Annotated in this window: 55 protein-coding genes (1 of these 55 cut by a window edge); 36 read left to right on the top strand and 19 right to left on the bottom strand. The window is 64.0% G+C overall.

What is annotated here, in order from left to right:
* From ccoP to holA, 6 genes are all read left to right on the top strand, one after another.
* On the top strand, nt 1–211 hold the 3' portion of the coding sequence (gene ccoP / locus ABSY17_RS24025; RefSeq protein ID WP_378946451.1) for a cytochrome-c oxidase, cbb3-type subunit III. Its footprint begins 656 nt before the window's first position; the window shows 211 of its 867 coding nt (coding positions 657–867); the start codon falls outside the window, past its left edge; its stop codon occupies nt 209–211.
* Between the two features lie 180 nt (nt 212–391).
* Nucleotides 392–1,948: a cytochrome c oxidase accessory protein CcoG gene (gene ccoG, locus ABSY17_RS24020; RefSeq protein ID WP_378946448.1), complete on the top strand. Its 1,557-nt coding sequence runs from the start codon at nt 392–394 to the stop codon at nt 1,946–1,948.
* Entirely contained in the window at nt 1,945–2,442 is a 498-nt protein-coding gene (locus tag ABSY17_RS24015) for a FixH family protein (RefSeq protein WP_378946446.1), read from the top strand. Before ccoG ends, ABSY17_RS24015 begins: the two co-directional genes overlap by 4 nt.
* On the top strand, nt 2,439–4,712 hold the full coding sequence (locus tag ABSY17_RS24010; protein WP_378946443.1) for a cation-translocating P-type ATPase: 2,274 nt from the start codon (nt 2,439–2,441) through the stop codon (nt 4,710–4,712). Before ABSY17_RS24015 ends, ABSY17_RS24010 begins: the two co-directional genes overlap by 4 nt.
* Nucleotides 4,709–4,849 (top strand): cbb3-type cytochrome oxidase assembly protein CcoS, encoded by a 141-nt coding sequence (gene ccoS / locus ABSY17_RS24005; protein ID WP_378946441.1) that lies wholly within the window; start codon nt 4,709–4,711, stop codon nt 4,847–4,849. The genes ABSY17_RS24010 and ccoS overlap by 4 nt, the downstream gene beginning before the upstream one ends.
* A 52-nt stretch (nt 4,850–4,901) precedes the next feature.
* A complete protein-coding gene (gene holA / locus ABSY17_RS24000) occupies nt 4,902–5,951 on the top strand; it encodes a DNA polymerase III subunit delta (protein WP_378946438.1) in 1,050 nt (349 codons plus the stop codon).
* A gap of 52 nt (nt 5,952–6,003) precedes the next feature.
* Here holA and ABSY17_RS23995 read toward each other — a convergent pair whose 3' ends face one another.
* From ABSY17_RS23995 to mnmE, 5 genes are all read right to left on the bottom strand, one after another.
* The gene (locus ABSY17_RS23995) at nt 6,004–6,882 is read right to left on the bottom strand and encodes a ParB/RepB/Spo0J family partition protein (RefSeq protein WP_378946436.1); all 879 of its coding nucleotides are present in this window, start codon (nt 6,880–6,882) and stop codon (nt 6,004–6,006) included.
* Between the two features lie 33 nt (nt 6,883–6,915).
* Nucleotides 6,916–7,713, bottom strand: coding sequence for a ParA family protein (locus ABSY17_RS23990; RefSeq protein ID WP_378946433.1), 798 nt, complete (start codon nt 7,711–7,713; stop codon nt 6,916–6,918).
* Between the two features lie 39 nt (nt 7,714–7,752).
* On the bottom strand, nt 7,753–8,385 hold the full coding sequence (gene rsmG / locus ABSY17_RS23985; RefSeq protein ID WP_378946430.1) for a 16S rRNA (guanine(527)-N(7))-methyltransferase RsmG: 633 nt from the start codon (nt 8,383–8,385) through the stop codon (nt 7,753–7,755).
* On the bottom strand, nt 8,382–10,256 hold the full coding sequence (gene mnmG / locus ABSY17_RS23980) for a tRNA uridine-5-carboxymethylaminomethyl(34) synthesis enzyme MnmG (RefSeq protein ID WP_378946427.1): 1,875 nt from the start codon (nt 10,254–10,256) through the stop codon (nt 8,382–8,384). The genes rsmG and mnmG overlap by 4 nt, the downstream gene beginning before the upstream one ends.
* Before the next feature lie 170 nt (nt 10,257–10,426).
* Nucleotides 10,427–11,755: a tRNA uridine-5-carboxymethylaminomethyl(34) synthesis GTPase MnmE gene (gene mnmE / locus ABSY17_RS23975; RefSeq protein WP_378946424.1), complete on the bottom strand. Its 1,329-nt coding sequence runs from the start codon at nt 11,753–11,755 to the stop codon at nt 10,427–10,429.
* A 65-nt stretch (nt 11,756–11,820) separates the two neighbouring features.
* On the opposite strand from mnmE, the gene ABSY17_RS23970 reads away from it, so the two are divergent.
* Complete coding sequence (locus ABSY17_RS23970) at nt 11,821–13,839, top strand: thioredoxin domain-containing protein (protein WP_378946422.1); 2,019 nt, start codon at nt 11,821–11,823, stop codon at nt 13,837–13,839.
* Nucleotides 13,840–13,846: 7 nt separating this feature from the next.
* On the opposite strand, the gene rho is transcribed toward ABSY17_RS23970, so the two are convergent.
* The 3 genes from rho to hemE form a co-directional block, all read right to left on the bottom strand.
* Nucleotides 13,847–15,112, bottom strand: a complete 1,266-nt coding sequence (rho, locus tag ABSY17_RS23965) for a transcription termination factor Rho (RefSeq protein ID WP_115730026.1) — start codon at nt 15,110–15,112, stop codon at nt 13,847–13,849.
* A gap of 165 nt (nt 15,113–15,277) precedes the next feature.
* On the bottom strand, nt 15,278–15,817 hold the full coding sequence (gene hemJ, locus ABSY17_RS23960; RefSeq protein WP_378946420.1) for a protoporphyrinogen oxidase HemJ: 540 nt from the start codon (nt 15,815–15,817) through the stop codon (nt 15,278–15,280).
* Nucleotides 15,814–16,848: a uroporphyrinogen decarboxylase gene (hemE, locus tag ABSY17_RS23955; protein WP_378946418.1), complete on the bottom strand. Its 1,035-nt coding sequence runs from the start codon at nt 16,846–16,848 to the stop codon at nt 15,814–15,816. Before hemE ends, hemJ begins: the two co-directional genes overlap by 4 nt.
* A 400-nt stretch (nt 16,849–17,248) precedes the next feature.
* Between hemE and ABSY17_RS23950 the strand changes: the two genes are divergently transcribed.
* From ABSY17_RS23950 to dnaQ, 5 genes are all read left to right on the top strand, one after another.
* Nucleotides 17,249–18,070 carry a pyruvate, water dikinase regulatory protein gene (locus tag ABSY17_RS23950; protein ID WP_378946416.1) on the top strand — a complete coding sequence of 274 codons (822 nt, stop codon included), beginning with the start codon at nt 17,249–17,251 and terminating at the stop codon, nt 18,068–18,070.
* A 155-nt stretch (nt 18,071–18,225) separates the two neighbouring features.
* A complete protein-coding gene (locus ABSY17_RS23945; protein WP_378946414.1) occupies nt 18,226–18,825 on the top strand; it encodes a Maf-like protein in 600 nt (199 codons plus the stop codon).
* Entirely contained in the window at nt 18,818–19,660 is an 843-nt protein-coding gene (locus tag ABSY17_RS23940) for a shikimate dehydrogenase (protein ID WP_378946412.1), read from the top strand. Before ABSY17_RS23945 ends, ABSY17_RS23940 begins: the two co-directional genes overlap by 8 nt.
* A complete protein-coding gene (coaE, locus tag ABSY17_RS23935; protein WP_378946410.1) occupies nt 19,657–20,253 on the top strand; it encodes a dephospho-CoA kinase in 597 nt (198 codons plus the stop codon). Before ABSY17_RS23940 ends, coaE begins: the two co-directional genes overlap by 4 nt.
* 58 nt (nt 20,254–20,311) lie before the next feature.
* The gene (gene dnaQ, locus ABSY17_RS23930) at nt 20,312–21,028 is read left to right on the top strand and encodes a DNA polymerase III subunit epsilon (RefSeq protein ID WP_378946408.1); all 717 of its coding nucleotides are present in this window, start codon (nt 20,312–20,314) and stop codon (nt 21,026–21,028) included.
* A 58-nt stretch (nt 21,029–21,086) separates the two neighbouring features.
* On the opposite strand, the gene secB is transcribed toward dnaQ, so the two are convergent.
* Both secB and ABSY17_RS23920 read right to left on the bottom strand, forming a co-directional pair.
* The gene (secB, locus tag ABSY17_RS23925; RefSeq protein WP_378946406.1) at nt 21,087–21,587 is read right to left on the bottom strand and encodes a protein-export chaperone SecB; all 501 of its coding nucleotides are present in this window, start codon (nt 21,585–21,587) and stop codon (nt 21,087–21,089) included.
* A gap of 111 nt (nt 21,588–21,698) precedes the next feature.
* Complete coding sequence (locus ABSY17_RS23920) at nt 21,699–22,172, bottom strand: FxsA family protein (protein WP_378946404.1); 474 nt, start codon at nt 22,170–22,172, stop codon at nt 21,699–21,701.
* Nucleotides 22,173–22,388: 216 nt separating this feature from the next.
* Between ABSY17_RS23920 and ABSY17_RS23915 the strand changes: the two genes are divergently transcribed.
* The 4 genes from ABSY17_RS23915 to ABSY17_RS23900 are packed head-to-tail and all read left to right on the top strand — an operon-like array spanning nt 22,389 to nt 25,138.
* On the top strand, nt 22,389–23,096 hold the full coding sequence (locus ABSY17_RS23915; protein ID WP_378946402.1) for a Tim44/TimA family putative adaptor protein: 708 nt from the start codon (nt 22,389–22,391) through the stop codon (nt 23,094–23,096).
* A 22-nt stretch (nt 23,097–23,118) separates the two neighbouring features.
* Nucleotides 23,119–24,222, top strand: coding sequence for a murein transglycosylase A (locus ABSY17_RS23910; RefSeq protein ID WP_378946400.1), 1,104 nt, complete (start codon nt 23,119–23,121; stop codon nt 24,220–24,222).
* Nucleotides 24,219–24,767, top strand: a complete 549-nt coding sequence (locus ABSY17_RS23905) for a Smr/MutS family protein (RefSeq protein ID WP_378946398.1) — start codon at nt 24,219–24,221, stop codon at nt 24,765–24,767. Before ABSY17_RS23910 ends, ABSY17_RS23905 begins: the two co-directional genes overlap by 4 nt.
* Nucleotides 24,764–25,138 carry a helix-turn-helix domain-containing protein gene (locus ABSY17_RS23900; RefSeq protein ID WP_378946396.1) on the top strand — a complete coding sequence of 125 codons (375 nt, stop codon included), beginning with the start codon at nt 24,764–24,766 and terminating at the stop codon, nt 25,136–25,138. The genes ABSY17_RS23905 and ABSY17_RS23900 overlap by 4 nt, the downstream gene beginning before the upstream one ends.
* On the opposite strand, the gene ABSY17_RS23895 is transcribed toward ABSY17_RS23900, so the two are convergent.
* From ABSY17_RS23895 to hslV, 5 genes are all read right to left on the bottom strand, one after another.
* Nucleotides 25,135–26,094: a DUF1402 family protein gene (locus ABSY17_RS23895; RefSeq protein ID WP_378946394.1), complete on the bottom strand. Its 960-nt coding sequence runs from the start codon at nt 26,092–26,094 to the stop codon at nt 25,135–25,137. The genes ABSY17_RS23900 and ABSY17_RS23895 overlap by 4 nt on opposite strands.
* Before the next feature lie 172 nt (nt 26,095–26,266).
* Nucleotides 26,267–27,574: an ATP-dependent protease ATPase subunit HslU gene (hslU, locus tag ABSY17_RS23890; RefSeq protein WP_378946392.1), complete on the bottom strand. Its 1,308-nt coding sequence runs from the start codon at nt 27,572–27,574 to the stop codon at nt 26,267–26,269.
* A gap of 3 nt (nt 27,575–27,577) precedes the next feature.
* A complete protein-coding gene (locus tag ABSY17_RS23885) occupies nt 27,578–28,180 on the bottom strand; it encodes a DUF2585 domain-containing protein (RefSeq protein WP_378946390.1) in 603 nt (200 codons plus the stop codon).
* Nucleotides 28,177–28,698, bottom strand: coding sequence for a GNAT family N-acetyltransferase (locus ABSY17_RS23880; RefSeq protein ID WP_378946388.1), 522 nt, complete (start codon nt 28,696–28,698; stop codon nt 28,177–28,179). Before ABSY17_RS23880 ends, ABSY17_RS23885 begins: the two co-directional genes overlap by 4 nt.
* Nucleotides 28,688–29,236, bottom strand: coding sequence for an ATP-dependent protease subunit HslV (gene hslV / locus ABSY17_RS23875; protein WP_378946386.1), 549 nt, complete (start codon nt 29,234–29,236; stop codon nt 28,688–28,690). Before hslV ends, ABSY17_RS23880 begins: the two co-directional genes overlap by 11 nt.
* 188 nt (nt 29,237–29,424) lie before the next feature.
* Between hslV and hisB the strand changes: the two genes are divergently transcribed.
* Genes hisB through coaA form a run of 8 tightly spaced genes read left to right on the top strand, consistent with a single transcriptional unit; the run spans nt 29,425 to nt 34,333 of the window.
* On the top strand, nt 29,425–30,024 hold the full coding sequence (gene hisB, locus ABSY17_RS23870; RefSeq protein ID WP_378946384.1) for an imidazoleglycerol-phosphate dehydratase HisB: 600 nt from the start codon (nt 29,425–29,427) through the stop codon (nt 30,022–30,024).
* 2 nt (nt 30,025–30,026) lie between these two features.
* Nucleotides 30,027–30,506 (top strand): DUF2628 domain-containing protein, encoded by a 480-nt coding sequence (locus ABSY17_RS23865; RefSeq protein ID WP_378946382.1) that lies wholly within the window; start codon nt 30,027–30,029, stop codon nt 30,504–30,506.
* Between the two features lies 1 nt (nt 30,507).
* A complete protein-coding gene (gene hisH, locus ABSY17_RS23860; RefSeq protein WP_378946380.1) occupies nt 30,508–31,158 on the top strand; it encodes an imidazole glycerol phosphate synthase subunit HisH in 651 nt (216 codons plus the stop codon).
* A complete protein-coding gene (locus ABSY17_RS23855) occupies nt 31,155–31,448 on the top strand; it encodes a DUF1330 domain-containing protein (protein ID WP_378946378.1) in 294 nt (97 codons plus the stop codon). Before hisH ends, ABSY17_RS23855 begins: the two co-directional genes overlap by 4 nt.
* Before the next feature lie 2 nt (nt 31,449–31,450).
* On the top strand, nt 31,451–32,215 hold the full coding sequence (hisA, locus tag ABSY17_RS23850; RefSeq protein ID WP_378946376.1) for a 1-(5-phosphoribosyl)-5-[(5-phosphoribosylamino)methylideneamino]imidazole-4-carboxamide isomerase: 765 nt from the start codon (nt 31,451–31,453) through the stop codon (nt 32,213–32,215).
* Nucleotides 32,212–32,997, top strand: coding sequence for an imidazole glycerol phosphate synthase subunit HisF (gene hisF / locus ABSY17_RS23845; RefSeq protein ID WP_378946375.1), 786 nt, complete (start codon nt 32,212–32,214; stop codon nt 32,995–32,997). The genes hisA and hisF overlap by 4 nt, the downstream gene beginning before the upstream one ends.
* A gap of 19 nt (nt 32,998–33,016) precedes the next feature.
* Nucleotides 33,017–33,343, top strand: a complete 327-nt coding sequence (locus tag ABSY17_RS23840; RefSeq protein ID WP_378946373.1) for a phosphoribosyl-ATP diphosphatase — start codon at nt 33,017–33,019, stop codon at nt 33,341–33,343.
* A 30-nt stretch (nt 33,344–33,373) separates the two neighbouring features.
* Entirely contained in the window at nt 33,374–34,333 is a 960-nt protein-coding gene (gene coaA, locus ABSY17_RS23835; protein WP_378946371.1) for a type I pantothenate kinase, read from the top strand.
* Here the strand turns inward: coaA and ABSY17_RS23830 are convergent.
* From ABSY17_RS23830 to ABSY17_RS23815, 4 genes are all read right to left on the bottom strand, one after another.
* The gene (locus ABSY17_RS23830) at nt 34,330–34,947 is read right to left on the bottom strand and encodes an alpha-ketoglutarate-dependent dioxygenase AlkB family protein (protein ID WP_378946369.1); all 618 of its coding nucleotides are present in this window, start codon (nt 34,945–34,947) and stop codon (nt 34,330–34,332) included. The genes coaA and ABSY17_RS23830 overlap by 4 nt on opposite strands.
* A 98-nt stretch (nt 34,948–35,045) precedes the next feature.
* Nucleotides 35,046–35,564, bottom strand: coding sequence for a peptidoglycan-binding protein LysM (gene lysM / locus ABSY17_RS23825; protein ID WP_378946367.1), 519 nt, complete (start codon nt 35,562–35,564; stop codon nt 35,046–35,048).
* Between the two features lie 82 nt (nt 35,565–35,646).
* Nucleotides 35,647–36,084: an alternative ribosome rescue aminoacyl-tRNA hydrolase ArfB gene (gene arfB, locus ABSY17_RS23820; protein WP_378946365.1), complete on the bottom strand. Its 438-nt coding sequence runs from the start codon at nt 36,082–36,084 to the stop codon at nt 35,647–35,649.
* A gap of 85 nt (nt 36,085–36,169) precedes the next feature.
* Entirely contained in the window at nt 36,170–37,780 is a 1,611-nt protein-coding gene (locus ABSY17_RS23815; RefSeq protein WP_378946363.1) for a phosphoenolpyruvate carboxykinase, read from the bottom strand.
* Nucleotides 37,781–38,139: 359 nt separating this feature from the next.
* Here ABSY17_RS23815 and ABSY17_RS23810 point away from each other — a divergent pair, with 359 nt between their 5' ends.
* The 12 genes from ABSY17_RS23810 to trxA all read left to right on the top strand — a co-directional run bounded on the left by ABSY17_RS23810 (nt 38,140) and on the right by trxA (nt 55,568).
* Nucleotides 38,140–38,841 (top strand): response regulator transcription factor, encoded by a 702-nt coding sequence (locus tag ABSY17_RS23810; protein ID WP_378946361.1) that lies wholly within the window; start codon nt 38,140–38,142, stop codon nt 38,839–38,841.
* 21 nt (nt 38,842–38,862) lie between these two features.
* Complete coding sequence (locus ABSY17_RS23805; protein ID WP_378946359.1) at nt 38,863–40,644, top strand: stimulus-sensing domain-containing protein; 1,782 nt, start codon at nt 38,863–38,865, stop codon at nt 40,642–40,644.
* Between the two features lie 3 nt (nt 40,645–40,647).
* Complete coding sequence (locus ABSY17_RS23800) at nt 40,648–41,094, top strand: HPr kinase/phosphorylase (RefSeq protein ID WP_378946357.1); 447 nt, start codon at nt 40,648–40,650, stop codon at nt 41,092–41,094.
* A 163-nt stretch (nt 41,095–41,257) separates the two neighbouring features.
* Nucleotides 41,258–41,659, top strand: coding sequence for a PTS sugar transporter subunit IIA (locus ABSY17_RS23795; protein ID WP_378946355.1), 402 nt, complete (start codon nt 41,258–41,260; stop codon nt 41,657–41,659).
* A 5-nt stretch (nt 41,660–41,664) separates the two neighbouring features.
* Complete coding sequence (locus ABSY17_RS23790) at nt 41,665–41,958, top strand: HPr family phosphocarrier protein (RefSeq protein WP_378952990.1); 294 nt, start codon at nt 41,665–41,667, stop codon at nt 41,956–41,958.
* Nucleotides 41,959–42,112: 154 nt separating this feature from the next.
* Nucleotides 42,113–43,513 carry an adenosylhomocysteinase gene (gene ahcY, locus ABSY17_RS23785; RefSeq protein WP_378946353.1) on the top strand — a complete coding sequence of 467 codons (1,401 nt, stop codon included), beginning with the start codon at nt 42,113–42,115 and terminating at the stop codon, nt 43,511–43,513.
* A gap of 196 nt (nt 43,514–43,709) precedes the next feature.
* Nucleotides 43,710–46,259, top strand: coding sequence for an ATP-binding protein (locus tag ABSY17_RS23780; RefSeq protein ID WP_378946351.1), 2,550 nt, complete (start codon nt 43,710–43,712; stop codon nt 46,257–46,259).
* Nucleotides 46,260–46,266: 7 nt separating this feature from the next.
* Nucleotides 46,267–47,778, top strand: coding sequence for a tRNA (adenosine(37)-N6)-threonylcarbamoyltransferase complex ATPase subunit type 1 TsaE (gene tsaE / locus ABSY17_RS23775; protein WP_378946349.1), 1,512 nt, complete (start codon nt 46,267–46,269; stop codon nt 47,776–47,778).
* Nucleotides 47,775–48,512, top strand: coding sequence for a nucleotidyltransferase family protein (locus tag ABSY17_RS23770; protein WP_378946347.1), 738 nt, complete (start codon nt 47,775–47,777; stop codon nt 48,510–48,512). Before tsaE ends, ABSY17_RS23770 begins: the two co-directional genes overlap by 4 nt.
* Nucleotides 48,509–51,634, top strand: coding sequence for a double-strand break repair protein AddB (gene addB / locus ABSY17_RS23765; RefSeq protein ID WP_378946345.1), 3,126 nt, complete (start codon nt 48,509–48,511; stop codon nt 51,632–51,634). The genes ABSY17_RS23770 and addB overlap by 4 nt, the downstream gene beginning before the upstream one ends.
* Entirely contained in the window at nt 51,631–55,170 is a 3,540-nt protein-coding gene (addA, locus tag ABSY17_RS23760) for a double-strand break repair helicase AddA (RefSeq protein WP_378946344.1), read from the top strand. The genes addB and addA overlap by 4 nt, the downstream gene beginning before the upstream one ends.
* Before the next feature lie 74 nt (nt 55,171–55,244).
* The gene (trxA, locus tag ABSY17_RS23755) at nt 55,245–55,568 is read left to right on the top strand and encodes a thioredoxin (protein ID WP_378946342.1); all 324 of its coding nucleotides are present in this window, start codon (nt 55,245–55,247) and stop codon (nt 55,566–55,568) included.
* The last annotated feature ends 105 nt before the right edge of the window (nt 55,569–55,673 follow it).

Raw genomic sequence — 55,673 nt, 5'->3', positions numbered from 1 at the left:
CTGCCATGGCGAAAATGCCAAGGGCAACAAGGACTTGGGGGCACCTGACCTGACGGACGCGATCACGCTTTATGGCGAGGGACAAGCCGCGATTGCCCGGCAGATACGGCATCCCAAGCATGGCGTGATGCCGGCCTGGGGTACACGGCTGGGTGACGTCAACGTCAAGGAGCTCGCCGTCTTCGTCCATTCGCTCGGCGGCGGCCAATAGTCTTTCATCGCCGCAAGGCGATGGGTGAAGGGCTGGGGGGATGGGAGGCTCGGCAGCGATGTCGGGCCTCTTTTGTGCAATAATGGGCTTGACCTGCATCAAGGTCGAGCGGGAGGCTTTGAGGCAATCAACGGCGGATGCTGCCGCTCCTTCGCGGACCGCATCCATCAGGAGACGAGAATGCTTGACGACAAGGAAGTGGAACGGCTCGAAGTCGAGGCGGTCAATTCGGCCAAGACGCGACAGCCGCTCTACAGTGCGCGCAAGAAGGTTTTCCCCAAGCGCGCCTCCGGTCGATTCCGCCAGTTCAAATGGCTGATCATGCTGGTTACGCTTGGGATCTACTATCTGACGCCATGGATCAGATGGGACCGCGGCCCCTACGCACCCGACCAGGCGGTGCTGCTCGACATCGCCAACCGGCGCTTCTACTTCTTCTTCATCGAGATCTGGCCGCAGGAATTCTTCTACGTCGCCGGCCTGTTGGTCATGGCCGGCATCGGCCTGTTCCTCATTACCTCGACCGTCGGCCGGGCATGGTGCGGATACACCTGCCCGCAGACCGTCTGGGTCGACCTGTTCCTGGTCGTTGAACGTGGCATCGAAGGCGACCGCAACGCCCGCATCAAGCTCGACAGCGCACCATGGTCGTTCGACAAGCTGTCGAAGCGCGTCGCCAAGCATCTGGTCTGGCTCGTCATTGCGGTTGCCACCGGCGGCGCCTGGATCTTCTATTTCGCCGATGCACCCACCTTGCTCGGCCAATTGGTCACCGGCCAGGCGGCAGCCGTCGCCTACATCACCGTCGCCGTGCTGACCGCCACTACCTATGTGTTCGGCGGGCTGATGCGCGAGCAAGTCTGCACCTACATGTGCCCGTGGCCGCGCATCCAGGCGGCGATGCTCGACGAGAACTCGCTGACCGTCACCTACAACGACTGGCGCGGCGAACCACGCTCGCGCCACGCCAAGAAGGCGGCCGCCGAAGGCCTTTCCGTCGGCGACTGCGTCGATTGCAACGCCTGCGTGGCGGTCTGCCCGATGGGCATCGACATCCGCGACGGCCAGCAGCTCGAATGCATCACCTGCGCGCTGTGCATCGATGCCTGCGACAGCGTCATGGACAAGATCGGCAAGGAACGCGGCCTGATCTCCTATGCGACGCTTGCCGACTACCAGTCGAACATGGCGATCGCCACCGATCCAGCCACCGGCAAGATCGAACCGAAGCGAGTGCACGACCAGAACGGCAAGCTCAGTGACAAGATCGCCCATTTCCGGCTCGGCCGCATCTTCCGGGCGCGGACCTTCGTCTATGCCGGCGCCTGGAGCCTTGTCGGCGTGGCGCTGCTGGTGGCCCTGCTGAGCCGCGACCGCCTCGAGATCAATGTCCTGCACGACCGCAACCCGCAATTCGTGCGCCTGGCCGACGGCTCGATCCGCAACGGCTACACCGTCAAGCTGCTCAACATGATCCCCGAGCCGCGCACGGTGACGCTCAGCCTCGACGGCCTGCCGGAAGCGGTGATGTCGGTGGTCGGCGTCGACCAGCCGGAAAGCCGCTCTGTGACGGTCGAGGCCGAGCCCGACAAGCTCAAGACCATCAGGGTCTATGTCCGCCAGCCGCAGGCGAACCTGGCCGAAGGCCAGAGCTTCAAGTTCATCGTCGAGGACAAGGGGAGTTCTGAAAAGGACGCCTATGTGGCAAAGTTCAACGTGCCGGAGGCAGCAAAATGAATTCCCGGGGCATCCAGACCAAGCAGTTTACCGGCTGGCACATGCTGGCGATCATGGTCGCGTTCTTCGGGACGATCATCACCGTCAATCTCGTCATGGCGACTTTTGCCAATACGAGCTGGACCGGGCTGGTGGTGCAGAACTCCTATGTCGCCTCCCAGCAGTTCAACGAAAAGGTCGCCGAATCCCGCGCCCAGGCAGCACTCGGCTGGCACGACACGCTGACGGTCGCCAACGGCGAAATCCGCTATGACCTGTCGGACGCCTCCGGTTCGCCCATCACAGCCGAAGGCGTGACGGTTCAGTTCCGCCGCCCGGCCTATGAAGCGGAGGACTGGCAGACGACGCTAGCTCGCGAGGCGGACGGCGTATTCTCGGCCAAGGCCGACGTGCGCGACGGCATCTGGATCGTCAATACCGAAGCCAAGCTCGCGAACGGCCAGGTCTACCAACAGGCGAGGCGCATCGTGGTGTCAGGCGGGGTCGTGAAATGAGCTGCTGTGGTCCCGATATCGACGTCGCCTCCAGCCTGCCGGCAAGCATAGCCAAGGGGCCGTCGCGCGAGGAACTGACGCTGGCGAGCCGTACCCTGCCCGGCGGCCTCCGTCAGGCCGACCTTTCGGTGCCCGGCGTCCATTGTGGCGCCTGCATCACCAACATCGAGCAGACACTGGGCAAGCTCGACGGTGTCGAGTACGCGCGCGTCAACCTCTCGACCAAGCGCGTTTCGGTACGCTGGCGCGAGCAGGCTGGCGCTCCCGACATATCCGAAGCGCTCGGCAAACTGGGCTACGAGAGCCATCTCTTCGACCAGGGTGCCGACGAGAAGGACGAGACGCTGGCCGAGCTGATCCGCGGCCTCGGCATCGCCGGCTTCGCCGCCGGCAACATCATGCTGTTGTCGGTGTCAGTATGGTCGGGCGCTACCGACGCCACGCGCGACCTGTTCCACTGGATCTCGGCGCTGATTGCCCTGCCCGCGCTCGCCTATTCCGGCCGCATCTTCTTTCGCTCCGCATGGGGCGCGCTGCGCAACGGCCGCACCAACATGGACGTGCCGATCTCCATCGGCATCCTGCTGGCCTATGGCCTCAGCCTGTACGATACGGCCAACAGCGGTCCGCACGCCTATTTCGACGCTTCCGCTTCGCTGCTGTTCTTCCTGCTGATCGGCCGCACGCTCGACCACGTCATGCGCGAACGCGCCCGCGTCGCCGTCAAGGGCCTGGCACAGCTTGCCGCCCGCGGCGCCACCATATTGCAGCCTGACGGCACCAGCGCCTATTTGCCGGTTGCCGAGATCAAGCCCGGCATGAACATCCTGCTTTCGGCCGGCGAACGCGTGCCGATCGATGCCAGGGTGCTGAAGGGCCGCTCCGAGCTCGACTGCGCCATTGTATCAGGTGAAAGCGATCCGGTTACCGTCGAGTCAGGTGCCGAACTGCGCGCCGGAACGCTGAATCTCACCGGCCCGCTGACCATCGAGGCGACCGCCGCGGCACAGGATTCCTTCCTTGCCGAGATGATGCGCCTGATGGAGGCCGCAGAGAGCGGACGCGGCGGCTATCGCCGCATCGCAGACCGGGCGGCAGCACTTTACGCACCTGTCCTGCACTTGACCGCCTTCCTGACATTCATCGGCTGGATGATCGCCGATGGCAATTGGCATCAGGCCATTACCATCGCCATTGCCGTGCTGATCATCACCTGCCCCTGCGCGCTGGGCCTCGCCGTGCCCATCGTCCAGGTCGCCGCCGCCCGGCGCCTGTTCGAAAACGGCATCATGGTCAAGGACGGCTCGGCGATGGAGCGGCTTGCCGAGATCGACACGGTCGTATTCGACAAGACCGGCACGCTGACGCTCGGCATGCCGCGGCTGGTCAATGCCAATGAGATGTCGGCGGACACGCTTTCGCTGGGCGCTGCGATCGCCTTGCACTCGCGCCATCCGATCTCGCGGGCTCTGGCCGAAACACAGGCCGGCAAACCGGCGAAGGACTGGGATTTCGACAGCGTCGAGGAGATCCCCGGCTTCGGCCTGGAGGCAAAGATCGGCGCTGACAGCTACCGCCTGGGACGCGCCGACTGGGCCCTCGGCCATGACGACGCGGCGTCCGGCACGGTGCTTTCCCTGAACGGCCAGCTGATCGCGGAATTCGCCTTCGAGGACCGGCTGCGCGCCGGTGCTGCCAGCACCATAGCCGAGTTGCACCGCAAGGGCCTTTCGGTCGAGATCGTCTCCGGCGACAGGGCTGAGGCCGTGGCGAGCGTTGCCGCAGCACTCGGCATCTCCCAAACGTCGGCGGCCGTGCTGCCGCGCGGCAAGGTCGAGCGGCTCGAACAGCTCAAGGCACAAGGCCGCAAGGTCCTGATGGTCGGCGACGGGCTCAACGATGCGCCCGCACTTGCTGCCGCGTACGTCTCGGTCGCCCCGGCGAGTGCCGCCGACATCGGCCGCAGTGCCGCCGACTTCGTGTTCCTGCGCGAAAGCCTTGCCGCCATCCCGCTGGCGCTCGAGACATCGCGAACGGCCAGCCGGCTGATCCGGCAGAACCTGATATTTGCGGTCATCTACAACATGTTCGCCATACCGATCGCCCTGCTCGGTTTCGTGACGCCCCTCGTCGCCGCACTGGCCATGTCCGGCTCGTCGGTCATCGTGATCGGCAACGGATTACGGCTTGGCGGCGGCAAGGTAGAACCGGAAAAGGCACCGGCCAGAGCTGCGCCGGCATTTCCAGCCAAGGAGGCAATGGCGTCATGAGCGGTCTGCTGGTTCTCCTTCCCATTGCCCTGTTTCTCGGCGGTCTTGGCCTCGCCGCCTTTCTCTGGTCGCTGCACAGCGGCCAGTACGAGGACATGGACGGTGCTGCCGAGCGCATCCTGATGGATGACGACTGACCCGGCCAAAAAACACCTGCGGCGGCCCGCGCCTCTATGCTAACAGGAGGGCATGGCGCAGAAGAAAGCACATGAAGTCGAATCCTGGCTGGCCCGCCCCGCTGCCGAAGCGGTGATCGTGCTGCTTTATGGTCCCGACCGGGGCCTCGTTTCGGAGCGTGCGACAGCTTTTGCGGCCAAGACCGGCCTGACGCTCGACGATCCCTTCTCGGTGGTGAAGATCGACGCGGCCGATGTCGAACGTGACAGCGGACGCCTGATCGACGAGGCGCGGACCGTGCCGATGTTTGCGCCACGCCGCCTGATCTGGGTGCGCAATGCCGGCGCCCAGAAGAGCCTGGCCGAGGACGTCAAGGCGCTGGCCGCCGACCCGCCCCGCGATGCCATCATCCTCATCGAAGCGCAGGACCTCAAGAAGGGTGCTGTCTTGCGCAGCGTGGTCGAGGGCGCCTTCAGCGGCATGGCCCTGCCCTGCTATGGCGACGAAGCGCGAGACATCGAGACACTCATCGACGACGAATTGCGGGCTGCAGGGCTGACCATGGCTATCGACGCGCGCAATGCCCTGCGCCGCAGCCTCGGCGGCGACCGCCTGGCGACGCGCGGAGAGGTCCAGAAACTAACCCTTTATGCCATGGGGCGCGGCGAAATCAGCCTCGACGACGTCAAGGCGATGACCGGCGACGTATCGGCGCTGTCGCTCGACGATGCCATCGACGCCGCCCTCGCCGGCAATATTGCCGAGTTCGACGCCGCATTCACCAAACAGTGCCAGAACGGCAGCCAGGCCGCGCAATTGCTGGCCGCAGCCACGCGCCATCTGCACGGCCTGCACCTGATGCGCGGCGAACTGGAGAGCGGCGGCCGCAACGCCCAGGCCATCATCGCCACCGCCCGCCCGCCGGTGTTCTTTGCCCGTAAGCGCGCGGTCGAACGCGCACTGACGAGCTGGAATCTCGCGGCGCTGACCCGCGCCTTGCTTCGCCTGCAGTCGACGACCCTACAGACGCGCCGCAGGGCGGAACTTGCCGTCCCGCTGGCCAGGCAGGCCATGCTAGGCATTGCGGTGGAAGGCGCCCGCCTGAGCGCCGGCCGCAGATAGCAAAACGCCGGCTCGAAGCCGGCGTTTGCATCTAAAGATTCAAGAGAATCAATCAAGCATTTTCGCTCTTGAGGCGGCGGCAAATGTCGTCGAGCTGTTCAAGCGAGCGGTAGGCGATCTTGAGTTCGCCGCCCTTCTCCTTGTGGGCGATCGAGATCTTCATGCCGACCACATCCGTCAGCAGCTTTTCCAGCGCCATCGTATCCGGATCCTTTTCCGGTCGCGCCGACTTCTGCTCAGGCGCGGCGGAAGCCGGCAGCTGAGCCAGCGCTTCGGCCTGGCGCACCGACAAGCCATCCTCGATGATGCGCTTGGCGAGCCCCACCGGATCGGCCGCGGTGATCAGCGCGCGCGCATGGCCGGCCGAAAGTTCGCCATTGATCAGCATGTCGCGGACGACATCGGGCAATTTCAGCAGTCGCAGCGTGTTGGCGACGTGGCTACGGCTCTTGCCGATCACCTGACCGAGATCGGCCTGGGTATAGTTGTGCTCGTCGATCAGTTGCTGATAGCCCAGCGCCTCCTCGATGGCGTTGAGATCGGTACGCTGGACGTTTTCGATGATCGCCAGTTCGAGCGCCGTGCGGTCGTTGACATCGCGTACGATGACGGGGATTTCGTTCATCCCGGCGCGCTGCGCGGCACGCCAGCGACGCTCGCCGGCGATGATCTCGTAGCGCCCGGACTGCGCCGCGGGTCTGACCACCACCGGCTGGACCAGCCCGTGCTCGCGGATGGACTGCGCCAGGTCGGCAAGATCCGCCTCGGCGAAATGCCGGCGCGGGTTGCGCGGGTTGGGGCTGACGAATTCGATCGGCACCTTACCGTCGGCCAAAGCAGCCGGCTTTTCAGGTGCAGCAGGCTTGTCCATTTCGCCGATGAGGGCGGCGAGGCCGCGGCCGAGCCGCTTTCTGGAAAGGTCTTCGCTCATGTCTCTTCCGGATTGTTTCGATACCGAATCGGTTTACGCCGCACGCAATTTACGTTCACGCCTGATCACTTCCGAAGCCAGCTGCAGATAGGCCTGGCTGCCGGAGCATTTGAGATCGTAGAGGATCGCCGGCTTGCCATATGACGGCGCCTCGGAGATGCGCACGTTCCTCGGGATCACGGTTTCGTAGACCTTTTCGCCCATATGGGCGCGCACGTCTTCGACGACCTGGTTGGCGAGATTGTTTCGGCCGTCGAACATCGTCAGCACGATGCCCTGGATGGTCAGGTCGGGATTGATCGTCTGCCGCACCTGATCGACCGTCTCCAGCAGCTGGCTCAGGCCTTCGAGCGCAAAGAACTCGCACTGCAACGGCACCAGAACGGAATCGGCCGCCGCCATGGAATTCAGCGTCAAAAGGTTGAGCGACGGCGGGCAATCAATCAGCACATAGCTGTAGCCGGCGGCGCGATTGGAGGCCGCGCGCAAGGCATTGCGCAGCTTGAGCACGCGATCCGGCGCCGAGGCAATCTCCATTTCGATGCCGAGCAGATCAAGCGTGGAGGGAACGAGGGACAGGCCGGGAACCGCGGTTTCCATCGCCGCCTGCTCGATTTCGAGCTCGCCAGTCAGCACGTCATAGGACGACGCGGAGCGGTCGCGACGGTCGATGCCCAGCCCGGTACTGGCATTGCCCTGCGGATCGAGGTCGATGATGAGGACACGTTCGCCAATGGCGGCAAGCGCTGTCGCCAGATTGATGGTCGTCGTCGTCTTGCCGACGCCGCCCTTCTGGTTTGCAACTGTGATGATTCTTGGTGTGATGTTCATGGCTCGACTGCTGTTTTCCGTCTCGTCACCGTGCCGCGATCAAATGCGGCGCAAGTTACGAATCTCGAGGATGACACCCTGCGCGTCGGTCAGGCTCGGATGTTCTACCAGATCGAATCGCCACTGATGAGTGCTATCTTGGATTTCCTGGCGGTAGTCCCGCCCTTTGTGGAAAAGCGCGACAGTAGATTGCTCCAGCCACGGCGCGGACAACTCCAGAAGCAGTGGCAAAGGCGCGAGCGCCCGGGCGCTGAGGACTTCAGGCGCACGAATTATTCCATGCACATCCTTGATGCGCTTCGAATGCACCTTGGCCGGCAGGCCGAGTTCGCCGACCACCGCCTGCAGGAAGGCGCACTTCTTGCGATTGCTCTCGACCAGATCGATCGACGCACCGGGCCGTTCGGCGATCATCGAGGCGATGATGAGGCCCGGAAAGCCGCCGCCCGAGCCGATATCGAGCCACTTCTTCGCGTCGCCGCCGAGCCTGACGACCTGGGCGCTGTCGAGAATATGGCGCTCCCAAACGTCGTCCAGCGTCGAAGGTGCGACGAGATTGATGCGCTGCGCCCACTTCTTGAACACACGTTCAAAGCTCAGCAGGCGATCAAATGTTTCACGTGAAACGGGTCCGGCGACTTCCTGCAACCGCGCATAGGCATCCTGAATCACGCGGCACCCCGACGGGCAGAAGCTTCGGCATTGCGGACATGGGAAAGGATGATTGCCAGGGCCGCTGGCGTCATGCCGTCGATACGCTGCGCCTCGGCCAACGAGCGCGGCCGGCGCGTTCTAATCTTCTGGCGCAGTTCGTTGGACAAACCGGGGACAGATTCGAAATCAAGTGCTTCCGGAATGGTCCTCTCCTCTTCCTTCAAGATCAATGCGGCATCGGCCTTTTGACGATCCAAGTAAACGGCGTACTTGGCTTCCGTTTCGAGCGCTTCGGCAGTCTTGCCGTCGAGCTGTGCCAGTTCCGGCACGATGCGGGCCAACTGCGCCAGGTCGACGTTGGGATAAGCCAAAAGGTCGTAGAGCGACCGCTTGACGCCGTCGAGATTGACCTCGATGCCATAACGCCGCGCCTCGTTGGGCGACAACGTATGCGACTTGGTCAGCTCCCTTGCCCTCTCGATGCGAGCCGTCACATCATGGAAACGCTCTTCCCGCGCGTGCGACGCGAATCCCAGTTCGATGGCTAGTGGCGTCAGACGTTCATCGGCATTGTCGGCACGCAGAGACAGCCGGAATTCCGCACGCGATGTGAACATCCGGTAGGGCTCACTGATGCCGCGGCTGGTCAGATCGTCAACCATCACACCGATATAGGCCTGCGTCCGGCTGAGTATGAGCTGCTCGCTGTTGCCGGCGAAACGTGCCGCATTGATGCCGGCAAGCAGCCCCTGGGCGCCGGCCTCTTCATATCCGGTGGTCCCGTTGATCTGCCCGGCGAGGAACAGGCCCCTCACCCGCTTGGTTTCGAGCGTCGGCTCGAGTTCGCGCGGATCGATATGGTCATATTCGATCGCGTAACCCGGCTGCAGCATCACTGCCTTCTCGAGACCGGGGATCGACTTCAAAATGTCGAGCTGAACGTCCTCGGGAAGAGAGGTCGAAATACCGTTCGGGTAAACAGTGTCGTCATCGAGGCCCTCCGGCTCGAGGAAGATCTGGTGTCCCTCACGGTCGCCAAACTTGACGATCTTGTCTTCGATCGATGGGCAATAGCGTGGACCGATGCCTTCGATCGAGCCGGAATACATCGCCGAGCGGCCGAGATTGTCGCGGATGATGCGATGCGTCGCTTCGGTGGTGCGCGTGATGCCGCATTCGATCTGAGGATTGGTGATCTTGTCGGTCAGCAACGAGAATGGCACCGGAACTTCGTCCGCCGCCTGCTTGTCGAGCCCGGCCCAGTCGATGGTCCGGCCATCCAGGCGCGCCGGGGTGCCTGTCTTGAGGCGGCCCAACTGGAAGCCGGCACGCTTCAGCGTCTCGGAAAGCCCCATCGAAGCCGCTTCGTTCATCCGGCCAGCCGGAAATTTGCGTTCGCCGATGTGGATCAGGCCGCGCAGGAAGGTCCCGGTCGTGAGGACGACCGCACCGCAAGACAGCCGACGGCCGTCAGCAAGGACAACGGCGCCAATGCGTTCATTCTCGATAATAAAGTCTGATACTTCGCCTTCGACGACGTCCAGCATGGGCTGCTGCGCGATGGCCTCCTGCATGGCCAGGCGATAGAGCTTTCGGTCGGCTTGCGTGCGCGGTCCGCGCACGGCCGGACCCTTGCGCCGGTTGAGCAGGCGAAACTGGATGCCGCCGGCATCGGCTATCCGCCCCATGAGCCCATCCATGGCGTCGATCTCGCGAACGAGGTGGCCCTTGCCCAGCCCCCCTATCGCCGGATTGCACGACATGGTGCCGATGGTGTCGCGACGAAGGGTCACCAGCGCCGTCCTGGCCCCGGCGCGTGCCGATGCGGATGCGGCTTCGCAGCCGGCATGACCTCCACCCACCACGACGACGTCGTAGTTCTCGCTCATCGGACTCTCCAGGATATGTATGGCCCGACAGATGTCCCCATTGTCGCCCCATGTCAAGGGAATCGCTGAAGTGGTGGTTTCACGTGAAACAACCTGGCCGCGCGTCAACCTGCCAAAAGTGATGTTTCACGTGAATCACTCCCAGTTTGGTGTGATTTGTTTCACGTGAATCATTTTCCGATGCAGAATTGCGAGAAAATGACATCCAGAAGATCCTCGACATCCACGGCCCCAGAGAGCCTGCCGATTCGATCACTTGCCAATCTGAGGTCTTCGGCCCTTAGCTCAAGTGCTTCGTGATGGGCTTCAAGCGCATCGTTAAGATGTTGCAGTGCTGCATTAAGAAGTTCGACATGCCGTAGCCGCGACGGCAGCACTTCGCCGCGTTGTCCGGCAGCGGCCCGCGCGCGACTTCCGATCAGCTCGAGCAGGGTGTCGACATTCTCGCCGGTGGCTTTGGAAATCTGGAGGGTATAGCGCTCGCGCTCCTGGCCCGTGATAGCGGCGCGCCGATCCAATTTGGTGCCAACCAACAGAGCCGTCAGATCACCGGGCAGGCTGATTTCATCGCGTGGTCCAGTCATGTCCTCGAGGTAAAGCACCAGGTCGGCGCTGGATGCGCGTTCGCGCGCCCGCGCAATGCCGATTGCTTCGACCTTGCCACCCGGTTCGCGCAGGCCCGCCGTGTCGGTGATCCGGACCTTGAGTCCATCGAGATCAAGCACTGCTTCGACCAGATCGCGGGTCGTCCCGGGCTCGTCGGTGACAATCGCCGCTTCGCGCCGGATCAGGGTGTTGAGCAGGCTCGATTTGCCGGCGTTCGGTGCGCCGAGAATGACCACGTCGAACCCGTCGCGGATCATTTCGGCCTTGTCGTAGCCCTTGATGTGCTGCTGCACTTCCGAAATCAGCGCCGCGACATCCTGCCAGACAACAGTCGAGACCGAGCCGGGTACGTCCGCTTCATCGGCAAAATCCATCTCGGCTTCGATCATCGCCCGGGAGTGGATCAGGCGCTGGCGCCAAGCTTTATAGAGTTCGCTCTGCGCGCCGCTGGAGTTCAGCACCGCGAATTGCCGCTGGGCCTCTGTCTCGGCATTGATCAGATCGGCGAGCGCCTCAGCTTCGAGCAGGTCCATTTTGCCATTTACAAAGGCCCTTTTGGTGAATTCACCCGGTTCCGCCTGCCGGAAGCCGGATATTTGACCGATCTCGGCCAGCAAGGCGGTCACGACCGCGCGACCGCCATGAACCTGGAATTCGCCGCAATCCTCGCCGGTAAAACTGTTTGGTCCCGGAAAGAACAGGGTAAGCCCATGATCCAGCAATTCGCCGTTGCGCCCAAGCAGAGGCCCATAATGCGCCCGGCGCGGAGCCGGCAGTTTGCCTGCGATCATTTCGATGGCGAATCGAACTTGCGGACCGGAAATCCGGATGATGGCTACGCCGGAAGGCAAATGCCCGCTCGACAGCGCGGCTATGGAATCGGTGAATAGCATTTGCCGGTCTCCTGGAAGCGTCATAGTTTGGTAGGCCGATGATCATCGTTTTGGGGCGATCAAGCATGCTTCCGCAAGATAATCTACTGCGCGACGAAGGCAGCCCTTACCTACGCCAGCACGGCGACAACCCGGTACACTGGCGGCCATGGTCGCCGGCAGCCCTTGCCGAAGCGGTTCGGCTGGACCGTCCCATCCTGCTTTCCGTCGGCTATGCCGCCTGCCATTGGTGCCATGTGATGGCCCATGAGAGCTTCGAAAGCGACGAAGTCGCCGCGGTGATGAACCGGCTCTTCGTCAATATCAAGGTCGATCGAGAGGAGCGACCGGACATCGACCAGATCTATATGGCGGCCTTGGCCAGCATGGGCGAGCAAGGTGGCTGGCCGCTGACGATGTTCCTGACCCCCGACGCCAAGCCGTTCTGGGGCGGCACTTATTTTCCGCGCTTCCCGCGCTACGGTCGGCCGGGCTTCATCCAGGTCCTCAACGCTGTCGACGCCGCCTGGCGCGGCAAGCGGGCCAGCATTCTGCAAAGCGCCGGCGAGTTGGCCCAGCATGTCGGCGCCCGGCTTGGAGGAAGCAGTCCAGCCGGCGCGATCTCGCCAGAGATTCTGGAATCCCTCGCGTCGGGCATCAACGGCATGATCGACCACGACCTGGGCGGCCTGCGCGGCGCCCCGAAGTTCCCAAATGCGCCCTTCATGCAGACGCTGTGGTTGTCATGGCTACGCACGGGGAACACGAACTATCGGGACTCGGTAAGCAACAGCCTTGTACATATGCTGGCCGGCGGCATCTACGATCATGTCGGTGGCGGACTGGCGCGCTATTCAACCGACGCCGAATGGCTGGTCCCGCATTTCGAAAAGATGCTCTACGACAATGCCCAGCTGATCCGCCTGCTCAACTGGGCTTATGCGGCGACCGCAAACGAACTGTATCGGATACGAATCGAAAGTACGGTGGCCTGGTTGCTTCGCGAAATGCGCCTACCCGACGGCACCTTTGCATCCAGTCTGGATGCCGATAGCGAGGGCGAAGAAGGGCTGTTCTATACCTGGGACAAGGACCAGATCGAGGCCGTGCTTGGCGAGGATTCGCCCGGGTTTTTCAAATACTTCACACTTGCGAAGCCGGACGCCTGGGAAGGTAATCCCATCGTCCACCAGACCGCGACACAAGCCTCAAATTCTATCCAGGACCGCTCAAGCGTCACTGTTCTGCTGTCGCGTCTGCTCGCAGCGCGTGAAAAGCGGATAAGGCCGGGCCGCGACAACAAGGCGCTCACGGATTGGAACGGCTTTGTGATCGCAGCGCTTGCGGAAGCCGGAAGAAGCCTTGGCCGCAAGGATTGGGTCAAAGCCTCGGCAACTGCGTTCGACACCATAGTCGCGACGACCACGCCCGAGGGCCGCCTGCCCCACTCCGCTTTGGGTGAGAAGCGATTGTTTCCGGCGCTATCCAGCGACTATGCCGCGATGACCAACGCCTCCGTGTCGCTGTTCGAGGCGACGAGAGAAGGCCGATATCTCGATCACGCCCGCGATTTCCTAGGTCAACTCGACCGCTGGCATGCCGATGCTGCCAACACCGGCCACTATCTGACAGCATCGGACGGTGCGGATGTGCCGCTTCGAATACGCGGTGACGTCGACGAAGCGATTCCATCGGCCACCAGCCAGATCATCGAGGCGTTCGTGCGCCTGGCCAATGTCACCGGCGATCTCGAGCTGCAGCAACGAGCCTGGACCCTCGCCGAACATGCCGCCGGGCGCGTCAAGACCCAGCAGTTCGGCCAGGCCGGCATCGTCAATGCCTGCGCGCTGGCGCTTCAACCGTCGAAGCTGATCATCGTCAAAGATCCAGAAAAACCAGAGCTCGTTACGGTAGCGAATCGGAATCCAGATCCGCGCCGGGTCGATATCTTCCTGGAACTTGGCGAAGAAAGTGCGCAGGCCAGGCTGCCCGGCGACGAACTGCCTGACACGAAAAAGGCCGGCGCATATCTGTGCACCGGCCTCGTCTGTCTGCCCGTGATCACCGACGCAGCCAAGCTGGAAGAAGCCCTGCGCCGTCGGTGACAAAAGATCAGGTGTTCATCGAATCGAAGAAATCGGCGTTGGTCTTGGTCTGCTTGAGCTTATCGATGAGGAACTCGATCGCATCGGTGGTGCCCATCGGCGCGAGGATGCGGCGCAGCACGAAGATCTTCTGCAGATCCTGGCGCGCCACCAGCAGGTCTTCCTTGCGCGTGCCGGACTTGAGGATGTCCATCGCCGGATAGATGCGCTTGTCGGCGACCTTGCGGTCGAGCACGATTTCCGAGTTGCCGGTGCCCTTGAACTCTTCGAAGATGACTTCGTCCATGCGGCTGCCGGTGTCGATCAGCGCCGTGGCGATGATGGTGAGCGAACCGCCCTCTTCGATGTTGCGCGCGGCACCGAAGAAGCGCTTCGGCCGCTGCAGCGCGTTGGCGTCGACACCGCCGGTCAGCACCTTGCCGGATGACGGCACGACGGTGTTGTAGGCGCGGCCGAGGCGGGTGATCGAATCGAGCAGAATGACCACGTCGCGGCCATGCTCGACCAGGCGCTTGGCCTTTTCGATGACCATTTCGGCAACCTGGACGTGACGAACCGCCGGCTCGTCGAAGGTCGAGGAGACGACCTCGCCCTTCACCGAACGCTGCATGTCGGTCACTTCTTCCGGACGCTCGTCGATCAGAAGCACGATCAGGTAGCATTCGGGATGGTTGGTGGTGATCGAGTGCGCGATGTTCTGCAACAGCACGGTCTTACCGGTACGCGGCTGCGCCACGATCAGCGCGCGCTGGCCCTTGCCGAGCGGCGCCACCAGGTCGATGACGCGGGGCGAGATGTCCTTGGTGGTCGGGTTCTCGACCTCCATCTTCAGCCGCGAGGTCGGATAGAGCGGCGTCAGGTTGTCGAAGTGGATCTTGTGACGGATCTTTTCGGGATCGTCGAAATTGATCGTGTTGACCTTCAGCAGCGCGAAATAGCGCTCGCCTTCCTTGGGACTGCGGATCGGTCCTTCGACCGTGTCGCCAGTCTTCAGCGAAAAGCGCCTGATCTGCGAAGGCGAGATGTAGATGTCGTCAGGACCCGGCAGATAGTTGGCGTTGGCCGAGCGCAGGAAGCCGAAACCGTCCTGCAGCACTTCGACCACGCCGTCGCCGATGATCTCGATATCCTGACCTGCCAGCTTCTTGAGGATCGCAAACATCAATTCCTGCTTGCGCATGACGCTGGCGTTTTCGACCTCGAGCGATTCGGCGTAAGCGATCAGCTCCGGCGGCTTCTTGTTCTTGAATTCGGCGAGTTTGGTTTCCTGCATGGACGGACTCTGGGTGAGCGTGGGGAAAATCTATCGGCTAATCGCGATAAACACCGAGCGCGGCCAGACAATGAAATGGGGCGGCGCGTGGCTGGAAGGAAGAATTGCGTTTTAGCCCCCCGAAAACGAAAGAGCAAGGCGCATTTCAACAAATTTAAATCGCATTCAAAACGGTTTCACGACCACCAGGATGACGATTGCGATCATCAGCACGGTCGGGATTTCGTTGACGATGCGCCAATGCCTGGCCAGTTTCGCGTTGCGATCCTCGGCAAAGCGCCGCACCGATGCCGACAGATAGCCATGCACGCCCGACAGCAGCAGCACGCAGGCGATCTTGGCGTGCAGCCAGCCGCCGGCGAAGCCAAAGCCCTTCCAGGCCAGCCACAGGCCGAACACCCAGGTGACGGTCATTGCCGGGTTGATGATGGCGCGCAAAAGTCGCCGCTCCATGACCTTGAAGGTCTCCGACTGCACCGATCCCTTTTCCGCATCGGCGTGATAGACGAACAGGCGCGGCAAATAGAGCATGCCCGCCATCCACGAGATCACAGCAATGACGTGGATCGCCTTGGCCCAGAGATAGAAGCCGTCGGGTGCGGCCAGGAAAAGCAGCGCCGTCAGCGCAATGAGAACGACGATGGCGACCACGGCACGTTTTGCCGCCGACGCGCCGTTGGACGATTGGGTGCCTGCAGCACTCATTGCCTGGCCCCCTTGCGCACCCGGCTCACCATCGCCTCGACATGAGCGATCGGCGTCTCAGGCGTGATGCCGTGGCCGAGGTTGAAGATCAAAGGACCCGTGCCCAGCGCCTCCAGGATGGAGTCGACCCCCTCGTCCAGCGCCCTGCCGCCGGCAACCAGCCTGAGCGGATCGAGATTGCCCTGCACGGCCCCTCCCGCCTGCAGGCTCCTGGCCTGCGACATCGGAACGGTCCAGTCGAGGCCGAGCCCGGTCACGCCCGTGCGCTGGCGGTAGGTGTCGAGCTGCGCCCCTGCTCCCTTTGGGAAACCGATGATCGGCACATTTGGATAGACAGCACGCACCTTGCGCACGATCTCAGCCACCGGCTTGACGCAGCAGGCCTCGAACGTCGCGTCATCCAGTACGCCGGACCAGGAATCGAAGATCTGCACCACGTCGGCGCCCGCTTCGATCTGGCGGATGAGATAGGCGGCCGAATGGTCGGCGAGGATCGACAGCAGCTTCGCCATCGCCTGCGGTTCACGATAGGCAAACAGCCGCGCCGGCGCCTGGTCCGGCGTGCCGTGGCCGGCGATCATATAGGTGGCAACCGTCCAGGGCGCGCCGCAGAAGCCGATCAACGTCGTCTTCTCAGGCAATTCGCGGCGCAGTCGGCGCACCGTCTCGTAGACCGGTTCGAGATTCACGTGAAACTTTTCGCCGTCGAGCGCTGAAATCTCATCTGCCCGGATCGGCGTCATCAACGGCCCGCGACCTTCCTCGAAGCGCAGGTCGCGCCCGAGCGCGTGAGGCACGACGAGGATGTCGGAGAACAGGATCGAGGCGTCGAAATCGAAGCGCCGGATCGGCTGCAGCGTCACCTCGACAGCGAAATCGGGATTGTAGCAGAGGTCGAGGAAGCTGCCGGCCTTCTTCCTGGCCTCGCGATACTCCGGGAGATAGCGGCCTGCCTGCCGCATCATCCAGAGCGGCGGAACTTCGAGGCTCTCGCCTTTCAGGACTTGGAGAAGGGCGCGTTTGACCGCCATCGGATCTGCCTTTCCTAGACCCTTCTATAAACAAAAATTTTTATCGAAGGATTCTTCTAATTCTTAGAGTCTGTTGGAATCGAGAATTACGAACTGTCCATAGGCAGCTCGAGATATCCACTTGTCATAGTGACGCGCAACGGTTTTGGCCACCGGGGAAAACTTCGGGCGCGACCTAGATTCAGCGATCTGAATCAATGTGCTAGCAAAGCGATCTGAACTTGCTGATTCTGTGGATGACGGGGGACGAGAAAACAATCCCCACAATTCTCCCCGTCGCGGAGTCGAAACAGACAGCAGGGCGAATTGTGGACAAGTCGGCATTTGATACAGTCGCTCCGACCGCTTCGGGCCAAACGGGCCCTTTATCCACATTTGACCACAGACCAGGGCGCCCGCTGTGAACAAACCCCAAAGCTTCTTCCATCTGCACCTGATTTCGGACGCCACCGGCGAAACACTTCTGGCGGCGGGGCGCGCGGCGTCGGCGCAGTACAAGGACGCGCGCGCCATCGAGCACATCTATCCGCTGGTCCGGACCGAGAAGCAGCTGATGAAGGTGTTCGACGACATCGACGAAGAACCTGGCATCGTACTCTATACGGTCGTCGACCATCATCTTGCCGCCATCATCGACAGCCGTTGCGCCGAAATGGGCCTGCCCTGCGTTTCCGTGCTCGAGCCGGTACTGACCGTGTTCCAGTCCTATCTCGGCGCACCGGCCGGCCGCCGCGTCGGCGCCCAGCATGTGCTCGACGCCCAGTATTTCCGACGCATCGACGCGCTCAACTTCACCATGGAGCATGACGACGGCCAACTGCCGTCCGACATGGAACAGGCCGATGTCGTGCTGATCGGCATTTCCAGGACATCGAAGACGCCGACCAGCATCTATCTCGCCAATCGCGGCATCAAGACCGCCAACATTCCGATCGTGCTTGGAGTTCCGGTGCCGGAGAGCCTGGTCCAGGCCGAGAAACCTCTGGTCGTCGGGCTGATCGCCACCGCCGAGCGGATCTCCCAGGTTCGGCAGAACCGCATTTTAGGCACGACCATGGCATTCGAAGCTCAGGACTATGTCGATCGCGCCGCCATTGCCGAGGAACTTGCCTATGCGCGCCAGATCTGCACGCGCCACAACTGGCCGATGATCGATGTCAGCCGCCGTTCGATCGAGGAAACCGCGGCCGCCATCGTTGCCCTGCGCAACAAGAGCCGCTAAGCGCTGCCCGCTGTCGGAAGTGCCGGGGACGCGCTAACATCTCCTCGTTGGGCTTGCCGAAAAGCGATTCCGCTTTGCGGATCGATGCGCTAGGACCAATCCCGTTCCGGTGCAGACGACAAGCTTCCCTGCAACCACTCTTCGGGAGAAAAGCCGTGACCGAAAAATTGATTCTGGCGTCCGGAAGCCCGTTCCGGAAGAAGATGCTGGAAAATGCCGGTGTCGATGTCGAAGCCATTCCCGCCGAACTCGACGAACGTGCCGTGGAAGCTCCGCTCACCGACAGTGGCACCTCACCCCAGGACGTGGCGCTCGTGCTTGCCGAGGCAAAGGCTGTTGCCGTGAGCGAAGCGCATCCGGGACGACTGGTGCTCGGCTGCGACCAGACGCTTTCGTTCGATGGCGTGGTGCTGCACAAGCCGGCCGACATGGAAGCCGCACGTCGCCGCCTGCTCAAGCTCTCCGGCAAGACGCACCAGCTCAACAGTGCAGTGGTGCTTGTCCGCGACGGCGAAACGCTCTGGCGGGATGTGGAAGTCGCCTCCCTGACCATGCGCCATCTGTCACCCGCCTTCATTGGCCACCATCTCGCCCGCGTCGGCGACAAGGCCTTGTCGAGCGTCGGCGCCTACCAGATCGAGGGCGAAGGCATCCAGCTGTTCGAAAAGATCGACGGCGACTATTTCACCATCGTCGGGCTGCCGCTTCTGCCGGTGCTGGCGGAACTGAGGGAGCTTGGCGCTATAGATGGCTGAAGCAGCATTGAAAGCATTCGTCTGCGGGCATCCGATCGGCCATTCCCGTTCGCCCATGATCCACGGCTACTGGTTGGAGCAGTATGGCATCGACGGCAGTTATACTGCCATCGACGTTGCGCCAGCCGACTTCCCGGCTTTCCTGAAGGGCCTTGCCGCGGCGGGATTTCGCGGCGGCAATGTCACCATCCCGCACAAGGAAGCGGCCTTTGCCGGGGTCCAGCGCCGCGACGAGGCCGCTGAGCAGATCGGCGCGGTGAATACGCTGTGGTTCGAGGACGGTGTTCTCTGTGGCGGCAATACCGATGCCTATGGCTTTGCCGCCAATCTCGACCATCTTGCCCCCGGCTGGGCCAGGGGCGACATCGCCGTCGTCCTTGGCGCCGGTGGGGCGTCGCGTGCGACCATCCATGCGCTCAAGCAGCGCGGCTTCAACGACATCCGCATCGTCAACCGCACGGTTTCACGCGCGCAAGAACTTGCCGACCAGTTCGGGAAAGGCGTCAGCGCCCATCCGCAGGCGGCGACGGGCGAACTGCTCGGCGACGCCGCGCTGCTGGTCAACACCACCGCACTCGGCATGCACGGCAATGAGGGGCTGCCGGCCGATCCGGCGGCCCTGCCCGACCATGCCATCGTCACCGATATCGTCTATGTCCCGCTCGAAACCCCGCTTCTGGCCGCGGCCCGGGCGCGCGGGCTCAAGACCGTCGATGGTCTCGGCATGTTGTTGCATCAGGCGGTTCCGGGCTTCGAACGCTGGTTTGGCCGTCGGCCCGAGGTCACGGCTGGCTTGCGCAACCTTGTTGTCGCCGACCTGGATGCCAAGAAATGATCATTGTTGGACTGACCGGTTCGATCGGCATGGGCAAGTCGACCACGGCGCAGATGTTCGTCGAGGCCGGCGTGCCGGTTCACGATGCCGACGAGGCCGTGCATCGGCTCTATGCCGGAGCGGCGGCACCGTTGATCGAGGCGGCCTTTCCCGGAACTGTCAGGGACGGCGTCGTCGACCGCAACGAACTTGCCCGCCGCGTGCTGGGCGATTCAGCTGCCCTCAAGCAGCTGGAACAGATCATCCACCCGCTGGTGCGCGACGATGCGGCCGAATTCCTCGAGCGCAACCGCGCCGCCGGCACGCCGATCGTCGTGCTCGACATTCCGCTGCTGTTTGAAAGCGGCGGCCGGGTGCGCGTCGACAAGGTGGTCGTCGTCACCGCGCCGGCCGACATGCAGCGCGAACGCGTGCTGGCGCGGCCGGGCATGAGCGAGGAGAAATTCGAGGCGATCCTCGCCAAGCAGGTTCCTGACGCCGAAAAGCGTGAGCTCGCCGACTATGTGGTCGATACCGGCCAAGGGCTGGAGGCGGCGCGTGCTGCCGTGCTTGCGATCATCGACGATTTGACGGTGGGCAAGCTAACCTCATAGGCAATTGCCGCTTGTCTGGAGGCTGTGCCGCAAACATGCTCGCGGCAAGGAGATTTTGATGCGCGAGATCATATTCGACACCGAAACGACCGGACTCGACAATCGTGAGGACCGCGTCATCGAAATCGGTGCCATCGAACTGGACAACCGCTTTCCAACCGGCCGCACCTTCCACAAATACATCAATCCGCAAGGCCGCCAGGTTCATCCCGACGCCCAGGCGGTTCACGGCATCTCCAACGCCGACCTTGAGGGCAAGCCGACTTTTCCCGAGATCGTGCAGGAATTCGTCGATTTCATCGAGGGCGCCAAGCTTGTCGCGCACAACGGCAATTTCGACCTGGGCTTCATCAATGCCGAGTTCGCGCGGATCGACCAGCCTGCCATCGACCCGGGCCAGCTGATCGACACGCTGGCGCTCGCCCGCCGCAAGCATCCGATGGGCCCCAATTCGCTCGATGCTTTGTGCCGGCGCTACGGCATCGACAACAGCCGCCGCACCAAGCACGGCGCCCTGCTCGACTCCGAACTTCTGGCCGAGGTCTATATCGAGCTGATCGGCGGCAAGCAGGCAGCACTTGTCCTGGACAGCATCTCGTCGCAGTCGGGCGATACGCGCAGCGACGTCGTCGTCACCATCGCTGCCCGGCCCGAACCCCTCCCCTCGCGCCTGACCGAAGCCGAACTAGCCGCCCATGAAAAGCTGGTGGCCAGCCTCGGCGAAAAGGCGATCTGGGCGAGGCTGTCGCAGCCCGAAACCAACGAAGTCCAGTAACGCAAAAAGCCCGGCGCTTGGCCGGGCTTTTCGATGATCTGTGTCCTGCAGAAAGGTCTTAGCTGACGCGGACCTTCGAAGCGGCCTGTTCTTCGGCGATCTTCTGCTGGAACATCTGCGCGAAGTCGATCGGATCGAGCATCAGCGGCGGGAAGCCGCCGTTGCGGGTTGCCTCGGCGATGATCTGGCGGGCGAACGGGAACAGCAGGCGCGGGCACTCGATGAAGAGCAGCGGCAGCATGTGCTCCTGCGGGAAGCCGTCGATGCGGAAGACGCCGCCATAGACCAGCTCGACGTTGAACAGCACTTCCTTGTCGAAGGCAGCCTTGGCGTTCAGCGTCAGGTTGACGTCGAACTGCTTGTCCGTCATCGGATTTGCGTTGACGTTGACATTGATGTTGATGCCAGGAGCCTTGTCGCGGCCGCGCAGCGAGTTCGGCGCGCCGGGGCTCTCGAAGGACAGGTCCTTCACATACTGGGCCAGCACGTTGAGCGTGGGCTGCTGTGCGTTGCCGTTACCGTTGGTTGCAGCGCCTTCGGGTGCTTCGTTGTTGGCCATAAGCCCGTGTCCTCTTGGCTTGGCCGCCACGCGGCCCATATTGAGATCGCGCGTTGGCTACCACGCTCGGCCTGCCAAGACAAGGTTTTGCCGTTGTCCCAGACGTTTGGCCTATTCGTCGCGAATGGAGCGCCAAGGCGAATTCGGGTCAGGCTGACGCGTGAAGTCGGTCTCGTCGAGATCGATGGTCTTGCCGCCAGCCGGGCTGCCGCGACGTGAAAACCCGCTCGAATAGCTGGCGACATGCACACGTTTGCTGAGAAAGCGCCAGGCAAGCTCGCGGACCGGTGGCAAGAACAGCAGGATGCCGAAGATGTCGGTGATAAAGCCGGGGATCACCAGCAGGATGCCGGCCAGCACGACCATCGCGCCATGGGCGAGCTCCTTGGAGGGGTCGCGCCCGGCGTCCATTTCGGTGCGGACGCGGCTCATGACGCCGAAACCTTGCACGCGCAGCAGCATCGAGCCGACCACGGCGCTCAAAAGCACCAGGCCGATCGTCGGCAGCACGCCGATTTCGCTGCCCACCACCACGAAACCGGCGATCTCGAGCAGCGGCAGGGCAAGAAGCAGGAGAGGCAGCATGAGAATTGTCGATCCGGTCCCGGTTTGTGTTGACGCGCCAACCATATGCCGTCACAGGCAGGGCGCATACATCTTTAGATAGGAACTGCGCCTTTGATTTGAATGATCGGCGCATGCGTTCTATATGCAGTAGCTAACACGGCGCACAGAAATGCGTTGGCCAAGCGCAGATAGGCTGGCTTCGGCTGCGAACAAGGGACGGATCGGCGGGAAGACATGCAATTCTTCGATTTCGGCACGATTTTCTTTCTGATCGCAGCGGTGGTGATCTTCTTCCAGTTGCGCAACGTGCTCGGACGCCGCACCGGCAACGAACGTCCACCTTTCGACCCCTATACCGCGGCCCGCACCAAAGCCCAGGACGCCAACGGCAAGTCCGACAATGTGGTCTCGTTGCCGCGCAAGAAGGCCTCCGGCGAGACCGCCGAGGAGGCCTATGCGGCGATCGACGCCTTCGCCAAGTCCGGCACCGACCTCAACAAGGGTCTGCGCGCGATCAGGGACGCGGACGCGTCCTTCGAGCCGAAGGGTTTCGTCGACGGGGCCAAGATGGCCTATGAGATGATCGTCATGGCCTATGCCGACGGCGACCGCAAGACGCTGAAAAACCTGCTTTCGCGCGAGGTTTTCGACGGTTTCGTGGCTGCGATCAACGATCGCGAGGGCCGTTCGGAGAAGATCCAGTCCTCCTTCGTCGGCATCAACAAGGCCGACATCGTCTCGGCCGAGATGAAGGGCAGCGAGGCGCATGTGACGCTGCGCATCGTCAGCGAGCTGATCTCCGCGACACGCGACAAGGCCGGCGACGTCATCGACGGCGATCCGGAGACCGTGGCCGAGGTCAAGGATGTCTGGACCTTTGCCCGCGACACCCGCTCGCGCGACCCGAACTGGAAGCTCGTCGCGACCGAGGAAGAAGACTGATCGCGCGTGGCGGGCGAAGCCGGTGCCACTCTCTCCAGCATTCCGGCAGACAACTTTTGCCGACCTGCCCGGCTGGGCTGAAGACGACCAGTCGGCCGCCTTTGACGCCTTCCGGCGCTCGGCTTTCCATGTCCTGACCAAGCCTTACCGAACAGGCGCCCTGGGCGTTGCCTTCGAGGCTTTTTCCGAGGCTTATGCCAAGGCGCGCGCCTGCCCTGAGATATCAGGGGCCGAGGCCCGCGCCTTCTTCGAGCGCCATTTCGTTCCGGTTTTCGTCATGCCGGAGGGCCGGCCCGCCGGGTTGGTGACGGGCTTCTATGAACCCGAGGTCGAGGCCTCGCCGGTAAGGACGGATTTCTTCCGCGTGCCGCTTCTGTCGCGCCCGGCCGATCTCGTTGACGTCGATGACCAAAACCGGCCGGCCGGTCTGGATCCCTATCTCGCATTTGCCCGGCAGACGCCCGCCGGCCTGGTCGAATATCTCGACCGTCCTGCAATCGAGCGGGGAGCGCTTGCGGGTCAAGGGCTCGAAATCGCCTGGCTTGCCGATCCGGTCGACGCGTTCTTCGTCCATGTCCAGGGCGCCGCACGGCTGCAGATGACCGACGGCTCGTTGCGGCGTGTCACTTATGCGGCGAAATCGGGCCAGCGCTTCACCGGTCCCGGCGGCATCCTGGCCGAAATCGGCGAGATCCCGCTCGAAAAAGTGACGATGCAGTCGATCAGGGCCTGGTTCAGGGCCAACCCCGAGCGCATCGACGAGATCCTCTGGCGCAACCGCTCCTACATCTTCTTCCGCGAGGCTGAGGTCGACGATCCCACGCTCGGGCCCATCGCCGCGGCCAAGGTGCCGCTGACGCCGGGCCGGTCGGTGGCGGTGGACCGCCTGCTGCACACCTTCGGCACGCCGTTCTTCATCGCAGCCCCCAGCCTGACCGCCTTTGGCGGACAACCTTTCGCGCGGCTGATGATCGCCCAGGATACCGGCTCGGCCATCACCGGTCCGGCGCGCGGCGACCTCTTTGCCGGGTCCGGCTTCGAGGCGGGCGAAATCGCCGGGGTCGTCCGCAACGATGCCGATTTCTTTGCACTCGTGCCGAAGCAGCTTGTCGGGGACGCGTCATGAGCGCGCGCCGCGAACGCAAGCTGAGCGACGACGAACGCGTTCTCTGGAACGTCATTGCCCGCACGACCTCGCCTCTCAAAGGGCGCCGGGCGGTCGAAATACCGGAACCGCCCGCGCCAGAAGCTGCTGCCAAGCCGGAGGTTTCGACGCCGAAGGCCGTGCTGGCGCCTGCGCAGGCACCCGCCGCCCCGCCAAAACGCCAGTATGTCGCGCATTCGCTCGACGAGCCGACGCGCGACAAGCTGTCGAAGGGTAGGCTGCCGATCGAAGGCAGGGTCGACCTGCACGGCATGACCCAGGACGAGGCCTATTCGCTGCTCCTGAGTTTCCTGTCGCGCGCCCATGCCGGCGGCGTTCGCTATGTGCTTGTCATCACCGGCAAGGGCATGTCCAAGGGCGGCGACGGCGTGCTGAAGCGAATGGTGCCGGCCTGGCTGAGCACGGCGCCGTTCCGCATGCTGGTTTCCAGCCACGACCATGCCGCCCGCCATCATGGCGGCTCGGGTGCGATCTATATCCGGTTGCGGCGGAGGACGGGCGCATGACCCCGCTCGGCGAGCGCATCCGTGAGCTCCGGCGCGAACGCGGCGTCAGCCAGAAGGACATGGCAGCCAGCATCGGCGTCAGCGCAGCTTATCTGTCGGCACTGGAGCACGGCCATCGCGGCGTGCCGAGCTGGCCGATGATCCAGAAGATCATCGGCTATTTCAACGTCATCTGGGACGATGCAGACGAGTTGCAGAAGCTCGCCGAAGGCTCGCACCCGCGCGTGGTGGTCGACACGTCAGGCCTGTCGCCGGCGGCGACCGAACTCGCAAATCTCTTGTCGCGGGCTATTGGCGAGCTGGACGAAGCCGAGCTCGTTGCTCTGAATGCCCGACTGTGCGAGGCGCTGGCGCGGAAGAAGGGTGCTTAAAAAAGCGCCTTCAGCTCGCCCAGCCTGTCGTTGACCAGCCAGCCGTAATAGTTCTCCTCCGGGGCCTTGTCGGGCTCGCCGGCAGCGCGGCGGCGCTCGTTTTCGGACTTCAGCGCATGGGCGCGCGCTTCTGGATTGCCGATATTGTAGAGCGTGGCAGTCAGTCCCGGATTTGCCGAGATGTCGAATCCGGCGATGTCCCTGTAGGCGTCGATCGACGTCTTCAGCGCTGCCGCGACGTAAGGAAGCGTCAGGTCGGGATCCATGATGGTCTTGTAGACGCCATTGGGATCGCCCGCGTCGAGTTTCGGCAGGCCGGAGACCTTGTGGACGAGATCACTCATCTGCAGCGCCGTCAGCGGGTTGAGCTGGCCGATGCCGAACGTCTGCCCGGCATAGAAGGGCTGGAAGAAGGTGGCGCTGAAACGGTCGTCGGGGAAGCTCTTGCCGCCGACGACCTTGCCGCGGAAGGACTGGTTCCACACCGCCTCGCGGCATGACCAGAGGTCGTAGCTGTCCGACATAGCGTCACAATTCGCGAACTCGGGCCGCTGGATGAATTCTGTGACCTTCTCGCCGTCGTAGCTGAAGTTGAACTGGCTGGTCAGATACGACACCGCCTTGACGTAGTAGGTCTGCAAGCGGTCGTAGGCATCGACATTGTAGGTGTGCTCGCCGACGATGGCACCGACGATGTGGATCGGGTCGATGCCGTAGGTGTGGGCCACCGACTTGATCTTGCCGAGCAGAGCGGGATCGTTCTGCAGCAGCGCATAGACCTTGCGGTACTTGGCGTCGAACGTCGTCTTGCCGGCCTGGGTGCGCTTGGAGGAGGCGCCGGGCACCGGCGGTTGCTCGGCATGGACGTTGCCAGCGGCGACCATGGTCGCCGCCGAAGCCAGCGGCATGGCGAATGCACTCGTCAGAAAAAATGCCGTGAGAAATGTACTTTTCATGCGCTGCTGTTTGCCCAAGCCTGTTCCGGGCAAACTAGGAAAAGCCCTCTGCTTAGTCGAGAGCGTTATCGACCGGTCCGAGCGAAAGGTGGCCGAATGGTTCCATTCGGCCACATGTCGATTACAGCCAGTCTTCTAGCAGCCAGCGCCGGAAGCTGTCCGGCCAAGCCGATTAAAGGATGAAACGCGACAAATCTGTGTTCCGCGACAGATCGCCAACATGTTTTTCGACATAGGCGGCGTCGATCGTCACGCTGGTGCCGTTGCGGTCCGGCGCATCGTAGGAAATCTCGTCGAGCACGCGTTCCATCACCGTCTGCAGGCGCCGGGCGCCGATGTTCTCGACGCTGGCGTTGAGGTCGACGGCAATGCCGGCGAGCGCATCGATGGCGTCATCGGTGAATTCGAGCGTCACCCCCTCCGTCGCCATCAGCGCGATATACTGCTTGATCAGGCTGGCTTCCGTTTCCGTCAGGATGCGGCGGAAGTCGTCCTTTTCCAGCGCGCGAAGCTCGACGCGGATCGGCAGGCGGCCTTGCAATTCGGGCAGGAGATCCGATGGCTTTGAGACGTGGAACGCACCCGAGGCGATGAACAGGATGTGGTCGGTCTTGATCGGCCCGTATTTGGTCGCCACCGTCGTGCCTTCGACCAGCGGCAGCAGGTCGCGCTGCACGCCTTCGCGCGAAGGCCCACCGGCAACGTCGCCACGGGCGATCTTGTCGATCTCGTCGAGGAAGACGATGCCGTCGTTCTCGGTCGCTTCCAGAGCCCTGCGCACGACCTCTTCCTGATCGAGCAGCTTGTCGGATTCGTCCGAGATCAGCAGGTTGTAGGATTCCTTGACGGTGGTCTTGCGCGTCTTGGTGCGCTGGCCGCCCATCGCCTTCTGCAGCATGTCGTTGATATTGAGCACGCCGATATTGCCACCGGGCATGCCGGGGATGTCGAAGCTCGGCATGCCACCGGTGCCGGTGTCGGCCACCTCGATCTCGATTTCCTTGTCGTCGAGTTCGCCCTCGCGCAGCTTCTTGCGGAACGAGTCGCGGGTCGCCGGGCTCGCCGTCTTGCCGACGAGTGCTTCGAGCACGCGCTCCTCGGCGTTGAGGTGGGCACGCGCCTTGACGTCTTCGCGCATTTTTTCGCGCACCAGCCCGATGGCGATTTCGACGAGGTCGCGGACGATCTGCTCGACGTCGCGGCCGACATAGCCGACCTCGGTGAACTTGGTCGCCTCGACCTTGACGAAGGGCGCGCCCGCCAGCCTGGCGAGGCGGCGCGAGATCTCGGTCTTGCCGACACCCGTCGGCCCGATCATCAGGATGTTCTTGGGCATCACCTCTTCGCGCATCTGGCCGTCCAGCTGCTGCCGGCGCCAGCGGTTGCGCAGCGCGATCGCCACGGCGCGCTTGGCGTCTTTCTGGCCGATGATGAAGCGGTCGAGTTCGGAAACGATCTCACGGGGAGAGAAAGTACTCATGAGTCACACAATTCCTGCTTGCCACTGCTTTATGGATTCGAAGGGATGCAGCAGCATGATGACGTTGAGCGTCAGATTATCTCGGATGACGTAACCGACGCCGATTTCGAAGATGATGGCCAGGGTCACGACGCTCCATATAGGAAGCCGTGCCGCCATCATAAAGCCCAGCATCATGGCCAGCGTGTCGGCCACCGAATTGAGGACGCTGTCGCCGTAATAGTCGAGGGAAATGGTCGCCTCGCGGTAGCGGTTGATGATGAACTCGCTGTTCTCCACCAGTTCCCACGCCACCTCGATGCCGACCGCCAGCGCCAGCCTGAGGCCAAGCGGGCTGTTCGGAATCAGCCATTTCAGCAGCGCATAGAACAGGAAACCGTGGATGATGTGGGAGAAGGTGTACCAGTCGGAGATGTGCTGTGAGTTCTCCGAGCTCATCACTACCCCGTGCCACAGCTTGACATAGCCGCTTTTGCTGATCGCCGGATGACCCATCCAGTAGAGTGCGACCGCTTGCCCCGCGATCAGCAGGGCCGCGACCAGCAGCCACCAGCCCAGTTTTTCACGCTCAGCTTCCGCGGCCTTGATGTCCTCGATAGCGCTCATGCCTCAAACTCCCCCTCTTCTGCATCGACCGCCATCAGCAGCGCCGGCCCATATTCGGAATGTCTTTCACCGATGGGCCTGAATCCGGCCTTTTCATAGGCGCGGATGGCCCTTTTGTTGCGCGGGTCCGGGTCGATTATGACGCGCAGCGCACCCTCCTCGAACAGCTCCTCCACGAACTGCCTGAGGATATCAGGGCCATGGCCGATGCCGACCAGTTCGGGCACCCCGATCGAAAGGTCGACGCCGAGCGTGCCGAAAGGCTGATCCTGAGAGGGATGGTCGTCCTCCATGTGCGGATCATAGCTCTGGAGGTAGCCAATCGGCTTGCCATCGAGTTCGACGATCAGCGGCTCGACCGAGATGCTGTCGATATGTTCCTTGATCTCGGCTAGCTCCTTGTCGGCATCGCCCCACCATTCGGCGACATGCGGCTGGGCCAGCCATGCCTTGATCGTCGGCAGGTCGGCCCTTGTCACCGGTCGGAAGTAGTAGTGTGCCGGCGCCTTATTCGGCATCGAGCGTTTCGACGACGAAGCTGTGGTTGGTGTAGACGCAGATGTCGGCGGCGATCTGCATCGCCTTGCGGGCGATCTCCTCGGCGTCCTTGTCGGTGTCCATGAGCGCGCGGGCGGCCGCCAGCGCATAGTTGCCGCCCGAGCCGATGGCCATGACGCCGAATTCCGGTTCCAGCACGTCGCCGGTGCCGGTCAGCGCCAGCGACACGTTCCTGTCGGCCACCAGCATCATCGCCTCGAGGCGGCGCAGGTAGCGGTCGGTGCGCCAGTCCTTGGCGAGTTCGACGCAGGCGCGCGTCAACTGGTCGGGATATTGTTCGAGCTTGGCCTCGAGCCTTTCGAGCAGGGTGAAGGCGTCGGCGGTGGCGCCGGCGAACCCGGCGATGACGTTGCCCTTGCCGAGGCGGCGGACCTTGCGGGCGTTGCCCTTCATGATGGTTTGGCCGAGGCTGACCTGGCCGTCACCGGCGATGACCACCTTATTGCCCTTGCGCACGGTCACGATCGTGGTGGCGTGCATACTCTGTTCGTTCGACATATGCTGCTCCGATGGCGCGCGGCCCCTGCGAGGCGGCATGCGCGTTACGAGTGAAAGTTCGTCTTATGTATGCCGCCGCGCAAGGAATGCAAATCGGCCGAAGCGACGACGAAATGCCCTTTCGCGCAATTGGCAATCGGCAGCTCATGCTGTTATTAGGCTGACGTTTTTCAGGACAAGGATCCGCCATGGCCCCCCGCTCCGCCGAAGTCAGCCGCAAGACCAAGGAAACCGAAATTTCGGTCTCGGTCCATGTCGACGGCGCCGGCCGTTCGGAGATGGCCACCGGCGTCGGCTTCTTCGACCACATGCTCGACCAGCTGTCGCGGCATTCGCTGATCGACATGAAGGTGTCCGCCAAGGGCGACCTGCACATCGATGACCATCACACGGTGGAGGATTGCGGCATCGCGCTCGGCCAGGCGCTGTCCAAGGCGCTCGGCGACCGCCGCGGCATCATGCGCTATGCCTCGATCGACCTCGCCATGGACGAGACCTTGACGCGCGCCGCCATCGACGTCTCGGGCCGGCCTTTCCTGGTCTGGAACGTCGCGTTTTCGGCGCCCAAGATCGGCACCTTCGACACCGAGCTGGTGCGCGAGTTCTTCCAGGCTTTGGCCCAGAACGCCGGCATCACCCTGCATGTCACCAACCATTACGGCGCCAACAATCATCATATCGCCGAAACCTGCTTCAAGGCGGTCGCGCGCGCGCTGCGCATGGCCCTTGAAAGCGATCCGCGCCAGCCAGACGCCGTACCCTCGACCAAGGGCAGCCTGAAGGGATAGCCATGGCCATCCATGTCGTCATGGAGCCGCCCGTCAAGGCGGGACAGAACGCCTCGGAAAATGCCGTCTTCGTTCGCGACGGCTTCTATTTCTTCGGCTTCATCGCGCCGATCCTGTGGCTGCTGTGGCACCGGCTCTGGCTCGCGGCCATCGTCACCCTGGCGGCGACGCTGGCGCTGGCCGCGGTGATCGAAGCTGCGGGCCTCGCTTCCTTGCCCGCGACCCTGCTGCCTCTGCTGATCTCGCTCTATGTCGGGCTCGAAGGCGGGGCATTGCGTCTCGCCAAGCTTCGCCGCGCCGGTTGGCGCCAGTGGGGCGTGATCGAGGCGGACTCGACCGCTGACGCCGAAACGCGCTACCTCTTCGCCGACGGCCAAGTCGAAGACCGGCCTGTCTCCGCCGTTGCCGTTTCGTCGGCCGCACCGCGCCGAGAGCCCTCGGGCGCGGCGCTCGGCCTCCTGCAATATCCCGGAAGAAACTGACATGCGTGTCGCCATCATCGACTATGGTTCGGGCAATCTGCGCTCGGCGACCAAGGCCTTCGAACGCGCCGCCCGCGAGGCCGGCATTTCGGCCGAAATCGACCTGACGGCGGACGCGAACCGCGTGCGTTCCGCCGATCGCATCGTGCTGCCGGGCGTCGGCGCCTATGCCGACTGTGCCCGCGGCCTGCGTGCGGTGGAAGGCATGTGGGAGGCGGTCGAGGAAGTTGCTATCCGCAAAGCGCATCCCTTCCTCGGCATCTGCGTCGGCATGCAGCTGATGTCCGAGCGAGGGCTGGAAAAGACCATCACCCAAGGGTTCGGCTGGATCGCGGGCGACGTCAAGGAGATCACGCCGTCTGATCCGTCGCTCAAGATTCCGCAGATCGGCTGGAACACGATTCACGTGAAACACCCTCACCCGATCTTCGACGGCATCGCGACCGGACCCCAGGGGCTGCACGCCTATTTCGTGCATTCCTACCATCTCGATGCCAGCCACGACAAAGAAGTGCTGGCAACCACCGACTATGGCGGGCCGGTCACCGCCGCAGTGTCGCGCGACAACCTTGTCGGCACCCAGTTTCATCCCGAGAAGAGCCAGGCCCTTGGTCTGGCCCTCATTGCCAATTTCCTGAGGTGGAAGCCATGACGACGAAAAAGGGCTACTGGATGGCGATGGTCGAGATCACCGACCCCGAGGCCTATCCGGCCTATATCGCGGCCAACCTTGCGGCGATTGCCCCTTATGGCGCCAAGCTTCTGGTGCGCGGCGGCCAGTATGACCAGCCGGAAGGCCCGACCGGCAACCGCCATGTCCTGGTCGAATTCGAGTCCTACGAGCAGGCGATCGCCTGCTACCACTCACCCGCATACCAGGAAGTCGTGAAGCTCAGGCACGCGGCCTCTATCGGCAAGTTTGTCATCGTCGAAGGCGTTTGAGCATGATCCTTTTCCCCGCCATCGACCTCAAGGATGGCCAGTGCGTGCGCCTCAAGCTCGGCGACATGGACCAGGCGACGGTCTACAACAACGACCCAGCAGCCCAGGCAAAAGCCTTCGAGGACCAGGGTTTCGAGTGGCTGCACGTGGTCGATCTCAACGGCGCCTTCGCTGGCGAGAGCGTCAACGGTTCGGCCGTCGAGGCGATCCTCAAGGCGACCAAAAACCCGGTCCAGCTCGGCGGCGGCATCCGCACGCTCGACCACATCGAGAGCTGGCTATCGAAGGGCCTCGCCCGCGTCATCTTGGGCACTGTCGCTGTGCGCGACCCCGAACTCGTCAAGGAAGCCTGCAGAAAATTCCCCGGTAAGGTCGCCGTCGGCATCGACGCCAAGGGCGGCAAGGTGGCGGTCGAGGGCTGGGCGGAAGCCTCGAGCCTCGGCGTCGTCGAACTGGCGAAGAAATTCGAGGGTGCCGGTGTCGCTGCCATCATCTACACCGACATCGACCGCGACGGCGTGCTCGCCGGCATCAACTGGGAGTCGACCATCGGCCTCGCCGATGCAGTCTCGATCCCGGTCATTGCCTCGGGCGGCCTCGCCTCGCTTGCCGATATCGTGCGCATGACCATGCCGGATGCGAAGAAGCTGGAAGGTGCGATCTCCGGGCGCGCGCTCTATGACGGCCGCATCGATCCGGCCGAGGCGCTGGCGATCCTGCGCGGCGAACTCAAGCCGGAAGCCGGATTGTTCGAGGAACGGCCATGACCCTCAAAGCCCGTGTCATCCCCTGCCTGGACGTCAAGGACGGCCGCGTCGTCAAGGGCGTGCAGTTCGTCGATCTGATCGACGCCGGCGATCCGGTCGAGGCGGCCAAGGCCTATGATGCGGCTGGTGCCGACGAACTCTGCTTCCTCGACATCACCGCCTCCTCCGACAACCGCGAGACCATCTTCGACGTCATCGCCCGTACCGCCGAGCAGTGCTTCATGCCGCTGACGGTCGGCGGTGGCGTGCGCCAGGTCACTGATATCCGCAAGCTGCTTCTGGCCGGCGCCGACAAGGTGTCGATCAACACGGCTGCGGTGAAGAACCCGTCCTTCGTCGCCGAGGCCGCCGACAAGTTCGGCAACCAGTGCATCGTCGTCGCCATCGACGCCAAGAAGGTGTCGGCGCCGGGTGAAGCCGACCGTTGGGAGATCTTCACCCATGGCGGCCGCGAGCGCACCGGCATCGATGCCGTCGAGTTCGCGATCAAGGTCGTCGACCTCGGCGCCGGCGAGATCCTGCTGACCTCGATGGATCGTGACGGCACCAAGATCGGCTATGACATCGAGCTCACCCGTGCTGTCGCGGACGCGGTGCGCGCGCCGGTCATCGCCTCGGGCGGCGTCGGCAATCTCGACCACATGGTATCAGGCATCCGCGAGGGCCATGCCACGGCGGTTCTCGCCGCCTCGATCTTCCATTTCGGCACCTACACCATTGCCGAGGCCAAGGCCTACATGGCAAAAGCGGGTCTGCCGATGCGGCTCGATCCCATTGGCTGACCTGACTGCCGAGGCCGAAATGAGCGAATTCTCCCTTTCCGATCTCGAAAAGATCGTTGCCGAGCGCGCCCGTTCGGGCGATGCCAATTCCTGGACCGCCAAGCTCTATCAGAGCGGCATGGAACGGGCGGCCAAGAAGCTCGGCGAAGAAGCGGTCGAAACCGTCATCGCCGCAGTCAAGGGTGATGATGGCGCCCTCGTTTCGGAAAGTGCGGATCTCCTTTATCATTGGCTCGTCGTGCTGGCTGTTGCCGGCATTCCGATGGCGGACGTGATGACTGAGCTCGAGCGTCGCACGTCGCAGTCCGGGATTGCCGAGAAGGCCTCGCGCAAGAACGAGGGCTGACCGCTGGTCAGGTCCCGCAGGGGAGGTTCGATGGATCAATTCGCGCCGTCGGAGAAGTATTCTCCATACTGGTTCTTCAAGGCCGAGCACTGGGCGGGGTTCGGCGCCGACATGTCGATGACGCTGACCCAGGATGAGGTCGCGCGGCTGAGCTCGATGTATGAGCCGATCGACCTCGAGGAAGTGAGGCGCATCTATCTGTCGCTGTCGCGGCTTTTGTCGGCCCATGTCGAAACCAGCCAGCAGCTTTTTCGCCAGCGCCAGCGCTTCTTCAATTCCGACAAGGGCACCAAGACGCCGTTCATCATCGGCATGGCCGGCTCGGTGGCGGTCGGCAAGTCGACCACGGCGCGTATCCTCAAGGAACTGCTGACCCGCTGGCCGTCGAGCCCGAAGGTCGATCTGGTCACCACCGACGGCTTCCTCTACCCGAACGATGTGCTGCGCCGCGACAACCTCATGGAGCGCAAGGGCTTTCCCGACAGCTATGATGTCGGCGCGCTGCTGCGTTTCCTGTCGGGCATCAAGTCGGGCCAGCCTAATGTGCGCGCGCCCGTCTATTCACACCTGACCTATGACGTGATGCCCGGCGAGTTCGTCACCGTCGACCGGCCCGACATCCTGATCTTCGAGGGCATCAACGTCTTGCAGCCGCGCGAGCTGCCCAAGGACGGCAAGTTCGTGCCCTTTGTGTCGGATTTCTTCGATTTCTCGATCTATATCGACGCCGAGGAACAGCTGATCCACGAGTGGTATATCGAGCGCTTCATGCGGCTGCGCGAGACCGCGTTCCGCAACCCCGCCTCGTTCTTCCACCGCTATTCGCAGCTCTCCGAAGATGCAGCGCGGGCCATCGCCGAGGGGCTGTGGGCCAACATCAACCTGAAGAACCTGCGCGAGAACATTCTTCCCACCCGCCCGCGTGCCGACCTCATCCTCAAGAAGGGCGCCGGCCATCTCGTCGAGGAAGTGGCGATCAGGAAGCTCTAGTCCGGCTTCGTCACCCGTCGCAGCGTCAGGTTGATGCGGCCGCCGTTCTTGAGCAGCGCCGAGGTCGAGGGATAGATGCGGTCGACGCCGTGGAAGGCGAGCCTGCCCTCCCCGCCGAGCACGACGACGTCGCCGCTTTCCAGCCTGAACGACACGGTGCGGTCGTCGCGTTTCGTGCCTCCTACGCGGAACAGGCAGGCGTCGCCGAGCGACACCGAAACCACGGGGGCTGAAAATTCCTGCTCGTCGCGATCCTGATGCAGGCCCATCTTCGCCGTGTCGGTGTAGAAATTGACCAGGCACGCCTCCGGCGGATGCGGATAGCCCGAGACCTCGCGCCACAGTGAAAGCAACGCCTCGGGGATCGGCGGCCATGGCTCGCCGGTCACGGGATGCGTCGGCTGGTAGCGATAGCCGCGCTCCTTGTCGGTGACCCAGCCGAGGCTGCCGCAATTGGTCATCCGCACGCTCATTTCCTTACCGGTGTTGGGCATGGCGGGCGTGTAGAGGGGGGCTGCCTTCACCACCTCGCGCACGCTTTCGACCAGGCTCTCCTGCGCCTCGCGGGCAATAAAGCCGGGCATGTGGCGGACGCCTTTGGGCAATACGAGCACGTTTCAGCTGCCTTGTTAGATCTGGCCGTCCAGAATGCCACCTGAAAAGCAAAACGGCGACCCGAAAGCCGCCGTTCCGCACCGAATGACGTTTCGGATCAGGCTGTTGCGATATCGGGAATGCGCAGCACCTGGCCCGGATAGATCTTGTCGGGGTGCGTCAGCATCGGTTTGTTGGCCTCGAAGATGACGGTGTATTTCGACCCCTTGCCCTTGCCGTACTGGGCTTCGGCGATCTTCGACAGGTTGTCGCCCTTCTTGACGGTGTAGAACACCGGGGCCTTGGCAGGCGTCACCGCCTTGACCAGCTCGGTCATGTCGACCTTGCCGTCGAGCTTGAGGCCGGAATCGGGGGCCACGAGCTTCAGTTCGTCGGCCTCAACCTTGCACACGCCGAGCGTGTTGCCGACGGCGATCACCGCCTTTTCGTAGGTCGACTGGTCCTTGACTGCGCCTGACAGCACCGCCGTGTCGCCCTTGACGATGACCTCGACATTGTCGGTGCCGAGCTTGTGCGAATCCAGCTCTTTTTTCAGGGACTCCGCGGTTGGGGCCTCTTCCTCGCCGCCCAAGCCAAGCTTCTTGCCGACGTTCTTGACGAAATCGAACATACCCATTGGTCATCTCCCTTGCTGCAACAGTCGGCCAAAACCTTGGCATCCGCATTGGCAAATTGGAAGTAGGATCGATCTCCAACACTTAGTCGCCGTCGACCCTGCCCCGCAGCTTCTTGACCGTCGAGCGCCCGGCCTTGCTCTTGAGCCGTCTTTCGATCGAACCCTTGGTCGGCTTGGTCTTGCGGCGCGGTTTCGGCGGCGGCTCGGCCGCCTTGGCGACGAGTGCCGTCAGCCTTTCCCTGGCGTCCGCCCGGTTCTGTTCCTGGGTTCGAAAGCGCCCGGCCTCGATGACGATGACGCCGTCCTTGGTCGCCTTCTGGCCGGCCAGCTTGATGGTGCGTTCGCGCACGCGTTCGGGCAGGCCTGGTGCGTTCGCGGCATCGAAGCGCAATTGCACGGCCGTCGCCACCTTGTTGACGTTCTGGCCGCCCGGCCCTGACGAGCGGATGAAATTCTCCTCGAGGTCATCGGGATGGATGACCACGTCGCTGGCAATGATGATTTTCTCGTCGGCGCTCATGCGCAACTCATGCCGCGACGGGGCCAAAAAGAAAAGGCCCGGCACTTGGCCGGGCCTGATCTGGAAGGTTTTGCTGCGGAGCGGCTTACTCGGCCGCTTCCTGCGCATGCGGGGCGGCACTGCGAACGGCGGCATCGACGTGGCTTTCGAACTTGCCGAAATTGTCGATGAACATCGTCACCAGCTTCCTTGCCTGGCGGTCATAGGCAGCACCGTCGGCCCAGGTCGAGCGTGGGTCGAGGATCTTGCCGTCGACGCCGGGAACCGAGACGGGCACGGCGAAGCCGAAGTTGGCGTCGGTGCGGAACTCGACCGCGTTCAGCGAGCCGTCGAGGGCCGCCGAAAGCAGCGCACGCGTCGCCTTGATCGGCATGCGCGAGCCCACGCCATAGGCGCCGCCGGTCCAGCCGGTGTTGACTAGCCAGCAGTTGACGCCGTGGTCGGCGATCAGCTGGCGCAGCAGGTTGCCGTATTCGCTGGGATGGCGCGGCATGAAAGGCGCCCCGAAGCAGGTCGAGAACGTCGCTTCCGGCTCGGTCACGCCGCGCTCGGTGCCGGCGACCTTCGCCGTATAGCCCGACAGGAAGTGGTACATCGCCTGCGCCGGGGTCAGCTTGGCGATGGGGGGCATCACGCCGAAGGCATCGGCCGTCAGCATGATGATGTTCTTGGGATGGCTGGCGCGGCCGGTGGCGCTGGCATTCGGGATGAAGTCCAACGGATAGGCGCAACGGGTGTTTTCGGTCAGCGAGCCGTCGTCGAAGTCGGGAACGCGATTGTCATCCAGGACGACGTTCTCGAGCACCGTGCCGAAGCGCTCGGTGGTGGCGAAGATTTCCGGCTCGGCCTCGGCCGACAGGCGGATCGTCTTGGCGTAGCAGCCGCCTTCGAAGTTGAAGATGCCGTCCGGGCCCCAGCCGTGCTCGTCGTCGCCGATCAGCGTGCGCTTGGGGTCGGCCGAAAGCGTGGTCTTGCCGGTGCCGGACAGGCCGAAGAACACCGCGGCGTCGCCGTCGGGGCCTTCATTGGCCGAGCAATGCATCGGCATCACGCCCTTGGCCGGCAGCAGGTAGTTGAGTGCTGTGAACACCGACTTCTTCATTTCGCCGGCATAGGCGGTGCCGCCGATCAGCACGATCATGCGGGTTAGGTCGACGGCGATGATCGTCTCGGTGCGGGCGCCGTGGCGGGCCGGGTCGGCGCGGAACGACGGCAGGTCGATGATCGTCATCTGAGGCACGAAGCTCGCCAGCTCGCTCGCTTCCGGTCGGATCAGCAGGTTGCGGATGAACATCGAGTGCCAGGCAAACTCGGTGACGACGCGCGTCGGCAGGCTGAGCGAACGGTCGGCGCCGCCGATCAGGTCCTGGACGAAGAGATCCTTGTCGGCCGCGTGCGCCAGGAAATCGGCGTGCAGGGCGTCGAATTGCTCAGGGCTGATCGGCTTGTTGTTGTCCCACCACACATGGGCTTCGGTGTTGGCGTCGCGGACGACGAACTTGTCCTTGGGCGAGCGGCCGGTGTGCTGGCCGGTGTAGGCGACGAGTGCGCCATGGGCGGTCAGCCTGGCTTCGCCGCGGCGGATCGCCTCTTCGGCAAGCAGGGCCGCACCGAAATTATAGCGGACGGTGCCCGACGTTTTGAGCCCTGCCGTTTCGATCCCGCATGCGGGATTGCGCTTTCCGGTTTCCGACATCTGGTGAAGCCTCGTTTTGCTTTGACGCCAATGTCCGGTCTGCGGGCCGGACGCCGTTGTCCCCGAGGGACCTAGGCAGGCTGAAACAGAAAAGACGAGCGATATCAAATCATTAATCGATTTAAATATTTTGAAATTTGCCTAAATCGTTTAAATGATGGGGAATCGGCCGCCGGGTCCAAAGGTGCGACAGATTTTTTGTTCGGGTTTTCGCTGCATAGCCCCATATAAGGGAGCAACAGACGTGGCGATTGCGCTCCCCGTCGTTGGGGCGTATGCCACATTTTGTACCTAATTTGTCCTGCACAAGCCCTGCACCAAGCAGGAAGGGACACCCGCACATGAGGGAGCCGCTGGAAATGGCAACGATCGCGCTTGTCGACGACGACCGCAACATTTTGACATCGGTTTCGATTGCGCTCGAGTCCGAAGGGTATCGTGTTGAGACCTATACCGATGGAGCCTCCGCCCTCGAGGGGCTGGCGGCGCGTCCGCCGAACCTCGCCATCCTCGACATCAAGATGCCGCGCATGGACGGCATGGAGCTGCTGCGCCGGCTGCGCCAGAAGACCGACCTGCCGGTGATCTTCCTGACCTCCAAGGATGACGAGATCGACGAGCTGTTCGGCCTCAAGATGGGCGCGGACGACTTCATCCGGAAGCCGTTCTCGCAGCGCCTGCTGGTCGAGCGCGTGAAGGCCGTGCTGCGCCGGGCGAGTGCCCGCGAGGCGGCCACCAAGGCACCGACGCAACAGGCGCGCTCGCTCGAGCGTGGTCAACTGGTGATGGACCAGGAGCGCCACACCTGCACCTGGAAGGGCGAGCCTGTTGTGCTCACGGTCACCGAGTTCCTGATCCTGCATTCGCTGGCCCAGCGTCCCGGCGTCGTCAAGAGCCGCGACGCCTTGATGGATTCGGCCTATGATGAGCAGGTCTATGTCGACGACCGCACGATCGACAGCCACATCAAGCGCCTGCGCAAGAAGTTCAAGGCTGTCGACGACGATTTCGAGATGATCGAGACCCTCTACGGCGTCGGCTACAGGTTCCGCGAGGCGTAAGGTCGGCGGGGACTGGGCCAGATGGCGATGGAAGCAGAGATGAGCAAGCCGTCCGCCGCTGCCAAGCGGCCGCACGGCCGCTCGTCTTCGTTTCTCGATCGGGCGAGGCATTGGCTGAGCCGTTTCCTCGGCCATCACTTCTTCTCCAGCCTGACCAAGCGGATACTCTTCATCAACCTTGCCGGCCTGGCCGTAATGGTCGGCGGCATCCTCTACCTCAACACCTTCCGCGACGGGCTGATCGGCGCCCGGGTCGAAAGCCTGATGACGCAGGGCGAGATCATCGCCGGCGCCATCGCGTCTTCGGCGACCGTCGAGACGGATTCGATCAGGATCGACCCCGAAAAGCTGCTCGAGATGCAGGCCGGCGAGAGCATCGGGCCCGGTTCGGACCAACTCGACAGCCTCGATTTTCCGATCAATCCGGAACGCGTCGCCCCGGTGCTGCGGCGGCTGATCACGCCTACCCGCACGCGGGCACGCATCTTTGACCGCGACGCCAACCTGCTGCTCGATTCACGCCATCTCTATTCCCGCGGCCAGATTCTGCGCTACGACCTGCCTCCGGTCGAAGAGGAGGAGCCGACGCTCATGGAGCGGGCGCAGAAATTCGTCTTCGACCTGTTCCGAGATCGAACGCTGCCGGTCTACCGCGAGCAGCCCGGCGGCAATGGCGCCGCCTTCCCCGAGGTAATGCAGGCACTGACCGGCGGCCCGGCGACGATCGTCCGCGTCAGCGAAAAGGGCGAGCAGATCGTCTCGGTGGCCGTGCCGATCCAGCGCTTCCGCGCGGTGCTCGGCGTGCTGATGCTGTCGACCGAAGGCGGCGACATCGACAAGATCGTGGCCGCCGAGCGCAAGGCCATCCTGCGCATCTTCGGTGTCGCGGCGCTGGTTACGGCACTTCTGTCGCTGCTGCTCGCTTCGACCATCGCCAACCCGCTTCGCCGCCTCTCGGCCGCCGCCAACCGGGTTCGCCGTGGCGGCAAGAACCGCGAGGAAATCCCCGATTTCTCCGACCGCCAGGACGAGATCGGCAACCTGTCGGTCGCCGTGCGCGACATGACCAATGCGCTCTACGCCCGCATCGAGGCGATCGAGAGCTTTGCCGCCGACGTTTCGCACGAACTCAAGAATCCGCTGACCTCGCTGCGCAGCGCGGTCGAGACGCTGCCGCTGGCCAAGAACGAGAATTCGCGCGCCAGGCTGATGGAGATCATCCAGCACGACGTGAAGCGCCTCGACCGGCTGATCACCGACATTTCCGATGCCTCCCGGCTCGATGCCGAACTGGCGCGCGAAGACGCTGCCAGGCTGGATCTCAAGAAATTCATCGGCGACCTGGTTTCGGTGTCGCGCGAAACCAGCCGCAAGAAGCCGGTGGAGATCGAGTTCACGGCCGCCAAGCTGCCGGCCGGCGTGAAGAACTACAATGTGCTCGGCCACGATCTGCGCATCGGCCAGGTCATCACCAACCTGATCGAGAACGCGCGCTCCTTCGTGCCCGACGGTCACGGCCACATCAGCATCACGCTGTCGCGCGTCGGCAAGTTCAACGTCATTACCGTCGAGGATAACGGCCCCGGCATCGGCGCCGAAAACATCGACCGCATCTTCGAGCGCTTCTATACCGACCGGCCCGCGAGTGAAGCCTTCGGCCAGAATTCCGGCCTCGGCCTGTCGATCAGCCGCCAGATCGTCGAGGCCCATGGCGGCACGCTGACCGCCGAGAACATCGCCGGCACCAAGCCCGGTGAAATCAGGGGTGCGCGCTTTATCGTCACCCTGCCGGCCGAAGGCTGACCCGTGGCCCCCACCAACATGCATGCGACGGCGGTACTGCTCGGCGACCGCGGCGTGCTGATCGCCGGACCGTCGGGCGCGGGCAAGTCGCTGCTGGCGTTGGCGCTGGTCGAGAAGATGCGTGCCGCCGGCCGCTTCGCCCGGCTGGTTTCCGACGATCAGCTGTTTCTTTCCGCTCACAAGGGACGCCTGCTGTGCCGCGCGCCCGCGACGATCGCCGGCCTGGTGGAGATCCGCGGGCTCGGGCCGACTGCTGTCGAGCACGAGGCGGCCGCAGCGGTCGATCTGCTCGTCAGGCTCGTCCCTGCCGCGGTGGTCGAGCGGTTTCCCGAGGCGGAAAGCGAGATTATGTGCGGTTGCGAAATCGCCAGTATGACCCTGGCAGAGCGCGAATTCGCTGCCGCCGTTCCGGCCATTCTCGCCCGTCTTGGCTTCGCACCGGCGGGCTGAGAGGGGCCTTGCCTGTTGTTGCGATGCGTCAAAATGGCCTGAGGCGCCGCAAATTGGGGCTTGTAAACGCCCCCGCCCTCGACAAGATAGCGCTCCCGCCCTCGATGAAGGCGGCAACGATATTGCGCTGCTGTGAAGGGACCATGACGGGAGCCAAAACAGAATGATCGGACTCGTGCTCGTGACGCACGGTCAGCTGGCCGAAGAGTTCCGCCATGCCGTGGAACACGTCGTCGGACCGCAGGACAATTTCGAGACCGTTTCGATCGGCGCCGATGATGACATGGCGCAGCGTCGCAGCGACATCATCGCTGCCGTCGCCCGCGCCGAGACGGGCGCAGGCGTCGTCGTGCTCACCGACATGTTCGGCGGCACGCCGTCCAACCTTGCCATCTCGGTGATGGAGGCTGGCCGCGTCGAGGTTATCGCCGGCATGAACCTGCCGATGCTGATCAAGCTGACCAGCGTGCGCAAGGCCGACAACATGGCCATGGCGCTCGAAGAGGCGCAGGCCGCCGGCCGCAAATACATCAATGTGGCAAGCCAGGTGTTGAGCGGCAAATGAGCGGCATGAACTACTCGTCCGACCAGGGCCACGTCGTCCGCGACCTCGCCATCGTCAACCAGCGCGGCCTTCATGCCCGCGCTTCCGCCAAGTTCGTGCAGATCGCCGGCGAGTTCCAGGCCGCGATCAGCGTCGAGAAGGATGGCATCTCGGTCGGCGGCACGTCGATCATGGGCCTGATGATGCTGGCGGCCAGCCCCGGCTGCACCATCAGGGTTACGGCGAGCGGTCCCGAAGCTGCCGAAGCGATGGATGCGCTGTCGGCGCTTGTCGCCGCCCGCTTCGGCGAGGAATGCTGATCGCCGGATCATGCTCCGGCGACATGCACGAATAAAGATTTCTTTATGTCCCATTGTCGGTCGCGGGCTGATCTGGTAGTCAGGCCGTTCTTCATTCGCGCGTCCATGATCGGCCTGCCCGTCCGGCGCGCAGCAACAGGAATCGGAGCAAGCCATGACGGGTAGCAAGGATTATCTGGTCGCCGACATTTCGCTCGCCGGCTGGGGTCGCAAGGAAATCGAGATCGCCGAAACCGAAATGCCGGGCCTTATGGCCTGCCGCGAGGAATTCGGCGAAGCCAAGCCGCTCAAGGGCGCGCGCATCTCCGGCTCGCTGCACATGACGATCCAGACGGCGGTGCTGATCGAGACGCTCAAGGAACTCGGCGCCGACATCCGCTGGGCTTCGTGCAACATCTTCTCGACCCAGGATCACGCTGCTGCGGCGATTGCCGAGGCCGGCATTCCGGTGTTCGCCGTCAAGGGCGAGACGCTTGAGGAATACTGGCAGTACACCGACCAGATCTTCCAGTGGACCGATGGCGGCCCCACCAACATGATCCTCGACGATGGCGGCGACGCCACCATGTACATCCTCATCGGCGCCCGCGCCGAAGCTGGCGAGGACGTTCTGTCCAAGCCGGGCAGCGAGGAAGAAGAAATCCTGTTTGCGCAGATCAAGAAGCGCATGGCCGAAACGCCGGGCTTCTTCGCCAAGCACAAGGCAGCCATTCGCGGCGTCACTGAGGAGACCACGACCGGCGTCAACCGTCTCTATCAGCTGCAGAAGAAGGGCCTGCTGCCCTTCCCTGCGATCAACGTCAACGATTCCGTCACCAAGTCGAAGTTCGACAACAAGTACGGCTGCAAGGAATCGCTGGTCGACGGCATTCGCCGCGGCACCGACGTGATGATGGCCGGCAAGGTCGCCGTGGTCTGCGGTTATGGCGACGTCGGCAAGGGTTCGGCAGCTTCGCTCCAGGGCGCCGGCGCCCGCGTCAAGGTCACCGAGGTCGATCCGATCTGTGCGCTGCAGGCCGCGATGGACGGCTTTGAAGTCGTCACGCTCGAGGACGCCGCACCGACTGCCGACATCGTCATCACCACGACCGGCAACAAGGACGTCATCACGCTCGACCACATGCGCCTGATGAAGGACATGGTCATCGTCGGCAACATCGGCCACTTCGACAACGAGATCCAGGTCGCAGCACTGCGCAATCTCAAGTGGACCAACGTCAAGCCGCAGGTCGACATGATCACCTTCCCCGATGGCAAGCGCATGCTGCTTCTGTCGGAAGGCCGACTGCTCAACCTCGGCAACGCCACCGGTCATCCGAGCTTCGTGATGTCGGCGTCCTTCACCAACCAGACGCTGGCCCAGATCGAGCTTTGGACCAAGCCTGGCCACTACAAGAACGAGGTCTACGTCCTGCCCAAGCACCTCGACGAGAAGGTGGCGCGCCTGCATCTCGACAAGCTTGGCGCCAAGCTGACCACGCTCTCCGACGAACAGGCCGCCTATATCGGTGTTACGCCGAAGGGTCCGTTCAAGCCTGAACACTACCGCTATTAACCATGGCGCGATTGCCTACAAGATATTGAAGCCGGGCGATTGACTTTCGCCCGGTTTCTCTTTTTGGGCAGCCGCCTTCTTCACGTCGATTCGCCTAGGGGCTATTGTGGCGTGATTCGCCACGCGCCCGTTCTTGGCGGGAACATGGGGCGCTCCAAGGGCGGTCTTGCATTCAGGCGGCGGAGAGGAACAAGACATGCCGGGGGAATACCCGCTTCCAGCGGGACAGGCCGTTTCCGGCGGCCAAGAGGATTCTAAGCGGGCCCCTTCGAATGGCCAGTGGCAGGCCGTGCGCCGGCTCGGTCATGGCGTGGCGGGGGTTCTGCTCGGTGCTACGGCACTGTGCGCCCCCCTCGTATCGGCACATGCCAGCCAGGCCACCATTGCCGGCCTGCCCGTCAGCACGGTCGAAGTCATCCAACTCGCCGTATTGGTCGGCGTGATGGGTGCCGCGTTGATCACGGCCGTCGCCTCTATCCGCGAAAAGGGCCGCCTGTCCTCCGATAATGCCGATCTGCGCAGCCGCGTCGCCGATCTCAACGCCTCGCTCCAGCGCTCCGAAGCGTTGCTCAACCTGCGCGACCAGCGCGTCATCGTCTGGGCCAGCGACAACAAGAAGCCCGAACTGGTCGGTTCGCTGCCGATGGAAACCGGTGCTCCCGACGAGCGTGCCGCCTTCCTCGGCTTCGGCCGCTGGCTGATGCCGCGCTCGGCAGCCGCGCTCGAAAACGCCATTGCCAGCTTGCGCGACCGGGGAACCGCCTTTGAACTCGTCGCCGAGACCCATGCGGGTGCGGCGCTCGAGGTGCAGGGCCGCAGGAGCGGCGCCCATGTCATCGTGCGTTTCATCTCGATTTCCGAAGCGCAGCGCGCCCAGGCGCGGCTCCGGCTCGAAAACCAGCGCATCGGCACCGAATACGAGACGCTGATCGGCCTGATGGACGCCATCGATATGCCGTTCTGGATGCGCGATGCCGACGGTCGCCTGAAATGGGTCAACAAGGCATTCGCCCGGGCCGTGGAGGCGACGGATTCGGCTGCCGTGATCCGCGACGGCAAGGAATTCCTCGGCACCCAGTCGCGTGAGGCGATCGCCGCGCAGCACCTGTCGCGGCCGGTCTTCCAGCAGACGCTGTCGACGGTCATTGACGGCGACCGCAAGATGTTTGCCGTCACCGACGTGGTCGGCAAGGAAGGCTCGGCCGGCATTGCTGCCGACATGAGCGCCGCCGACGCCATCCGCGAAGAATATGGCCAGGTCGTGCGTAGCCACGCCGACACCCTCGACCAGGTCGCCACCGCCGTTGCCACCTTCGACGCCGGCCAGAAGCTGCGGTTCCACAACAACGCCTTCGAGAAGCTCTGGGATCTCGACGCCGGTTACCTCTCCAGCGCGCCCGACAACGCGCTTCTGCTCGACCGGCTGCGCAGCGAGCGCAAGCTGCCGGAGCAGCCGGAATGGCGGCGCTGGAAGGAGAACCTGCTTTTGGCCTATCGCGCCGTCGATCCGCAGGAGCATCTCTGGCACCTGCCCGACGGGCGCACCATTCGCGTGGTCGCCAACCCGCAGCCCAAGGGCGGCGTCACCTGGGTGTTCGAGAACCTGACCGAGAAGATCGACCTCGAAAGCCGCTACACGACCGCCGTGCGCGTGCAGGGCGAGACCCTCGACAATCTCGCTGAGGGCGTCGTCGTTTTCGGGCCCGATGGCCGCATCCGCCTGTTCAACCCGGCCTTTGGCCAGCTGTGGGGCGTTTCCGCCGATGTGCTGCAGCAGAATACGCATATTGCGGCCATTCGCGCCGCGTGCGACACGCGCGCCGACAACAGCCCGTGGGGCGACTTCGTCGCTGCCGTCACCGGTTTCGACGAGCGTAGCGACCGCCACGGCCAGAGCGAGCTGAAGAACGGTTCGGTACTCCAGTACGCCGTCATCCACCTGCCCAACGGCCAGGTGATGTTGACCTTCGTCGACGTCACCGACAGCGTGAATGTCGAACGCGCGCTGAAGGACAAGAACGAGGCGCTGCAGCGCGCCGACCAGATCAAGAACGAGTTCGTCCAGCACGTTTCCTACGAACTGCGCTCGCCGCTGACCAACATCATCGGCTTCACCGAACTCCTGTCGCTGCCGGGCACCGGACCGCTGTCGCAGCGCCAGCGTGAGTATGTCGAGCATATCGGCTCGTCCTCGGCCGTGCTGTTGACCATCGTCAACGACATCCTCGACCTTGCCACCGTCGATGCCGGCATCATGCAGCTCGACATTGCCGAGGTGCGGATCGACCGCGCCATCGAAGCTGCTGCCGAACTCGTCGCCGACCGCCTCGAAGAGCATTCGATCAGGCTTGCCATCGACACGGCCGCCGCACCGAAGAACTTCAGCGGCGACGAGACGCGTGTGCGCCAGATCCTCTACAACCTGCTCGGCAATGCCGTGAACTACGCGCCTGCGGGCAGCACCATCACGCTTGCCTGCCGCCAGCGTGCCGAAGGCGTCGAGTTCTCCGTCCATGACGATGGTCCCGGCATGCCGCCGGAAGTGCTCGACACGGTGTTCCAGCGCTTCGAGGCGCACGTCAATGGCGGCCGCCGCCGTGGCGCCGGGCTCGGCCTGTCGATCGTCAAGAGCTTCGTCGAGCTGCATGGCGGCTCAGTCCGCATCGACAGCGGCAAGGATAGCGGCACCACCGTCATCTGCCTGTTCCCCGACGCGCCGGCCGGCGTCCGCGTCGCGGCGGAGTAGCAACTGGATGACGGCCAGATCGCTGGAGCTTTTCCTCCCCGACGATGTCGCGACCACGCGGCTGGGCGAGGATCTGGCGCTGGCGCTCAGGGCCGGCGACGTGCTTTTGCTCGATGGCGATCTCGGCGCCGGCAAGACCACGCTGGCGCGCGGCCTGATCCGCACGCTGGCTTCCGATCCCGCCTATGAGGTGCCGAGCCCGACCTTCACGCTGGTGCAGAGCTACGACACTCCGCTGCCCGTCCATCATTTCGACCTCTACCGGCTGTCCTCGCCGGAAGAGCTGGAGGAACTCGGCTTCGACGAGGCTGTTGCCTCGGGCACCGCACTGGTCGAGTGGCCGGAACGCGCGGGAGATGCCATGCCGGCCACCAGCCTGCGCATCGCGCTCGACCATCAGGGCGATGGCCGGCGCGTGACGATCTCGGGCGACGGCGAGACCTTCGACCGCGTCGTCCGCTCGCTCGCCATGCGCGATTTCCTTGTCGCCTCAGGCTGGGGCGAAGCGCGCCGCGCCCGCTTCATGGGCGATGCCTCGGCCCGCGCCTATGAGACGGTGACGCTCGTCGGCCGCGAGACGCTTGTGCTGATGAATTCGCCACGGCTGATGCTCGGCCCGCCGGTGCGCGACGGCAAGCCCTATGCCGAGATCGCCCATACCGCGCAATCGGTGGCCGCCTTCGTCGCCATCGACCGCGCGCTTGCCCAAGCCGGCGTTTCCGTGCCCGGCATTGTCGCCCAGGACCTCGACCGGGGATTTCTGCTGCTTGAACATCTGGGCACCGGCGCGTTCCTCGGTGCCGAGGGCAAGCCCGTCGCCGAGCGCTACGCGGCGGCGGCAGAACTTCTGGCAATGATTCACGGGAAACATTTTGCCCACCGTATCGAGGCTGCGCCCGGAATCTTCCATGACGTGCCGCCCTTCGACCGCGATGCCTTGATGATCGAGGTCGACCTTCTGGTCGACTGGTACGTGCCCGCCGTCACCGGCGCGCCGGCATCCGATGCCCTGCGCGACGGCTATCGTGCGGCCTGGAACGCCGTCTTCGACCGGCTGGCGGACAAGGAATACGGCCTCGTCCTGCGTGACTACCACTCGCCCAACATCATCTGGCGCGCCGAGCGCAAGGGTTTCGACCGGCTCGGCATCATCGATTTCCAGGACGCGCTGATCGGCCCGCTGGCCTACGATGTCGCCTCGCTGGCCATGGACGCGCGGGTGACGGTGCCGGAAGAGATCGAACGCAGCACTGTCGCCGCCTATGTCGCCGCCCGTCATGCCGCCGGCGCGTTCGACGAGGCCGCATTCCGCGAGGCCTATGCCATCATGGCGGCGCAGCGGAACTCGAAAATCCTCGGCATCTTCGTCCGGCTCGACCGGCGTGACGGCAAGCCGCAGTATCTCAAGCATCTGCCGCGCATCCGCGACTATCTCGGCCGGGCGCTCGCCCATCCGGCGCTGGCCGAATTGCGCGATTTTTATCTCGCAAACCGCCTGCTCGAGGATTTCGGCGCATGAGCGGTGAAAGCAACATTCCCGCCGTCGCCATGGTGCTTGCCGCCGGTCTCGGCAAGCGCATGAGGCCGATCACCGAGACCATGCCGAAACCGCTGGTCAGGATATCAGGCAAGACGCTGCTCGACTGGGGGCTCGACAGCCTGGCCGAGGTCGGCGTCGAAAAGGCCGTCGTCAACGTCCACTATTTGCCCGATCAGATCATCGAGCATGTCGCTTCCCGGCATGCGCCGCGCGTAAAAATCTCAGACGAGCGCGACGGCCTGCTCGATTCCGCCGGCGGCATCGTCAGGGCGCGCCAGGAGCTCGGCGCCGATCCGTTCTACATCGTCAATGCCGACACCTTCTGGATCGATCACGGCATGCCGAACCTTGCCCGCCTCGCCCTTGCCTGGGACGCGAGCCGCATGGATATTCTGCTGATGCTCGCGGATCTCTCCCAGGCGACCGGCCATTCCGGCGGCACCGACTTTCTCGTCGAAGCCAACGGCCAGCTTCGCCGTGCTGCAGGCTCGCCTGACGGGCTCATCTATGCCGGTGCGGCGATCATCCACCCGCGCATGTTCGAGGACGCGCCCGAAGGACCGGTCTCGCTCAACCGCTACTTCGACCAAGCCATATCAGCTGGCCGCCTGTTCGGCATGCAGATGCATGGCAGCTGGATCACCGTCGGCACGCCCGAGGCAATCGCCCCGGCGGAGGCTGCGGTGAAAAGGGCATTGGCAGGGGCGCAATGAGCGGCCGCACCACGCCCCGCGTCTATTCCATCGCGCCCGGTGTGCCATACCTGCCGACGCTGGCGGCGGCCCTGCTCGACGGCCGCCTGATCCCCGATTTCCGCTATGCCGGCGATCCGCTGTCGCTCGCCGACGTGACCATCTATGTGCCGACGCGGCGTGCGGCGCGGGCGCTCAGGACCGTCTTCGTCGATGCGGCGGGCGGCGGCTCGGCCATCTTGCCGGTCATCAAGCCGCTCGGCGAATTCGACGAGGATCAAGCTGCCTTCGAGGCCGAGGGCGGCGACGCGCTCGACCTTGCTCCGGCGGTCTCGTCCACCGACCGGCTGCTCTTGCTGGCACCTCTGGTGCGTGCCTGGAAACGTCGGCTGCCGGCCCATGTCGCGGCCATGTTCGAAGAAGAAATCGTCGTGCCGGCCTCGACCGCCGATGCCATCTGGCTGGCGCGCGACCTCGCCGGGCTGATGGACGAGATCGAGACAGAAGGCTCCGACTGGTCGCGGCTTGCCGGCCTGGTGTCGGGCGAATTGTCGGGCTGGTGGCAGGTCACCCTCGATTTCCTGAGCATTGTCACCAGCGCGTGGCCGGAGATGCTGAAGGAGCGCGGCCAGTCCAATCCCGCCGCCCACCGCAGCGCACTGATCCGTCTCGAGGCCGAGCGGCTGAAGCGCAATCCGCCCGCCGGTCCGGTCATCGCTGCCGGCTCGACTGGCTCGATCCCCGCCACCGCCGAACTCTTGGCTGCGATATCGCGCCTGCCGCGTGGAGCCGTGGTGCTGCCCGGCTTCGATGCTTCTCTGGATGATCGCGCCTTCGAGACGATCACCGAAATTGGTGCCCGCGCCTCGGTGCTCGGCCACCCGCAATACGGCCTGGCCAAGCTGATCGGCAAGATCGGCATCGTCCGCGGCGACATCGAGGAACTCGGCAAGCCGGAGCCGGCCCTCGTGCGGCGCGCGGCGATGATCGGCGAGGCGCTGCGCCCAGCCGAAACCACCGACGCCTGGGCCGAAAAGCGCGGCCAGGTCGACGATGCCGAGATCGCCGCCGCCCTTTCAGGGGTGACCCTGCTCGAAGCGGCCCACGAGCGCGACGAGGCGGCGGCGATTGCCATTGCGCTGCGCGAGGCGGTCGCCCAGGAGGGGCGTCGCGCAGCACTCGTCACCAGCGACCGAAACCTCGCCCGGCGTGTTGCCACAGAACTCCGGCGCTTCGGCATCCAGGCCGACGATTCCGGCGGCGTGCCGCTGGCCAACACCCCGCCCGCAGCGCTCTTGCGCACCATGCTCGAGGCTGCCTTCCGGCCCGGCGATCCGGTGGCCGTCCTGTCGCTGCTCAAGCACCCCTTGCTGCGGCTCGGCCTGGAACGCCCGGTGGTCCGGCGTGCCGCCGAAACGATTGAACTCGTGGTGCTGCGCGGCGGCGTCGGCCGTCCTGATGTCGCCCAGCTGGTCGAGGATTTCGAGGCACGGCTGACCGGCATCGGCGACAAGTCGCGCAAACCGTTCTGGTTCGACCGCATCACCGTCCGCCGCATCGAAGAGGCGCGCGATGTCGTAGGCAGGCTGGTCGCCGCATTGGCGCCGCTGCTCGGCCATCGTGGCGAGGCGACCGTCGATCTGGCCGCCATGGTCCGCGCCACCGTGGAAGTGCTGGAGAATCTCGGCCGCGACGAACATGGCGGGCTCGGCACGCTCTATGACGGCGAGGCCGGCGCCAAGCTCGCCGAGGTGCTGCGAGCGCTGGTCGCCGCCCAGGCCTCGTTCACCTTCGCCGCCGACGAGTGGCCCGATGTCATGGACGCGCTGGCCGCCCCCGAAGCGGTCAAGCCTGCGCAGGGTGCGGACCGCGCCATCTCCATCTGGGGTGCGCTCGAGGCGCGTCTGCAGACCGTCGACACGCTGGTGATCGGCGGGCTCAACGAGGGCAGCTGGCCGCGCAAGGCCGAGGCCGACCGCTTCATGTCGCGCGTCATGAAGACCGGCATCGACCTCGAACCGCCCGAGCGCCGCATCGGCCTCGCCGCCCACGACTTCCAGATGGCGATGGGGGCAAGCAACGTTGTCCTGTCGCGCTCGGCGCGTTCCGGCGACGCGCCCGCCGTGCCGTCGCGCTGGCTGCAGCGGCTGCTCACCTATGCCGGTCCCGAACATGCCGCGACCTTGCGCAGGCGTGGCGAAAGGCTGCTTGTCTGGGCGCGCGCGCTCGACGCCGGCGCAAAGACCGACTTCGCCGCCCGCCCCGAGCCAAAGCCACCGTTGGCCGTCAGGCCGCGTCGCTTCAGCATCACCGAGATCGAGACGCTGCGCCGCGACCCCTACGCCGTATATGCAAGGCGCATCCTCGGCCTGTCTGCGATCGACCCACTGGTGCGCGATCCAGGTGCGGCCGAGCGCGGCACGCTGTTCCACGACATTTTGCACCTCTTTTCTTCCACCATCGGCGATCCGCGCGCGGAAAATGCGCTCGATGTGCTGATCTCGGCCGGGCGCCACTGCTTTGCCGAGGCCGCCCTACCCGCCGATGTCGAGGCCGTCTGGTGGCCGCGTTTCGAGCGGCTGGCGGTCAATATTCTGAAATGGGAGCGTCGCCGCGCCGATGCGGTGGCGAGCCGCCATGCCGAGGAAGGCGCATCCGCCACCGAGGTCGGCAGGACCGGTATCACACTGTCAGGCCGCGCCGACCGCATCGATATCCTCGCCGGCGGCATGGCCGACATCCTCGACTACAAGACCGGTTCTTCGCCATCCAAGGCGCAGGCCCATACGCTGATCTCGCCGCAGTTGGCGCTCGAAGGCGCGCTGCTCCGCCGCGGTGCGTTCCGCGAACTCGGCAAGCGCGAGCCCTCGCAACTCGCCTTCGTGCGACTGAGGCCGAATGGCGAAGTCGATCCTGAATCGATCCTCGAACACAACAGGAAGCTGAAATCGGCGGCCGAGCTTTCCGAGGAAGCCTGGGAGCGGCTGGAACAGCTTCTGGTCCACTACGACGATCCGACGACAGGTTATCTCTCCCGCGCGTTGCCCTTCCGCGAGGGCGAGACCGATGGCGACTATGATCATCTCGCCCGCGTGCTCGAGTGGTCGGCCGGCGGCGACGGCGGTGCGGAGGGCGAGGAATGAAGAAGAAGTTCTTCGTCCCCCAGGAGACGGCTGACCGTCAGGCGCGTGCCTCCGATCCGGCCAATTCGGTCTGGGTGTCGGCCAATGCCGGCTCGGGCAAGACCCACGTCCTGTCGCAACGCGTGATGCGGCTTCTGCTGCGCGGCACCGATCCGTCGAAGATCCTGTGCCTGACCTATACGCGCGCGGCGGCCGCCAACATGTCGAACCGGGTCTTCGCCAACCTGTCCGAATGGACCATGCTGCCCGACGGGGATCTCGCCGAGCGGATCACTGTCCTCGATGGCGCGCGCCCGGATGCCGCAAAACTGCGCCGGGCGCGGCGGCTGTTCGCCGAAGCGCTGGAAACGCCGGGCGGGCTCAAGATCCAGACCATCCACGCCTTCTGCGAGTCGGTGCTGCACCAGTTCCCGCTTGAAGCCAACATCGCCGCCCATTTCGAGATGCTCGACGCGCAGATGGAGGCGACGCTGTTCGCCACCGCCCGCCGCGACATGGTCACCGGTGCGGGCGAACACAATCCGGAACTGGCCGAGGCCTTCGCCATGGTGCTGGAACGCGGTGGCGAAGCAGGCCTCGACGCGCTGCTCGCCGAGATCGTGCGCAAGCGCGACGGCCTGCGCGCCTTCATCGGCCAGGTCATGGACTTTTCCTGGCCGTTCGGTGCGCTCTACGAGGAGTTCGGCTTTTCCCGCGACGACAGTGCCGAAGCCATTGCCACGTCGATCTGGCCCCTGCCCGGCTTCGAACCCGACTTCTTCAATGCTTTTGCTGCCGCCGCGGAAGCGACCGATGCGCGCAGCGTGCTCAACAACATCCTGCCCCATGCGCGCTTGGCTTACGCCGAAAGCGATCCGATCCGTCGGCTGGGACTTCTGGCCGATGCCTTCCTCAAGGCTGACGGCGATCCCTACAATCCCTCCAGCGCCTTCAAGAAGGCCCTGATCGACCGCCTTTCCGACCTGCCCGAGCGCTACGCCGCAACCGCGGCCGCGATCACCGAAGCCGCCGACCGGCTTGCCCATTTCCGCATGCTGGAAGCGACGCGCGCCGCTCTCACCATCGCCGACTGGCTGATTGCGCGCTACGAGCGGCTGAAGACCGGGCGCGGTTTCCTCGATTTCAACGACCTCATCACCCGCACCGTCAATCTTCTGGCGCGGCCCGACGCCGGGCCATGGGTGCAATACAAGCTCGACAAGGGCATCGACCATATCCTGCTCGACGAGGCCCAGGACACCAGCCCCGACCAGTGGCAGGTGGTCAAGCGGCTGGCCGAGGAGTTCTTTTCCGGGCAGAGCGCGCGCGAAAATGTCCACCGCACCGTCTTTGCGGTGGGCGACGAGAAGCAGTCGATCTATTCGTTCCAAGGGGCTGCGCCCGAATCTTTCGACGACTCCAAGCACGAATTCGCCGCCCGCATCCGCGATGCCGAGGCGCGCTTCGAGGACGTGACGCTGACCTGGTCGTTCCGCTCGACCGACGACGTGCTCTCGGCCGTCGACCGTGTTTTCGAGGATCCCGCCGTCCGCCGCGGCGTCACCCGCGCGCCCGAGCCGCCGAGCCACAAGGCGATCCGCGCCGGCGCCCCCGGCTATGTCGAGGTCTGGCCGTCGGTCGGGGCCGACGCGGTCGATGAGCCCGACGACTGGCGCAAGCCGATCGATCATGCCCATGCGCCGGCGGTGGTGGTGGCCGAGCAGGTGGCGGCGACGATCCGCAAATGGCTCGACGAGGGCGAGATCATCGAAGGCACGGGCAAGCGCCTGCGTGCCGGCGACGTCATGGTGCTGGTGCGCAAGCGCGACCGCTTCGTGCATGCGCTGTCGCGCGCGCTCAAGCGCCGCGATATCCCCGTCGCCGGTGCCGACCGGCTCAGCCTGCCCGGCCACATCGCGGTCAAGGACTTGATCGCGCTCGGCCGTTTCCTGATCCAGCCGGAGGACGACCTGTCGCTGGCGGCTGTGCTGCGCAGCCCGATCTTCGGGCTTTCGGAAGAGGCACTGTTTGTGCTTGCTTCAGTTCGACCGGGCAGCCGGTCGCTGGCAGCCTCGCTGCGCGCCGCCGCCGAAACCGATGCAGGAATGAAGGTCGTCGCCGACCAGCTGGACGCCTGGGCCAGCGAGGCTGCGTTCCGGCCGATCTTCGAGTTCTATTCCGGCGTTCTATCAGGTGGTCGCGGCCGCGACGGCGTGCGCAAGAAGATGATCGCGCGGCTCGGCCAGGAGGCCGGCGACATCCTCGACGAATTTTTGAATTTTTGCCTCGCCGAAGAAAGGACCGGCCCGTCCGGCCTCGAATCCTTCCTGTCGACGCTGGAAAACGCCGGCCCCGAGATCAAGCGCGAGATGGACCAGACGCGCGACGAGGTCCGCATCATGACCGTGCATGCCGCCAAGGGCCTGGAGGGTGCGGTGGTGTTTTTGGTCGACAGCGGCTCGGCGCCTTTCAGCGAGCAGCACCTTCCGCGCCTGATGCCGTTTTCCCCGCACGGAAAGCATTGGCAGGGAAAAGGCTATCTCTGGCGCGCCGGCGCCGATGTCGCCAATGCCTTCTCGAAGGGCGCGAGTGCGACCGCCAAGGACCTCGCCGATGACGAGTACCGCCGCCTGCTCTATGTCGGCATGACGCGTGCCGAGGACCGGCTCATCGTCTGCGGCTATCACGGCAAGCGCGCCCCCGGCGCCAATACCTGGCATTCCATCGTTTTCCGCGCGCTTTCGGCGGCACAAGAGAGCGAGGAGCGCGACCATCCAGTCATCGCCCAGCGCAAGGTCCATCGCTTCCGCGTCACCCCCCTGCCGACGCAGCCAGAAATTGCTGCGGTGGAGCCGACGCCAAGCGAACGCCTGGCCGTGGAGCCCCTGCCGCAAAGCTTCTATGACGCGCCGCCGGCTTTCGAGGACTTGCCGCCGCCGCTTTCGCCTTCAGGCGCCTCGGCGTTGATCGACGAGACGACCGAACCGCTGATATCAGGGCGTTCGCCGGTGCTCGACGCCGTGGAAGAACCCGGCTTTGCCATCGTCCGCGGTTCGGCGCTGCATCGCCTGTTGCAGATGCTGCCGCGCCTCGATCCGCAGGAGCGGGAGGCCGCTGCCGAGCGCTATCTCGCCCGTGTCGGCCAGGGCTGGGAGGAAAGGGAACGCGCCGCCGCCCGCGCTTCCGTCCTGGCGATCCTCGACGAACCACGTTTCGCTCCATTATTTTCGCCGACCTCGCGCGCCGAGGTCTCGGTCATGGGCAGCCTCGATGTCAGGGGAAAACCGCGTTCGGTGTCGGGCAAGATCGACCGGCTGGCCGTCACCGACAGCGAAGTGTTGATCGTCGACTACAAGACCAACCGGCCGCCGCCTGCGTCCTTCGACGAAGTGCCGGCGGCCTATGTCGTCCAACTCGCGCTCTACCGGACATTGCTTGCCCCACTCTATCCGGGCAGGGTGGTCTCGGCGGCGCTGCTGTTCACCGAGGCGCCGCGCCTGATCGCCATTCCCGGCGAGGCGATGGATGGCGCTCTTGCTCGACTCACCTCGGCGTGACACAAGAACTGCTTGAACGAGGGGCGCCGTACCACCACATATGGCGCGACAGCCAACTCCAAGAGGATCGCTAAATGGCCACCGTCAAGATCGACAACAGCAATTTCAAGTCCGGCGTGCTTGAGGCCAAGGAGCCTGTCGTGGTCGATTTCTGGGCCGAATGGTGCGGCCCCTGCAAGATGATCGGCCCGTCGCTCGAGGAGATTTCCGACGAGCTCGCCGGCAAGGTCAAGATCACCAAGGTCAACATCGACGAGAACCCCGAGATCGCCGCGCAGTTCGGCGTGCGCTCGATCCCGACGCTGATGATCTTCAAGGACGGCGAAGTCGCCGACATCAAGGTTGGTGCCGCGCCCAAGACGGCCCTGTCCAGCTGGATCAACGGCAACGTCGCCTGACGCTTGCGCAAGGTCGACGGCGAAAAGCCCTGTCGCCACAAAAAGTGAAGCCGCTCGTAACAGCACGTTTCGAGCGGCTTTTTCTTTTCCGAAGGCAGTCGTAAG

The organism is Mesorhizobium sp. ANAO-SY3R2, assembly GCF_042466635.1.
Lineage (GTDB): Bacteria > Pseudomonadota > Alphaproteobacteria > Rhizobiales > Rhizobiaceae > Aminobacter.
The sequence above is the reverse complement of the archived record's forward strand: the minus strand, read 5'-3'. Positions and strand labels throughout refer to the sequence as shown.

What these genes read in the sequence shown, in the direction of transcription:
- addA (WP_378946344.1), top strand. Translation starts at nt 51,631, where the DNA reads ATGAAGAAGAAGTTCTTCGTCCCCCAGGAGACGGCTGACCGTCAGGCG.
- ABSY17_RS23880 (WP_378946388.1), bottom strand. Translation starts at nt 28,698, where the DNA reads ATGCCGAATAAGGCGCCGGCACACTACTACTTCCGACCGGTGACAAGG.
- ABSY17_RS23995 (WP_378946436.1), bottom strand. Translation starts at nt 6,882, where the DNA reads ATGAGCGAAGACCTTTCCAGAAAGCGGCTCGGCCGCGGCCTCGCCGCC.
- secB (WP_378946406.1), bottom strand. Translation starts at nt 21,587, where the DNA reads ATGGCCAACAACGAAGCACCCGAAGGCGCTGCAACCAACGGTAACGGC.
- ABSY17_RS23900 (WP_378946396.1), top strand. Translation starts at nt 24,764, where the DNA reads ATGACCCCGCTCGGCGAGCGCATCCGTGAGCTCCGGCGCGAACGCGGC.
- coaA (WP_378946371.1), top strand. Translation starts at nt 33,374, where the DNA reads ATGGATCAATTCGCGCCGTCGGAGAAGTATTCTCCATACTGGTTCTTC.
- ABSY17_RS23895 (WP_378946394.1), bottom strand. Translation starts at nt 26,094, where the DNA reads ATGAAAAGTACATTTCTCACGGCATTTTTTCTGACGAGTGCATTCGCC.
- ABSY17_RS23915 (WP_378946402.1), top strand. Translation starts at nt 22,389, where the DNA reads ATGCAATTCTTCGATTTCGGCACGATTTTCTTTCTGATCGCAGCGGTG.
- ABSY17_RS23940 (WP_378946412.1), top strand. Translation starts at nt 18,818, where the DNA reads ATGGCTGAAGCAGCATTGAAAGCATTCGTCTGCGGGCATCCGATCGGC.
- ABSY17_RS24010 (WP_378946443.1), top strand. Translation starts at nt 2,439, where the DNA reads ATGAGCTGCTGTGGTCCCGATATCGACGTCGCCTCCAGCCTGCCGGCA.
- hisH (WP_378946380.1), top strand. Translation starts at nt 30,508, where the DNA reads ATGCGTGTCGCCATCATCGACTATGGTTCGGGCAATCTGCGCTCGGCG.
- hisA (WP_378946376.1), top strand. Translation starts at nt 31,451, where the DNA reads ATGATCCTTTTCCCCGCCATCGACCTCAAGGATGGCCAGTGCGTGCGC.
- hisB (WP_378946384.1), top strand. Translation starts at nt 29,425, where the DNA reads ATGGCCCCCCGCTCCGCCGAAGTCAGCCGCAAGACCAAGGAAACCGAA.
- mnmE (WP_378946424.1), bottom strand. Translation starts at nt 11,755, where the DNA reads ATGCTATTCACCGATTCCATAGCCGCGCTGTCGAGCGGGCATTTGCCT.
- ABSY17_RS23865 (WP_378946382.1), top strand. Translation starts at nt 30,027, where the DNA reads ATGGCCATCCATGTCGTCATGGAGCCGCCCGTCAAGGCGGGACAGAAC.
- hemJ (WP_378946420.1), bottom strand. Translation starts at nt 15,817, where the DNA reads ATGAGTGCTGCAGGCACCCAATCGTCCAACGGCGCGTCGGCGGCAAAA.
- hisF (WP_378946375.1), top strand. Translation starts at nt 32,212, where the DNA reads ATGACCCTCAAAGCCCGTGTCATCCCCTGCCTGGACGTCAAGGACGGC.
- ABSY17_RS23905 (WP_378946398.1), top strand. Translation starts at nt 24,219, where the DNA reads ATGAGCGCGCGCCGCGAACGCAAGCTGAGCGACGACGAACGCGTTCTC.
- coaE (WP_378946410.1), top strand. Translation starts at nt 19,657, where the DNA reads ATGATCATTGTTGGACTGACCGGTTCGATCGGCATGGGCAAGTCGACC.
- ABSY17_RS23790 (WP_378952990.1), top strand. Translation starts at nt 41,665, where the DNA reads ATGAACTACTCGTCCGACCAGGGCCACGTCGTCCGCGACCTCGCCATC.
- ABSY17_RS24015 (WP_378946446.1), top strand. Translation starts at nt 1,945, where the DNA reads ATGAATTCCCGGGGCATCCAGACCAAGCAGTTTACCGGCTGGCACATG.
- ABSY17_RS23810 (WP_378946361.1), top strand. Translation starts at nt 38,140, where the DNA reads ATGGCAACGATCGCGCTTGTCGACGACGACCGCAACATTTTGACATCG.
- ABSY17_RS23780 (WP_378946351.1), top strand. Translation starts at nt 43,710, where the DNA reads ATGCCGGGGGAATACCCGCTTCCAGCGGGACAGGCCGTTTCCGGCGGC.
- addB (WP_378946345.1), top strand. Translation starts at nt 48,509, where the DNA reads ATGAGCGGCCGCACCACGCCCCGCGTCTATTCCATCGCGCCCGGTGTG.
- lysM (WP_378946367.1), bottom strand. Translation starts at nt 35,564, where the DNA reads ATGGGTATGTTCGATTTCGTCAAGAACGTCGGCAAGAAGCTTGGCTTG.
- mnmG (WP_378946427.1), bottom strand. Translation starts at nt 10,256, where the DNA reads ATGAGCGAGAACTACGACGTCGTCGTGGTGGGTGGAGGTCATGCCGGC.
- ABSY17_RS23795 (WP_378946355.1), top strand. Translation starts at nt 41,258, where the DNA reads ATGATCGGACTCGTGCTCGTGACGCACGGTCAGCTGGCCGAAGAGTTC.
- ABSY17_RS23805 (WP_378946359.1), top strand. Translation starts at nt 38,863, where the DNA reads ATGGCGATGGAAGCAGAGATGAGCAAGCCGTCCGCCGCTGCCAAGCGG.
- dnaQ (WP_378946408.1), top strand. Translation starts at nt 20,312, where the DNA reads ATGCGCGAGATCATATTCGACACCGAAACGACCGGACTCGACAATCGT.
- ahcY (WP_378946353.1), top strand. Translation starts at nt 42,113, where the DNA reads ATGACGGGTAGCAAGGATTATCTGGTCGCCGACATTTCGCTCGCCGGC.
- hslV (WP_378946386.1), bottom strand. Translation starts at nt 29,236, where the DNA reads ATGTCGAACGAACAGAGTATGCACGCCACCACGATCGTGACCGTGCGC.
- tsaE (WP_378946349.1), top strand. Translation starts at nt 46,267, where the DNA reads ATGACGGCCAGATCGCTGGAGCTTTTCCTCCCCGACGATGTCGCGACC.
- ABSY17_RS23970 (WP_378946422.1), top strand. Translation starts at nt 11,821, where the DNA reads ATGCTTCCGCAAGATAATCTACTGCGCGACGAAGGCAGCCCTTACCTA.
- ABSY17_RS23990 (WP_378946433.1), bottom strand. Translation starts at nt 7,713, where the DNA reads ATGAACATCACACCAAGAATCATCACAGTTGCAAACCAGAAGGGCGGC.
- ABSY17_RS23855 (WP_378946378.1), top strand. Translation starts at nt 31,155, where the DNA reads ATGACGACGAAAAAGGGCTACTGGATGGCGATGGTCGAGATCACCGAC.
- holA (WP_378946438.1), top strand. Translation starts at nt 4,902, where the DNA reads ATGGCGCAGAAGAAAGCACATGAAGTCGAATCCTGGCTGGCCCGCCCC.
- ABSY17_RS23885 (WP_378946390.1), bottom strand. Translation starts at nt 28,180, where the DNA reads ATGAGCGCTATCGAGGACATCAAGGCCGCGGAAGCTGAGCGTGAAAAA.
- trxA (WP_378946342.1), top strand. Translation starts at nt 55,245, where the DNA reads ATGGCCACCGTCAAGATCGACAACAGCAATTTCAAGTCCGGCGTGCTT.
- ABSY17_RS23920 (WP_378946404.1), bottom strand. Translation starts at nt 22,172, where the DNA reads ATGCTGCCTCTCCTGCTTCTTGCCCTGCCGCTGCTCGAGATCGCCGGT.
- ccoS (WP_378946441.1), top strand. Translation starts at nt 4,709, where the DNA reads ATGAGCGGTCTGCTGGTTCTCCTTCCCATTGCCCTGTTTCTCGGCGGT.
- ABSY17_RS23815 (WP_378946363.1), bottom strand. Translation starts at nt 37,780, where the DNA reads ATGTCGGAAACCGGAAAGCGCAATCCCGCATGCGGGATCGAAACGGCA.
- ABSY17_RS23840 (WP_378946373.1), top strand. Translation starts at nt 33,017, where the DNA reads ATGAGCGAATTCTCCCTTTCCGATCTCGAAAAGATCGTTGCCGAGCGC.
- ABSY17_RS23770 (WP_378946347.1), top strand. Translation starts at nt 47,775, where the DNA reads ATGAGCGGTGAAAGCAACATTCCCGCCGTCGCCATGGTGCTTGCCGCC.
- ccoG (WP_378946448.1), top strand. Translation starts at nt 392, where the DNA reads ATGCTTGACGACAAGGAAGTGGAACGGCTCGAAGTCGAGGCGGTCAAT.
- hemE (WP_378946418.1), bottom strand. Translation starts at nt 16,848, where the DNA reads ATGGCGGTCAAACGCGCCCTTCTCCAAGTCCTGAAAGGCGAGAGCCTC.
- hslU (WP_378946392.1), bottom strand. Translation starts at nt 27,574, where the DNA reads ATGAGTACTTTCTCTCCCCGTGAGATCGTTTCCGAACTCGACCGCTTC.
- arfB (WP_378946365.1), bottom strand. Translation starts at nt 36,084, where the DNA reads ATGAGCGCCGACGAGAAAATCATCATTGCCAGCGACGTGGTCATCCAT.
- rho (WP_115730026.1), bottom strand. Translation starts at nt 15,112, where the DNA reads ATGCAGGAAACCAAACTCGCCGAATTCAAGAACAAGAAGCCGCCGGAG.